Raw genomic sequence first — 57304 nt, 5'->3', positions numbered from 1 at the left:
CGGTGGCATGGGGGGTCACCGCGGCTGAGCCGGCCTCAAATCGGCGCCGGCTCGGGTGACTCATATCGGCAGCGATTATCGGATCGTTGGAGCCGCCTGATGCCAGGAGCCGCCCTCTGCTCTCGGCCCTACGCGGCCGTGCAGCAATTCGCCACTGCCCGGAATTATGGTTGAGAAGAGCGCCCGTCCGCCGGTTGCGGGAATTGTCCTTCGTTGTTCATGCTTACTTCCGTGACCAGCTTGCGGCGAAGCGCCGTGCTGTAGTCGTTTGGCCCTTTCGGCGTCATCACGAAGGCCTGGGAACCGCCAATGACCGATTTGGCAAAATAGGATGCCAGCGAATTGTCGGGATCGTCGTCTTCAGTGGGAATGGCGATCGCGTTGATCGTATATCCCTTGGCAATGGCGTTGAGCCTGCTCGGCTGAACAGGAAGTCCGTCGTTGTTCTCACCATTGGAAGAGATATCGATGACTTTCTTGGCGGCATTTCCAGGAAACTGGTCCAGCAGAAGACTGCCAATGTCGATAGCCGAGGAAACCGATGTTCCGGCTCGCCCTCGACGGATGACGCCGGTATCCCCTTTCCTGCTGATCTCCGCCGCTGCCGCTCTTGCATCTTCCAGTCCGCAAATGCTTGTCCACGGCAGTATGGTGCGTGCGTGTCCGGGGCTCGACCATTCAAAGTAGGCCACGCCGATGCAGCCGACGTAATTCCGGCCGATGGCGGCGATGATCTCGGGCGAGGTGAGTGCTGCGGCATGTCCCTCGCGCTGCAGATCGGCGATCTTTGGATCAATCGACGACGAGAAGTCGACCGCGAACACGATGGCAACGTCGACATTCGCTGCATGGGCCGGGAAATTCCAGAACGCAGAAGCTGCAAGTATCCCCGCCAGTCTCAGGAGTGAATTGGCTCGCTTTGCCAGCCCCCTTCCCGATGGCTTTGTGGGCGAAAAAAGATTGGCCCCGACTATCGACCGCACCCGCCCGCGAAAGGAGACCGCTCCAGAAGAGGGACCGACGTCCTGATACATATCTGTAACCATGCCATTCTCCATCTCGACAACCGATCGTTGTCAAAGCCGCCCATTTTCAACATGTGGAAATTTGACGAGGGACCTTGGACCTAACGCCGAACAGCAGCAGATCGGCCTTGGTCCACAAAAGATAACAGCCGAGTAACGTCAGCGGCATGATGAGTGCCGCGAAGGACTCGCCCGACCAGACCACCGGCAAAGCCTGGCCGAGGACGACGGTTGTCGCCACCACTGCCGGCAACCTGCTGGCGAGCACCGCACTGCGGAACGGATCGGGCCAAGCGGTCGGCCACACCGGAACCTGCCTGCCCGGCCTGTGAAAGGCGCTGCCGAACTTGCCGAGCGCATGCAGCAGGCCAGAGGTCGCCGCAAGCAGCGGGTCGCCGAGCAGCAACAGCGCGATGCCGAGCCCGATTGCGCCTAATCCCGAGAGGAAGTCGCCCAGACGATTGAGGGTGGGATCGGGAACATCCGGCTTTGCCCAAGCTCGGTGGTAGGCTTCGCCGCCGCAGAAAAAGACGAGGGTAGCCAAGGTGAGCGCAACAGTGCCATGGCTGCCCGCGAAATAGTCCATCACCGCCGCGATGGCAGCGCTTTCCTCATGCGGGCCGACTGGCGCGGCCGCAATTTGGGTTGCAAGACCTACGACGAGGCCAAGCGCGTTGCCACTGTTGTAATAGCCGCCGGGTCCCTTCATGCGGGCACCAAGGGCTGATCTCAAACGTGTAAGCGGAAGAAGGACTGTCCATGCGTTCATCACAGCACCCCCGCGGCCTGTCCGGCGGCGATCGACACGGCGACGTTCGGATCAGCGGCAGTGGTCATCGCATTCCTCCACCGGACCTGAACTGTTGACGCGCCGTTCGCCTGCCCCGCTTGCCGGCACCGTTGCAAAGGCAGGGGCAATGTCGAAGAGTTGGTTCGAAGCAGTCCGCAAGGACTCGCGTGCCCGCGGCGTTCGGTTCGATCGTGCTACGGAAAGGATCGCACCGAGAATGATCGCTGCTCCCAAGGCGCCCGGCCACGAACTCCGCTCGCCCAGGAAGATCGCCGCGCCCAGCGCCCCGAAAACGCTTTCGGCACTGACGATCACGGCGGCGTGGCTGGCAGGCGTGAAGCGGAGGGCAACCGTCTGTATGCCGAAGGCTATCGCGGTGGAGAAGACGCCGAGTATCGCCAATTCCGGGCCGGCTGCGAATGCGGCGGCCAGCGACAGGTTGCCATGCATTGCCCCGAGCGGCAGGGCGAAGACCGCGGCGCCGAGGAATTGTGCCGCGGCGGCGGTGAACGGCCGCGCATGGGCCTGCATGTGCCGGCCGAGCTCGACCGCCCAGAGCGCATAACAGGCAGCCGAGAGGACGGCGGTGAGATCGCCGCTGCTGAGGCCGCCGATCCCATCCGACAAAAGCAGGGCTCCGACCAGGGTCAGCCCGGCAGCGATCGTGAGGCCCGCCGTCGGACGCTCGCCGACCAGCAACCAGGCGGCCAATGGTGTCATCACGGTTGCCGTGCTTACCAGGAAGCTTGCATTCGTGACCGAGGCTCCCAGATAGCAAAGCTGCTGAAGCGTGATGGAGATGGCGAACAGCGCGCCCACCCTGGCCAGGCTCGGAAAATAGCCCGCCCCGATCGCCACTCGCCTTTCGGTCAAGACAAAGGGCAGCACCAGCAGCCCGCCGATCAGACAACGCAGACTTACCGCGCTCATGGCGTCGAGATGGACCAGCACCGTCTTTTGCGAGACGTTGCCGAAGCCCCACAATGCGGCTGCAAAGAGCAGCAGCAAATCGGCTCTTGTTCTGGACACGCGCCCCTCTTGAACCAAGCATTGCGTTGACTTGGCGGCCTAATTTAGCGAAGTCTAAATGACCTGCCGTCACGGGGGCGCTTGAAGCGCGGTGACGGACGATTGCGGAACGTTAGATTTGCGTTAGAATTTCGTCAGGCTGAGGCAGCAGATGCAAAGTGACGACGGCGGCGCTGCAAATAAAATCTCACTCTTCGGCGGCTTCCGTATTGAAACAACTGGCCCGCTTCGACTGGCTGGGAAACGCGGCCCGGCAATCGTTGCTTATCTGACCCGATGTCCGGGCATGGCAGCAACGCGGGAGAAACTGGCTGACCTGCTATGGGGCGACAGCGATGGCGAACATTCGCGCAACAGTCTTCGCCAAACCCTCAGCATCCTGCGCCGCGATCTCTCGGGTGTCGATCTTATCCATTCCACCGGAGAGTTGATCCACCTCAGGCCAGAGACGTTTCGGGTCGATGTGGAGGAGTTCGAGACGGGTCTATCGGCCCGCTCCGCGCAGGAACTCGAAAAGGCTCTGGCGAACTACACTGGCCCGTTCCTCGACGGTTTCCATGTGGGAAGCAATGGCTTCGACGACTGGGTCGCGTCGGAACGCGACAGGTTGCTCGGTCGTGCGCTTGAATCGTTCGAGAAACTGGCTCGCCTCGTCGACGCTGAAGCGGGCCTCGTCCTGGCCGATCGCGTCCTGGCTATGGATCCGACGCGGGAAGAATCCTATCGGCTCAAGATGGAATTGCTCCTTGCTTGTGGTCAACGCGACAAGGCGCTCAGGACATACGAGGCTTGTAGAAACATGCTGAAGAAGGAGTTCGGCGTCGAAGCCGGCCCTGAGACGCGGGCACTATGGCAGTCCCTGCTGCTCACTTCCGACACGGCGTCACACGCACCGTCGGCAAGTGGTGTTGCGGCCAGCCATCGCCTCGGACGCCCCTCCATTGGCGTTGCCGACTTCACCAATCTGACCGGAAAACAAGGCGACAATTTTTTCTCCAAGGGACTGGTCCAGGACATCACGACAGCCCTTTCCGAGGTGGCCGACTATGTCGTGCTCTCCGCAGTGCCCCCGACAGATAAGGTCGGCCTGCGCCAAGAAGGTAAAGCGCCGGGAGCGCTGCGGGCACAATATGTGCTCAGCGGCAGCATCCAGAGATCCGGCAATGGGCTGAGGGTGAACATCCAGCTTGTCGATGCCGTCGGCGGTCATCATGTCTGGGCCCAGAAGTTCGACGGCCACTCCGAGAATGCGCTCGAATTCCAGGACAGGATCGCGCAGTCCGTCGTTCTGGCGGTGATCCTCGAACTTCAACTGACCAACTGGAAGGTCCGCGACAAGAGTCCGCCTGGTCCCCCTGAAGTGCGCAGGTTGGTGAACGAGGCGCTCATGAAATATTTTGAGATGACCCAGGACTCGCTGCTGGTCGGAATGGAACTTGCGACGAAGGCGCTCTCGATAGGGCCCGACAACGCCCGTGCGAAGCGGACGCTCTCGATCCTAATTTCCATGGGCATCGCGTTTGGCGCGCTGCCCCGCGAGCAGGGCAATATTGAGTATACGCTGGCGCTCGCCGAGGCCGCGGTGCGGGCGGTGCCGGACGATGAAATTGCCCGGTGCATCTTGTCATTCGCTCTCGAAAGTTGCGGTCGTATCGACGAGGCGATCGTCGAATGCCGGCACGCCATCAGCCTCAACCCAAATTATCCGAGCGGCCACGGCGATATTGCGATGCTCTTCGCGCTGCGCGGACAGGTCAGCGAAGCCGTGCGCGAGGCGAACGAGGCGATCCGGTTGGGAACCCATGACGTCATCGACTACTGGCGTCACCACGGGCTCGTTATGGCGCTGTTTGCCGGCGGAGACGATCAGCGGGCGCTCGAGGTCGCGCGCAAGGTGGTCAGGACAAAGCCGGGCTTCGTTCGTGGCGCGCTTTATTGGGCCGCAGCCGCGGCCGCGACCGGCAATCGCGATGAAGCGTCGCGGGCCATCCATCATTGCCTGTCACAACTTCCGCATCTCAATCTGGGCAATATCTGCCCTGGCTTTGTGCCGCGCTATGTGAAGGATCATCACCATTCCCGGTTCCTTGAAATGCTGTCGAGGGCCGGTCTTCCCCCGTCCTGAAGCGCGTCACGTTCGGCGAGAGGCCTTCTGCTGGTCGTTCTCCCAAAACCGGAAGCCAGTTTATCCGACATGCGTTGTTGAAAATCTGGCTACGCGGCTGGATGCAGAGAACCCTGACCTTACCCCCTCCTCCCGCAAGCCTGCCACAAGCTTGTTGAGGCATGGTCTGGCCAAGGAAAACCGATAAAAGGCGGACTTTCTTGGCGATCTCTCCACCCAGCGACATCGTGATGGATGTTGTCCGAGCAGCCGAGCCGGCGGATCTCGCGGCCGCGCGCGCCGCGCTGACCAGGCATGCGGGCGGCGTTGCCGGCGGCTTTTCGGTCGATGCCGCTTCGGCCGGGACGATGCTGTCGCGCGCCAACGCTGATCAGGCCGTGGCGGCCGATCCGTCCAAGAAGTTCAAGAAATTCGAAGCCATGGTGCTCCAGACCTTCATCCAGAACATGATGCCCAAGGATACCGAGGGCGTGTACGGCACGGGCCTGGCCGGCGACATGTGGAAATCGCAGCTCGCCGAGCGCGTCGCCGACGTCATGGCCGAGCGCGGCGGCATCGGCATCGCCAAATCGCTGCTCGCCGACCATTATCTCGAAGGCAAGCGCAAGGTGCCGATCGGCCCGGTCTCCGGCGGGCCTGAAAAGACCGAGATCGACCGGCAGAGCCGTCTGTCCACCTCGCTCGTCCAGGAACTGCAGCGCAAGGCCGCCAGGTCCATGACCGGCGATGAAACGACCACAAAGACAGACATCAAGATCTAGACTGGGAAACGCCATGGCCGACTTTTCGGAATTCACCGCCAACCTGCCGGCGCGCACGGCCACATCGGAAGCCCCGGTCGCACTCGCGCGGCCCGGAAATCTTGCCGCCATCATCGGCCGCATCGAGGAAGTCGTCGAGCAAGAGACGGCCGGGCTGCGCAGCGACACCGGCTACGACCTCAAGGCCTCGAACGCGCGCAAGAGCCGCTATCTCTATGAACTGACCCGTGCCATGCGCGGCGGCAGCGAAGCCGAGTTCCTCGAACAGCACCGCGAAGGCCTTGTCCGGCTTCGCCAGAAGCTGGCGAAGAACGAGGCGGCGATCCTGGCGCATCTGAGCGCCGTCAACGAGGTCGCTGGCCTGTTGCGCACCGCCATCCAGCGCGCCGAAACCGACGGCACCTATTCCGCCGGCGAGTTCGGCCGGGCGCGCGGTTAGCGCGCGGTGCTCGCCGGCTCGGTTGCCTGAATGGTCAAGGTCATCGCCATCGCGGTCTGGATCTGCGTCGCCACGCTCGGCGCAGTGTTCTATTCGTTCCAGGCCGCCGGCGAACGCGGCGTCGGCGAAAAGCCGAAGCCGATGCTGGGCGGGCTGGACTACGTCAAGACCGAGGTCATCTCGGTGCCGCTGATCCGCAACGCCAGGATCGACGGTTATTTCCTGACCAAGTTGGTCTACACGGTCGAACCCGAGCAGATCAAGAAACTGTCGATCCCGGCCGAGGCGCTGATCACCGACCAGGTCTATTCCTATCTCTATTCCAATCCGCAGATCGACTTCACCAAGAAGGAGACGCTCGACCTCGACGCCTTCCGCGCCGCGATCCGCGATACCGTCAACACACGCGTCGGCGCCACACTGGTGCATGAAGTTCTGGTCGATCAGGTCAATTTCCTGAGCAAGGATGAGATACGCGATAACTGGCTGCGCCGCCGACAGGAAGCCGGCGCCACGGCGTCCGAGATGACCAAGGCGTTCAAGTCGCATTGAGCTCTCGGCATGCCACTGGCCAGGCACGGTGATCCGGTCCCTCGCCCGGTGCGGCGATCGGAACCAGGCCCTGCAATTCGCGTTGACGTAAACGTCAATCCAAAGCTATATGCGGCAGACCGTGGCCGCGAAGATGCATGGGCGTCGGGCGGATCGATGTGCCGTGGCGCGACAGATGCAACCAGATAAGCAGATGCAACCGAACAGGCAGATGCAACCAGACAGGAGAACAGCGTGAGCGTTCAGGAGATTGCCGACAAGATCAGGTCGCGCGTGGCCAGCAGCGGGTTCGATCGTTCCGTGAAGTTCGACACCGGCGGCGACGGCGTCATCGTTATCGACGGCGCCGATGTCTCGACCGCCGACCGCCCCGCCGACTGCACCATCAAGCTCTCGCTCGACGATCTGGACTCGCTGATATCGGGCGATCTCAACCCGACCATGGCGTTCATGACCGGCAAGATAAAGGTCGAAGGCGACATGTCTGTTGCCATGGCGCTCAGCCAGTTGATCGGCTGAGATAGAAGACCGCCGAGACTGTTCTCGGAACGAAAACGCCGCCGTTTCGGGCGGCGTTTTTCGTTCGGGCTCCGCGTCTCAGGCCGCCAGCGTCGGCGCCTTCAGCTTGCGCCCCGCGGCCTTCAGCGTGCCGTGGGCGCCGGCGAGCGTGCCTTCCACCAACTCCAGCGCGAGCAGCCGATGCCGCTCATACGGGCCCGGCATGGCCAGCGAACCGGTCTTCGCGGCCGAGAAGCCGAAGCGGCCGTAATAGGGCGCATCGCCGACCAGCAGGATCGCGGCGTGGCCGAGACGCGCGGCTTCGGCGACCGCATGGCGCATCAGCGCCGAGCCGATGCCGGCACTCTTGAGCGAAGGGGCGACCGCCAGAGGCCCGAGCAACAGTGCTGCCGGACCGCCCTCGCCCAGCCTGACGTCCCAGAGCCGCACCGTGCCCATCACGGTGCCCGATGCGTCGCGCGCGACGAAAGCCAGGCCTTCCGAGGGCCGCCGGCCCCGCCGCAGCTTCTCCGACGACTTCGTCTTGCGCTTCGGCCCCATGGCGGAGTCGAGCAACGCCTCGCGCGCTACGATGTCACCAGGTGTTTCGGCAACGATGGCGAAAGCACGGGCACTCTCCTCTCTCGAGGGGGAAATGTCGCGCGCAGCGCCTTCGGCAACGAAATTTGCAATGTCCATTTCCGCGATCCCTTCACGAGCGGAGACTGTTCCACAGGCGAGCCCGGATGGGCGACAGACGCCCACCTGGGATGATCCGACGGTTCTTTCGAACCGTCAGATCACGTAGGATCGGAGAGGCTCGAAGCCGTTGAAGGCGACCGCCGAATAGGTGGTCGTGTAGGCGCCGGTGCCTTCGATCAGCACCTCGTCGCCGATGGTCAGCGACAGAGGCAGCGGATAGGGCGTCTTCTCATACATCACGTCCGCCGAATCGCAGGTCGGGCCGGCGAGCACGCAAGGCGCGGTCTCTGAGCCGTCATGCGCGGTCACGATCGGGTAGCGGATCGCCTCGTCCATGGTTTCGGCCAAGCCGCCGAATTTGCCGATGTCGAGGAACACCCAGCGCACATTGTCGTTGTCGGCCTTTTTCGAGATCAGCACGACTTCCGACTTGATGACGCCGGCATTGCCGACCATGCCGCGGCCCGGCTCGATGATGGTCTCGGGAATGGCGTTGCCGAAATGCTTGCGCAGCGCCGAGAAGATGGCCTGGCCGTAAGCCTGGGCCGCCGGCACGTCGCGCAAATAGCGCGTCGGGAAGCCGCCGCCCATATTGACCATCTTCAGGACGATGCCTTCCTCGGCGAGCGTCGAAAACACGGTCTTGGCGTCGGCCAGCGCGCGGTCCCAGGCCGTCAGGTCGGTCTGCTGCGAGCCGACATGGAACGACACGCCATAGGCGTCGAGCCCGAGCGCCCTGGCATGGCGCAGCACGTCGACGGCCATCGCAGGCACGCAGCCGAACTTGCGCGACAGCGGCCATTCGGCGCCCTCGCCATCGGTCAGCACGCGGCAGAACACGCGGGCGCCTGGAGCGGCGCGGGCGATCTTCTCGACCTCCTCGACGCAATCGACGGCGAACAGCTTGATGCCGAGCTGGTAGGCGCGCGCGATGTCGCGCTCCTTCTTGATGGTGTTGCCGAAGGAGATGCGGTCCGCCGGCGCACCGGCATCCATCGCCATCTCGACTTCGGCAACGGAAGCGGTGTCGAAGGACGAGCCCATCGCAGCAAGGAGGCGCAGGATTTCCGGCGCCGGGTTTGCTTTCACCGCATAGTAGATCCTGGAATCGGGCAGCGCCTTCTCGAAGGCGCGGAAATTGTCGCGCACGACATCGAGGTCGACGACGAGGCAAGGACCGGTCGGACGTCGGGTGGCGAGGAAGTCGAGGATGCGCTGCGTGGCCATCGGGTTTCTCCATCACGCCTTTCGGCGCGCACAAGGGTGCGGACGCGGGCTGTCGGCCTCGCGAACACGCGGTGGACAAAGGCGGGACGGAAATCCATGGAACCAGCCGGTGGAGACCCCGGAACCATGAAACGCCGTCTCGCGGCGATGAACCTTGGCCTTGCCCGGCTTCGGTTCGCTTTGTCTGCCTTGGCTTGGATTGGGAGAACCCCGTTCCGCACTGCCGGCAATGATGGTGTGCCTCTTCAGTAACCCCGGTCTTTGGACAACCGGCAGAGAACCAGAAAGGCCCGCACCGTCGTTGCTTCAAGGTGTCCTCGGTCTGGCGGTTGGCCGCTAAACCGACTGGAGGGGTTGGCTCCAGTTACCTTACCGATTTCCCTCACCATTCAGAGGATCGGCGGACACCCACAGGCACGTGCGACTTTGGGCAAGCGCGATATAGGGGCAGAGAGATTCACAATCAATAAAAATCGTATCGCAGGTTGTAAAAATTCCGGCATCGAACAATGTTGGTTTCACCGTATCCGGATATCGAACGATGACAGGCACGCACCGCCCTTTCGACGCCCTTCTGCACCCCCGCAAGATACCGGTGGTCCGGCCCGTCGCTGGCCCTTCCGGCGGCGACATTGCCCTGATACGGCTCGGCCGAAACTCGACGCCGCACGAAAGGCCTGATTCATGGACACACTGACCCGCATGCGCGCCTTCATCGACGTGGTCGAGGCCGAGGGCTTTTCGGCGGCGGCGCGCAAGATCGGCCGCTCCAAGGCGCTGCTGTCGAAATATGTGCGCGAGCTGGAGGACGAGCTCGGCGCGCTGCTGCTCAACCGCACCACCCGCCAATTCTCGATGACCGAGGCCGGCCATACCTATTATCGCCGCGCCTCCGAGATCGTGCGCGAGGTCGACAGCCTTGCCGATGCCGTGCGCGAATCCTCCGGCGACGTGCGCGGCAGGATCAAACTGTCCGCGCCGCGCACCTTCGCCGACGCGCCGATCGGCCAGTCGCTGATCGACTTCGCCAAGCAATATCCCGACATCGTGCTCGACATCCAGCTGGACGACCGCTTCGTCGACCTCGTCGAGGAAGGCTTTGACCTCGCGGTGCGCATCTCGCGCCTGGAGAACTCGTCGCTGATCGCCAGGCGTCTGGCGCCGTTCTCGACGCGGCTGTGCGCCTCTCCCGAACTCATCGCAAAACATGGCATGCCGGTGCGGGCGCAGGATCTCGGCCGCATGCCCTGCATCGTCGACACCAATGGCCGCGGCCTGAACAACTGGCAATTCAAGGGAGACGGCGAGGATACGGTAAGCGTCTCGGTCTCCGGCCCGATCGAAGTCAACAGCCCGATGGCGGCGCGGGCTGCTGCCCTGTCGGGGTTGGGATTTGCCATCCTGCCGGATTTCATCGCCGTGCCGGATATTGCGAGCGGCCGGCTGGTAACGGTGCTGGATGACCGCACCCTGTCGGGTGCCGGCATTTTCGCCGTCTATCCGCACCGGCGCTATTTGCCCGCCAAGGTGCGTGTCTTCGTCGATTTCCTGGTCCAGTGGTTCAGGACGCGCGAAACCGCATGACCGGCTTCAATTGCGGCGCGGTCCCATTTTCGCCCCCTTTCTGGTAACTGTCGACTTCTCTCCGAAGCCAGGGAATCGCGACCGCGAATGCATCTGAAACGGCACGCAATCATGCTGGCTTCGGCCTTGGCGGCGACATTGGCCGCCGTTGGACCGGCCGAGGTGCATCCCCACGTTTTCGCTGAGGCCCGCCTCGACGTGATCCTCTCCCCGGATCACCAAAGCGTGAAAGCGCTGCGCCATCTCTGGCGCTTCGACGATCTGTTTTCCAGTACCGTCATGATGGAGTTCGACAAGAATTCCGACCTGAAGCTTGACGACAAGGAACTGAAGGAGGTCGCCGAAACGGTCCACGCTTCGCTGGCCGAGTTCAACTATTTCCAGCTCGTCACCCAGGACGGCAAGGACGTGCCGATGACGCCGCCGCCGCATCTGATGGCCAATTTCGACAACGACCAGCTGATCATCCTGTTCGAGTCCGAACCGAAGGCGCCGATCAAACTCGCCGGCAAGATCGATATCGGCGTCTACGATCCGACCTTCTACACGGCGATCGATTTCACCGAGGACGCCAACATCACGGTCGAGGGCCTGCCGCCGAACTGCACCGACAAGGTGGTCCGCCCCGACCCGGATGAGGCCATCAAGGAAAACCAGAAGACCCTGACGGACGCCTTCTTCAACGACCCGACGGGCACCGACATGAGCAAGATCTTCGCCACCAAGCTCGAACTGACCTGTCAGCCAGAAGGATGAATGCAGTGAAACCCTCTCTGCGTTTGGCGTTCGGCCTGTTGGCCCTCACCTTTGCCGCAATGCATTTCTTCGGCACGGCGCATGCGCAGAGTTCGCTCGGCATCGGCGTCAATGACGGCATGGCGCCGACCACCGGCCCGTTCGCCCACATCCTGATGTGGATCAATCTGCGGCAGCAGGAATTCTACCGCGCGCTGGCCACGGCGATGAAGGCGATGCGCCAGGACAACTCCAAGCTCTGGGTGCTCATCGGCCTGTCCTTCGCCTACGGCATTTTCCACGCCGCCGGCCCCGGCCACGGCAAGGCGGTGATCTCGTCCTATATGGTCGCCAACGAAGTGGCCTTGCGGCGCGGTATTCTGTTGTCCTTCGTCTCGGCGCTGCTGCAGGGCCTGACCGCGGTCGCGGTCATGGCGGTCGCCTATTTCGTCCTGCGCGGCACCGCCGTCTCGATGACCGACGCAGCCTGGTTCATGGAGATCATGAGCTTCGTCTTCGTCACTTTGTTCGGCGCCTGGCTGCTGTGGCGCAAGCTCGGCCCTTCCATCCTGCGCCTGTTCGGCAGAGGTCCCGCCTATAGCCTGTCGGCGGCTCACGCCGGCCACTCACACGCTGGTCATTCGCATGGCGGCCATTCTCACGCCGGCCATTCGCATGCCTCACACAGCCACGCTGCGCATGCCCATTCGCATGCGCACCTGCGTGACGATCATGACCATGCCCATGACCATTCGCATGACCACGACCATCGCGCGCACGCCCATGCGCATCACGATCACGCCCATCATGACCATTCAGTGGGCGAGGTCTGCGAAACCTGCGGTCATTCGCATGCGCCCGATCCGGCGCTGCTGTCGGGCGACCGCTTCGACTGGCGCACCGCCTGGACGGCGGTGGCCGCGGTCGGTATCCGCCCCTGCTCCGGCGCGCTGATCGTGCTCAGCTTCGCCCTGCTCAACGGCCTGTGGCTCGGCGGCCTGCTGTCGGTGCTGGCGATGTCGATCGGCACCGCCATCACCGTCTCTGCGCTGGCGACGATCGCGGTGACCGCCAAGAACTGGGCGGTGTATTTCGCCGGCGACGGCCGCATGGGCAACCGCATCCATTCGATCGTCGAGATCGGCGGCGCCGCCTTCGTGTTCCTGTTCGGACTGCTGTTGCTGTCGGCGAGCCTGACGGGCGGCGTCTGACCCGCAAATGGCGCCCGAGGATGAGGGAAATCGCAGCGCCTTCCGGTGACAGGGATCAGCCGTTGGCAGCCCGGCATCGCCTGAATATCAATCCACCTTGCCGCCGAGTTCATCCTCGATATGCGCGCGGATGATTTCGTCAAAATTCTTCTCGGCGCTGAAGCCGAGTTCCTTTGACCGCCGTGCCTCGAACCGCGTCGGCCAGCCCTTGACGATCGCCCAGATCGTCTCATCCGGCTCCTCGCGGATCAGGCTCACCGCCTTCGGCCCGGCGATGCGTTCCAGCGCCTCGATCTGCTCGCCGACGGTGACGGCGACGCCTGGCATCGTCAGGTTGCGGCGCGGCCCGACGGCGGCGCTGTCGATTCCGGCCGCATGGATCAGGAACTTCACCGCCGAGCGTGGGCTGGCGTGGGTATGGACGACGGTGCGCGGCACCGGCAGGATCGCCTCCTGACCGCTCAGCGGCTCGCGGATGATGCCGGAGAAGAAGCCGGAGGCCGCCTTGTTCGGCTTGCCCGGCCGCACGCAGATGGTCGGCAGCCGGATGCCGATGCCGTCGAAGAAGCCGCGCCTGGAATAGTCGGCCAGCAGCGCCTCGCTCATCTGCTTCTGCGTGCCGTAAGAGGTCAGCGGCGTCGTGTGGAATTCATCGGGAATGATGTCCGGGAACGGCGCGCCGAACACCGCGATCGACGAGGTGAACACGACGCGCGGCGCAAACCCCGCCAGCCGGATGGCATCGAACAAGGCGCGCGTGCCGTCGAGATTGACGCGATAACCGAGATCGAAATTGGCTTCCGCCTCGCCCGACACGATGCCGGCGAGATGGAACACGACGTCGGGCCGCGACGCGACCAGCCTCTCGGCGGCGCCCGCCTCGGCGAGATCGCCGGTATGGCTGTGGATGCTGACGCCATCGATGGCCGGCGCCTGTGGCGGTACGATGTCGTGCAGATCGAGCGCGGTGATCTTCTGGCCGCGCAGCCTGCCGTCCTTCGCCAGCCGTGCAATGAGCTTTCGGCCGACCATGCCGGCGGCGCCCGTGATCAGAATGCGCATGTCCGATATCCCTTATTTGCCCTGATTTTTGCGCTGGCTGCGCGCGCGCAGCCAGAACACCAAGAAAAACGCCAGCACGAACGCAGTGCCGAAGATGCCGGCGAGCGCGGTCGACAGGTCGCCGAGGGCCAGCATGATGTTTGGCAGGAAATAGACGGCGATGCCGAACAGCAGCATGATCGACAGCGCCGCGATGGCGGCGTTCCTGGTATCGCGATCCATTATGCTGTCCCGGCGTGGCCAGGGGTTGTCGAGCTCGGATTCAAGGCGCTTGGGTTCCCTGCGTCAGTGATGGTGGCCATGATGCAAAGCCGCGTCATGCCCCTGGTGTTGGTCATGGTCATGGTCATGATCGTGCTCGTCGCCGTCGTCGGCACACTGGCCGAATTCAGGTTCCACCGTGGCATGGCTGATGCCATGCTCCGACGCAAGCCGCTTCTTGATCGCGCTGACCGCCTTGTGCGCGTCCACGCCCTCGTCGAGGCAGGCATGCAGCGTCGCCATGCTGCTGGTGCCGTCGATCGACCAGATGTGCATGTGGTGCACCTCGCGCACCCCCTGGACCCTCGTCGCGATGTCGCTGGCGATCAGATCGCGGTCGAGGCTTGGCGGCACGCCTTCGAGCAGGACATGGGCGGCGGCACGCATCAGCGACCATGCCGTGGACAGGATCAGCAGCGAGACCAGCACCGACAGGATCGGATCGATCGGGGTCCAGCCGGTCGCCAGAATGACGATCGCCGCCACGATCGCCGCGGCCGAGCCGAGCAGGTCGCCGAGCACATGCAGTATGGCGCCGCGCATGTTGAGGCTTTCGCGGTTGCCGCCATGCAGCACCAGGAAAGAGCCGATGTTTACCAGCAGGCCGAGGATCGCCACCACCAGCATCGGCCCGCCCAGCACCGGCGCCGGCGTCTGCAGGCGCTCCCACGCCTCGTACACGATCCACAGCGCGATGACGAAGATGGCGATGCCGTTGGTGTAAGCCACCAGCGTCTTGACCCGCCCGAAGCCATAGGTCAGGCGGACGGTCGCCGGCCGGTCCGCAAGATGAAACGCATACCAGGCAAGGCCGAGCGCAATGGCGTCGGCAAGCATGTGGCCGGCATCGGCCAACAGCGCCAGAGAGCCGGTGAAGAGGCCGCCAAGCGCCTCGGCCACCATGAAGCCCGCCGTCAGGCAGGCAGCGATCAGAACGCGCTTCTTGTCGGTCGAGCCATGCACATGGCCCGCGCCATGACTATGCCCGCTGTGGTCGTGCCCGCTGTGATCGTGGCTGTGCGCCAATGATAAAACTCCTAGGCGCCAACTTCCGCGCGACAATCCTCGAGCCGTCGTTTCTGCTGGCCGGCACCGTCGAAATTGGCCGGATCGAGCCACGCCTCGTAGGCTTTGCGCAAGGCCGGCCATTCCTTGTCGATGATCGAATACCATGCGGTGTCGCGGTTTTCACCCTTGACGATCAGGTGCTGGCGGAAAACGCCCTCGAACTTGAAGCCGAACCGTTCCGCCGCGCGCTTCGACGGCTCGTTGCGGTTGTTGCATTTCCATTCGTAGCGGCGATAGCCGAGCTCGTCGAAAATGTATTTCATGAACAGGAACTGCGCTTCCGTCGCCGCCGGCTTGCGCGAGATGAGCGGCCCCCAATAGATGTTGCCGATCTCGATGACGCCATAGGCCGGATCGATGCGCATCAAGGTCTGGCGTCCGGCGACCTTGCCGCTCGCCTTGTCGATGACGGCGAAGAACAGCGGATCCCCGCTCGCCTCCACCTTGTCCAGCCAGGGCTGGAAGGCGGCGCGGGTTTCCGGCGGATAGTCGGGCAGCCAGGCGAAGCGGCCATCGACGTCGGCCACGGAAGACGCTTCATAGAGGCCATCGCCGTGCTTGGCTGCGCTTAGCGGCTCAAGCCTGACATAGCGGCCCTCCAGCACCTTGCGCTCCGGGCGCGGACGCGGCTGCCAGTCTTTGAGATTTTCCGACACCGAAAGCTCCAATCCGTTTGACTTTTGCGGGCCGAAGCTCACAAAAACGCAACCGCATAGCAAGAACCACACGGACGGTAAAAATGCTCCACACGATTTCGGCCTTCGATCGTCTCGGCGAGGAAAACGCCTTCGCCGTGCTCGCGAGGGCCACGGCACTCGCCCAACAAGGCCGCGACATCGTCAATCTCGGCATCGGCCAGCCCGACTTCAAGACGCCGCAGCACATTGTCGAGGCGGCGATCAAGGCGCTGCGCGACGGCCACCACGGCTACACGCCGGCGAACGGTCTGTTGGCGACGCGCGAGGCGGTGGTGCGCCGCACGCTGACCACGACCGGGGTCGAGGTATCGCCCGAAGCGGTGATGATCTTGCCCGGCGGCAAGCCGACCATGTTCGCCGCCATCCTGATGTTCGGCGAACCCGGCGCCGAGATCCTCTATCCCGATCCCGGTTTTCCCATCTACCGCTCGATGATCGAGTTCACCGGTGCTGCACCCATTCCCGTGCCGATGCGCGAGGAGAACGGCTTTGCCTTCTCGGCTGAAGAGACGCTGGCGCTGATCACCCCTAAGACGAGGCTCCTGATCCTCAACTCGCCGGCCAATCCGACCGGCGGCGTCACGCCGCGCGCCGAGATCGAGAAGCTGGTCAAGGGACTGGAGGCGCATCCCCAGGTCGCCATCCTCTCCGACGAGATCTACGACGTGATGACCTATGACGGCGAAAAACACTGCTCGCTGCTCGGCTTCCCCGAAATCCGCGACCGGCTGATCGTGCTCAACGGCTGGTCGAAGACCTGGGCGATGACCGGCTGGCGCATGGGCTGGTCGATCTGGCCGAACGGCGACAAGGGCGCCCATCTCTACGACAAGGTGCGCAAGCTGGCGGTCAATTGCTGGTCCTGCGTCAACGCGCCGAGCCAGTTTGCCGGCATCGCGGCAATCGACGGCCCGCAGGACGACGTCGACAAGATGATGCGCGCCTTCGACCGCCGCAGGAAGGTCGTGGTCGAGGGACTGAACGCCCTGCCAAACATTTCCTGCATCACGCCCAAGGGCGCCTTCTATGCCTTCCCCAACGTGTCGAAGACCGGCTGGAAGGCGAAGCAACTCGCCTCGGCCCTGCTCGACGACGCCGGCGTCGCGTTGATCGGCGGCCCCGATTTCGGCATTCTCGGCGAGGGCTATGTCAGGCTCTCCTACGCCAATTCCGAGGAGAACATTTTGCGCGCGCTGGACAGGATCGGAGCGTTCCTGGCCAAGTGAGGCTCAGCCCGGACCTTGGCCGGTTCAGATAGCTTGCCGTGATCGAACGCAGCTCCTCGCTGTCATGAGCCGTCGGGATGCGCGTGGCCGGAGGCTGGGCGAGCATGTCGGGAACGGCTACTGTCGTACCCTTGCAACCAGGATCGAAGAAGGGGTCGCGCCAGATGTTTTACGCCATCCTCGCCTACCATGCGGAAGCAGCGATCGCGGAGCTGACGCCTGAGCAGGACGCGGCACTGATGGCCGACCTGCTCGAGGTCAACGATCGGCTTTACCGGCAGGGCATGCTTGGCCCCTCGGCGCGACTTGGGGAGACGCAGTCGGCCTGCACCTTGCGCGGACCGGGCGACGGCACCGTCATCGACGGCCCCTTCGCCGAGACCAAGGAACAGCTTCTCGGCCTCTATGTCGTCGATTGCGCCAAGCGCGATGACGCGATCGCCATCGCGCGCGATCTGCGCCGCGTCAACCCGACCGCCGTCTACGAGATCCGCCCGATCGCGCTCTATCTGCCGGGCGTGGCGCTGACGGGCGCCTAATCAGCCTCTGCCCACGAACGGCATCTTGGTCGCCATCACGGTCATGAACAGCACATTGGCCTCGAGCGGCAGGCTGGCCATGTGGACGACGGCGTCGGCCACGTGCTGGACGTCCATCACCGCTTCGGCGGCAATCGAGCCGTTGGCCTGCGGCACGCCGACCGTCATCGGTTGCGCCATGTCGGTCAGCGCATTGCCGATGTCGATCTGGCCGCAGGCAATGTCGTAGGGGCGGCCGTCGAGCGCCAGCGTCTTGGTCAGCCCGGTGATGGCATGCTTGGTCGCGGTATAGGGCACCGATCCCGGGCGCGGCGCGTAGGCCGAGATGGAGCCGTTGTTGATGATGCGGCCGCCCATCGGTTTCTGCTTGCGCATGGCGCGGAAGGCCGCGCGGGCGCACAGGAACGAACCGGTAAGGTTTACGCCCACAACATCGTTCCACACCTCGACCGGTATTTCGTCGATCGGCGTCGACTTGTAGCCCATGCCGGCATTGTTGAAGAGCAGGTCGACGCGGCCGAACGCCTCCGCCACCGTCTCGAACAAATCATCGACCTCGCCGGGCTTGCTGATGTCGCAGGCGACTGCCAGTGCCTTGGCATCCGTCTGCCCGGCCGCGGCGATCGCCGCGTCCAGCAGCGCCTTCCGACGTCCGCAGAACACGGTATTCCAGCCGGCTTTGAGCAGCGCGGTGGCGACGCTCTTGCCGATGCCCGTGCCGGCGCCGGTGACGATGGCGGTTTTTTCGGTCATGGCAGATATCCTCCGGCTGCGCCGCATTTGGCTCGACTGATTTTCAGGTGGTCCAGGGACAAAAGGCATCGCAAATGACGGCGGCGATGGCAAGCGGGACGCTGGTGGCCAGGGCACCGAATCCGAGCCGGCAGGTCTCTTCGGAGCCTTTGACGACGCGCTGTCGAGGGAGCCTTTGAACGGAAAACCCGCCTGTGCGGCGGGTCCCTGGCGCAACTCAGCACCATAACCAAATATCTACCATAGTTGCCTTCACCCAGTCAAGGAAAAAATTCCTATCATGGGTTCGTAGCCTAGCCGGGTGCCGAAAAGTGCAATTCGTTTTTGGGAGAAGCCCGGAGGGCCGACAAAAAGGGCGGTCATTGGCGACCGCCCTGATCTGGACCGGACTTGGGAGGAGGAAAGCCGATCCGACTGTCTAGAATCATGCGCTTCCTGGGTTAACGAGAGGTTAACGCCACCAAGGCCCGCCTGTTCCGTTTTGGCCTACCAGCGTGGATTGGGTGAGGTCCCGGCCTTGGCAGCCGGCACTTTGACCGCCGAAACCGTCGCCTCGACATGGTCGATAAGCGCATCCGGCAGGCCGAGCCGGCCCGCGAGCAGATCGAGATAGCCGCGCTCGGCGCGTGTGTCGGGATCGATTGTAAGGCGCGACGCCGTGTAGAGTTCGAGCTTCTGCGCGTCGGTCTTGGCGCCGGCCACCAGCGTGTCGAGGTCGAGCGGGCTCTCCAGCTCCGCCATCAGGAATTTTTCCGCATCGGAACCGATCCCCGCGAGGCTCAGCTTGCCGGCGATCTTCTTGCGCTCCTCGTCGTCGACATGGCCGTCGGCCTTGGCCGCCGAGATCATCGCCCGCACCAGGGTCAGCGTGAATTCGTCCTCGCCCTGGGGCGCTTGCGACGGGTGGAAGGCAGTGTCCTTCGGCGGCGGCAGCAATTCCGGTTCGCCGGCCGCCGGCGCCTGCTCGGGTGCATTGCCGGCCTTGTAGTTCTGGTAGGCCTTGTAGGCGAGGCCACCGATCGCTGCCAATCCGCCGAGCTTGACGGCGGCACCGGTGACCTGGCGCCCGGCGCCGGTTCCAAGCAGCACCGCGGCCAGCGCGCCCGCCGCAAGAGGATTGTCCTTGGCCATCTGCACCGCCTGTCCCGCCTTGTCGCGGACCGTGCCGCCGGTGCCGGGAATTTGCGAGCCGAGCAGATCGTCGAGAAGCTTCTTGGGATCGAACATCAATGCCTCCAGGATTGCCCGGCCGAACGGGCAGGTTTCGAACGCCGAAGACGTAGGTCCCGAAACCAGGCATTGCAATGACGGACGGCCGCTTTGCCCCGGCCCAGGTGCCTTGATCAGGATCCGATATGCGGTCCCCTGCCCCGCGCCTGCGCCAGCTCGACCTGCCGCTGGCGCTCGGCATAGCGCTGGCGGTCGTCGTCCGAACGAGCGTCGAAACAATGCGGGCAAGAGACGCCGGCGGCAAATTTCGGCGATGTCAGCTCGTCCAAGGTCAGCGGATGCCGGCAGGCGCGGCACAGCTCGGCGTCGCCCTCGGCGAGGCCGTGCGACACCGAAACCCGTTCGTCGAAGACGAAGCATTCGCCTTGCCACAGGCTGTCTTCGGCCGGCACCTCTTCGAGATATTTCAGGATGCCGCCCTTGAGATGGAACACCTCCTCGAGACCGAGCGACCTGACATAGGCCGTCGCCTTTTCGCAGCGTATGCCGCCGGTGCAGAACATGGCGACCTTGCGGCCTTCCAGCTCCGCGCGGTGCTCTTCCACCCAGGCCGGGAATTCGCGAAAGCTCGCGGTCGCCGGATCGATGGCGCCCTTGAAGGTACCGATCGACACTTCGTAGGCGTTGCGCGTGTCGATGACGATCGTGTCGGGTTGGGAAATCAGCGCGTTCCAGTCGGCCGGCGCGACATAGGTGCCCGCACTTTTCGCCGGGTCGATGTTTTCGACACCCATGGTGACGATCTCGCGCTTCAGCCGCACCTTCATGCGGTGGAAGGGCGGTTGCGCGGCGCTGCTGTATTTCACCTCGAGGCCGGACAGCCCGTCGATGCCTTCGAGATGTCCGATCAGTTCGGCAATCGCCGCATCGCTGCCGGCGACCGTGCCGTTGATGCCTTCATGCGCCAGAAGCAGCGTACCTCTGATGCCGCGTCCACAGCAAAAAGCGGCCAGTGGAGCCCGCAGCGCCTGGAAGGCGTCGAGCCGCGCAAATTTGTAGAGCGCGGCGACGCGGACAGGCTGGGATGGCGCGGACGGTGTCATTGCCAGAGCAACTAGACGCTCGTAAAAGCCGATTCAAGGCGAAACGGGTTTGACGGCCTGTCATGGCCCTGTTCCGGAAGAGCCCGTAAGCTGCCCGGCGTGCGTGACATCACGACACGCCCGGTTGCGTGGACAGGAAAATATCAGTCTGCTAATCGGTTGAATTGGCAACGACATGGAGAGAAAGATGCCCAGCAAGACCGAAAGACTCCTGTCGCTGCTTAACGGCCAGCCGGTCATCCCGGTGCTGAAGATCGCTGAAGTTGCCAATGCCGTGCCCTTGGCCCGCGCTTTGGCGCGCGGCGGCCTGCCGGCGATCGAGATCACGCTCAGGACCGCGGATGCGCTGGAAGCGATCCGCCGCGTGGCGGGCGAGGTCGAGGAAGCCATCGTCGGTGCCGGCACCATTCTGGATGCGCGCCAGTTCGACGAGGCGGCCGCCGCCGGCTCGCAATTCATCGTCAGCCCGGGCATAACCCGCGAGCTTCTGGCCGGCGCCGCCGACAGCGAGGTTCCGCTGCTGCCCGGCGCCATCACCCCCGGCGAGATCATGGCCGCGCGCGAAGCAGGCTTGCGCTTCCTGAAGTTCTTCCCGGCCGAGCAGTCCGGCGGCATCGCCTCGCTGAAGGCATTCGCCTCGCCGCTCGCCGACGTGAAATTCTGCCCGACCGGCGGCATCACCGGCAAGAACGCGGCCGACTATCTCAGCCTGCCCAATGTCATCTGCGTCGGCGGCTCCTGGGTCGCCCCCGATGACATGGTCAAGGCCGGCAGGTGGGACGAGATCGAAGCTCTCGCACGCGCCGCGAGCAAGCTCGCCGGATAACGCTTTCGCGTTCACCAGCGCAGCGGGCCATTCTCGTCGAAATAGCCGGCAGTCGGACCATCGGCATCCAGCGTCGCCAGGCGCACGATGATCTCGGCTGCCTGCCGCACCGTGCGACCGCCCCTGTGCCCGTTGAGATCGGTCGCGGTGTAGCCGGGAGCGGCCGCATTCACCTTGATGCCGCGCGGCGCGAGCTCCCTGGCGAACGCCACCGTGATGGCGTTGAGCGCCGTCTTGGAGCTGCCATAGCCCATGATGTTGGGCGACTGGTTTTCACCTGTTGCGTCCTGCGCGCGTGCGATCGAGCCGATATAGCTGCTTACCATGACGATGCGGCCGGCGGGCGAGGCCAGCAAGAGCGGCAGGAATGCCTGGGTGACCCGGACCGGGCCGAAGACGTTGACGTCATAGGTGGCCTTGATGTCGGCGACATTCTCCCGGCTCGGCGGCAGCTCATAGCGGCCGTCGGGGCCGAGCGCGTCGACATATCGCGGGGCGATCCCGGCATTGTTGACCAGCACGTCGAGGCTCGGCACCCGCGCCGCGACGGTCCTGGCGGCGGCTGCCACGCTTTCGTCATCGGCGACGTCGAGTTCGAGCCACTCGACGTCGAGCCCTTCGCTGCGCAGCGCCTGTGCCGCCCCGGCGCCGCGTTCGGCGTCGCGGGCGCCGAGCCAGACCTTGAATCCTGTCGCCGCCAGGCGCCGTGCGGTCTCCAGGCCGATGCCCTTGTTGGCGCCGGTCACCAGCGCGCTCTTCGATGCGGTCATATCCAACTCTCCTTTGTGGGGGCCTGATGCATGTCGCCCAAAAGGGGTTCCGGTCTGGGAGAACGACATGCATAAAACGAACCCATGGCGCGTCGCCAAACGCGACGCGCCTTAGAGATGGCGCATCGCGACGGGCCTCGCGCGCCGAAAACTCTCTTGCTCTTGCCTGATCCTCTCACCTGGTTGCGCGGCCCACGCGGATCGGCAATGCTGAAACGATGAGAGAAGCGCTGCTGGAATTGATCGCCATCGCCGCCCGCCATGCGCATGGACGGCGGACAAGGACGGCGATCCCTCGCGTTACGATCGGCCGCAGCGAGGTCCCGACGCCGCCGATGCCCGAGCTTTGCCAGCCGACGGCGCTGTTCGTGCTGCAAGGCACAAAATCGGTGCTGATCGGCGAGCGCACACTTCGTTATCAAGCCGGCAGCTATTTCGTCTACGCGGTCGAGACACCCGCCACCAGCCAGCTGATCGAGGCAAGCACCGCGCATCCCTATGTGGCCATCGGCTTCGCCCTCGATGTCAACGCGATCGCAGCCCTGCTCATCGAGCACGAGCCGGCCGTCGGTGGCGACGATTTCATGACCTACCTGGCCAATGACGACCTGCTCGACGCGTGGCGCCGGATGCTGCGGCTGCTCGACAGGCCCGCCGAGATTCCCGTGCTCGCTCCCCTGCTCGAGCGCGAGATATTGTTTCGCCTGTTGCAAGGCCCACAAGGCGCGAAGTTGCGCCAGCTCGCCGGCGCCGACAGCCGCTTGTCACAGATCCGCCGGGCGACCGCCTGGATCCGGGCTCACTATGACGAGCCCATCGAGGTGCGGCGGTTGGCCGAACTCGCCAATATGAGCAGCGCTGCGTTTCATCGTCACTTCAAGGCGGCGACGGCAATGAGCCCGATCCAGTACCAGAAGCAGGTCCGCCTGCTGGAGGCCCGCCACCTGCTGCTGGCCCAGCCGGGAAACGCCGCGCAGGTTGCCTTTACGGTCGGCTATGAAAGTGCTTCACAGTTCAGCCGGGAATATGCGCGTCAGTTCGGGTTGCCGCCCGCGCGCGATGCCGCGCGGCTTCTGGCGCGGGGCGAAGCGGCCGCGCTGGACATCGACTGAACCATCCCGGGCGGCACGAAAAAGCCCGGCCAGCTCGCGCCGGTCGGGCTAGTTTGGTGCCATGGCAGTCAGCCTTGGCGGTCAGTTGCAGACCCTGACCTTCTCGACCACCTTGTGGTGATGCTTCCAATGCGTGACCACCTTGGTCCGGCAGTGATGCTTGCCATTTTTGATGATCACGGTTTCGGCTTGCGAGGAAGCAATAGCCGCCGATGCCGCCACCAGCGCCAGGACGGATGCCAATAGAATCTTCTTCATGAATATCCCCAGGTTGGAACGCAGCCATTCTAGCCCGGAAATGAGCGGCTTTTACGTTTTCACGAGAAGTTCAGGCACCCGTGATCCCCCGGGGCCGGCTTCATGCATGCCGGTTGCTCCCGCACACAGCCGGCTGACAACAAAAAAGCCGCGCCGGTTGCCCAGCGCGGCTTTCGGAATGCACGGTCTTTACGCTACTTCGTCTGGAAGCGCGCGACGGACAGGAATTTTACGGCATTGCCGGTGAAACGGTTCGCATCCGCCATCTGGTCGCCCTGCTGGAAGCCGGCCGTGTAGACCTCGCTCGGCGGCGTGTGGACCACATTGTAGGCGTAGCCCGGCGCCGTCGTGGCGCTCGAAACCATCGCGACATTCTCGCCGCTGGTCAGCGCCCAGCGGGCGGCCTGCGGCGCGGCCGCAACCACGATGGCCTTGGGACCGGGTTTCAGGTCGCGGGCGGTGGCTCTGGCCTCCTTGCGGGTCGTCTTCACGCCGGCGCCGATCGCGGCGACCGGATCGGAACCGGCAGCGCGGGCGACGACGGCCTCGCGCGGCGATGCGGCATCGACGCCGGACGGGTCGTTGAAAGCCGAACGAGGCTCGGACAACGACGCGACCCGATAATAGTCAGCCTGAACGGGAGGCGCCTCGGCCTCGTCGAGCACGGCCTTGATCGCATCGGGCTTGGCCGCATCGAGCTTGGCCGCATCGATATTGGTCATATCCGGCCGCGCGCTCGGCAGCACCGAGAAGGCATCGGTCGCGGTCTTGCCACGCTCGGCCGTCTCGGCCAGCGCCATCAGCACATCCTTGCTGGGCGCAGGCGCCAGCACCGCCGGCAACGTGTGTTCGGGGCGCCATGTCGGCAAAGGTATGTTATTGGCGGCAACCTGCGCTGCATCGGCGGCAACCGCCGAGGGATCAGCCTTGCCGAAAGGCATATTCGCCGGCGTCTGCACGGTTGCCACGGTCTGTTCGGTGCTGGCCGTCGCATCCGCCATGCCGAAGGGAACATTCTCAGGCGGCTGCGCGCCGACATCGACTTTCGGCCGCGGCGCGAAATCGGGCAGCGGGATACTGCGTGCCGGCAACGCCGCGATGATCGTCTCGGGCGTATCCTTTTCTGGCTCCGGGGCCTGCTCCTCGGCGACCTGCGGGATCTCGGCGCGCTTGGCGTTCTCGGGCGCCACGATCGCGATCCCCGGCAGGGTGCCGCTCTTGGCGGTGCTCGCCGGTGCCGGCTTCACGCTTCTCGGCTTCGGCGCCGGCTCTGCGGATGCGACATCGGCGCTGTCGTCGGCCTCGTCGTCGCCACCGCCGAAGAAGGCAGCCAGCAGTCCGCCGGACCTTTTCGAACCGCCGCCGGCGCTGGCCAGCTCGATGGCGGCGCCGCCGGAACCCTTGCGTGCCTTGTATGAGGCAAGCGCCTGCTCAAAGCCGGGCAGCGGCCGGCCGTCGCTCGGCACGTGCAGCGTCTTGCCGTTCGGGAACAGGCTCACCAGTTCCTGTCGGCTGATGCCGGGCCAATGGCGCACATTGCCGACGTCCATGTGGACGAACGGCGAACCGGATCTCGGATAGTAGCCGACGCCGCCGCCCTGCATCTTGAGCCCGATATTGCGCAGCTTCTTCAGCGGCACGCCGGGAATGTAGAAGTCCATCGCCTTGCCGAGCATGTGCTGGCTCTTCTCGGCGACACCCTTGCTGCGGCTGCGCAGCATCGAGTTCGTCGACGGCGAGCGATAGCCGCAAACCACCTGGATATAGTCGGTGGCGCCGCTTTCCCGATAGGCTTCCCAGACCAGGTCCAGCAGGCGCGGGTCCATCTTGGTCGGCTCGTTGCGGCGCCAGTCGCGCAGGATGATGTTGATCTTCCTGAGCCCGGCCTGGTCGTAACGGCCGTTGCGCTTGTAGACGATCTCCGCCTTCTCGTGCGTGTGGAGGTGGTAGAGCTTCAGCGAACGGACTTCGGCCCTGGCGCCGGTTGCGGCAGCGGCAAGAAAACCAAATGCGACAATCATGGCCGCCAGCCACTTCGGCCAGACGCTCAAATGATAGTGCCGCCCGTTTGTGTGTCGTTCGATTCTGTTCAAATCAAAAGGCCTTGCAGGCTGCCGTTTGTCCCCGGATTTGCCCAAACGGACGTGTCGTTGTCACATCCGAATATCGATCCTAATGGTTAATCATCGCTTATTGAAGCCGAAATGCGGTAACACCGTGGCGATATCCCGTCAAAAATTGTCCACAAGGTTTCTTGGTAAACCGCTGGTTTAGATCACGATTCCCCTTTTGGCCGAAACACGATCCGTTACCGTTAGCCTTAATGCGTGAACAGGACCGTCGGGGACGTCGCCATCGGCGCGCCACATTCCGGTCCAGTCAATGCACCGGCGACATGATGGCAGCGCAAGCTGGTCCCGGCCTTGCGTGACCGCATTCGGGCCGACCGCTCTCAGGCCGGACATCGGGCGGCTGTGCGCGACAGCGCCCTCAGGAAGCGAGCCGGTCCAACCTGCCGGTTTCCGGATCGATGCCGTATTCCTTGAGCTTGCGGTAAAGCGTCGAGCGGCCGATGCCGAGGCGGCGGGCGACTTCGCTCATCTGGCCGTTATAGTGATCGATGGCGAGCTTGATCATCTCCAGTTCGACCTCCGCCAGGGCGCGCACATTGCCGCGTTCGTCGAGCGCGCGCAGCGTGCCGAAGCGTGGCTGAAGCCGCATCGGCGATTCGGGTTCGGCAGCCGAAACGCCCTCACCGCTCAGCGCCGGCTCATCGCGCGGTTCTATGGCGAAAGCCGGGCCGGCCGGCGCGATGTCCACATCGAGACGGACCGTGCCCTCCACCTGGGCGCGGATTTGCGGGAAATCCTCGACGCCGAGCACATCGCCTTCGCACAGCACCGAGGCGCGGAAGACGGCATTTTCCAGCTGCCGGATGTTGCCGGGCCAGTCATAGGCCTGCAGCACGGCGAGCGCCGCCGCCGAAATGCCCCGCAGGCGATGTCGCGGGTCTGCCGGAGCCACCTTCTCCATGAAATGTGCGACCAGATCGGGAATGTCGTCGCGGCGGTCGCGCAATGGCGGCACATAGATCGGGTAGACGTTGAGCCGGTAGAACAGGTCCTCGCGGAACTTGCCGTCCTTGACCTGCTGCAGGAGATTGCGGTGCGTCGCCGAAATCAGCCTGATATCGACCCGGACCGTGGCGCGGCCGCCGACCGGATCGACCTCGCCATCCTGGACGGCGCGCAGCAGCTTGACCTGCACGTCGAGCGGCAGGTCGCCGATCTCGTCCAGGAACAGCGTGCCCGAATGCGCTTCGACGAATTTGCCGGTGTGCTTTTCCGTGGCTCCGGTGAACGAGCCTTTCTCATGGCCGAACAGGATCGATTCGACCAGATTGTCGGGAATGGCGCCGCAATTGACGGTGACGAAAGGTTTCGAGCGTCGGTCGCCGCTGCCCTGTATGGCGCGCGCCACCAGTTCCTTGCCGACGCCGGATTCGCCCTCGATCAGGATTGGGATGTTGGATGCCGCCGCTTTCTGGCCGAGGCGGATCACCTTGTCCATGGCGGGACTGTGCGTGATCATGTCCCTGAAGGTCAGCAGCCCGCCGCGCCGGCGCGACGTGCGCTTGACCTCGCCTTCGACAGCCTCGACCTTGAGCGCGTTGGCGATCGAGGCCTGCAGCCTGTCGGGAGAGGCCGGCTTGACGACGAAGTCGAAGGCGCCGTGGCGCATCGCCGAAACCACGGTCTCGATGCCGCCCTGGGCGGTCTGCACGATGACCGGGATGGTGATGCCGCGCTCGCGCATCGCCTTGAGCACGCCGATGCCATCGAGATCGGGCATGACCAGATCGAGGATGACCACCGACACGTCGCGGGCGCCGGGCCCGTCGAGGGCGTCGAGGCCGGCAGCGCCCCCGTCGACGACGATTGCGGTGTGGCCGAACCGCGTCACCGCCGCCTCGAGCAGCCGGCGCTGCACGGGATCGTCATCGACTATGAGTATGGAACCTGTCATGACTGTCTTGAGCCGCCCGCCTGATATCCCCATGGACCATCTTGGCACAGGGTTCTAAATAAGGTTTCAAAAAACCCGGTGAACGAATTCCTTAGGATTTGACCGGCTTCTCCGTTCTCCTGATTCTGGCCCTGGGCCCGGCCACTTGATTTTAAAAGAAGGTATTGTCGATGCGCGTGATGTTTGATCGGCGGCCTGCGGCGCCAGCTTCCGGTCAGGGCGCCGCCGAGCTTGGCGATCTGCCGGAATGGAATCTCTCCGACCTCTATGCCGGCATGGAGGCGCCGGAGCTGAAGCGCGACATCGCGAAAGCCGCGGCGGATGCGGTCGCCTTCGAGAGCCGCTGGAAGGGCACGCTGTCCGCCGAGGCCGAGCGTGGCAGCGCAGGCAGGCTGGGCGAAGCGCTTGTCGCCTATGAGGCCCTGGAAGAGCTGATCGGCCGCATCGTCTCCTATGCCGGCCTCATCTACGCCGGCAACACCGCCGATCCGCAGCGCGCCAAGCTCTATGGCGACATCCAGGAGAAGATGACCGACGCCAGCGCGCATCTTCTGTTCTTCGCGCTCGAACTGAACCTGATCGACGACGCGGCGATCGAGGGCGCGCTCGCCGCCGACCCCGCCTTCGGTCATTACCGGCCCTGGGTGCTCGATCTGCGCCTGGACAAGCCCTATCAGCTCGAGGATCGCGTCGAGCAGCTTTTCCACGAGAAGTCGATCACCGGGCGCAGTGCCTGGAACCGGCTGTTCGACGAGACGATGACGGACTTGCGCTTCGACGTCGACGGCGAGGAGCTGACGCTGGAACCCGCCCTGAACCGATTGCAGGATGCCGACGGCGAGGTGCGACGCCGCGCCTCCGAGGCGCTCGCCCAGACCTTCCGGAGGAATTTGCGCACCTTCACGCTGGTCACCAACACGCTGGCCAAGGACAAGGAAATCTCGGACCGCTGGCGCGGCTTCGAGGACATTGCCGATTCACGCCATCTCGCCAACCGCGTCGAGCGCGGTGTGGTCGATGCGCTGGCTTCGGCGGTGCGCGAGGCCTATCCGCGCCTGTCACACCGCTATTACCGGATGAAGGCGCGCTGGCTGGGCATGGAGGTGATGAACCACTGGGACCGCAACGCGCCGCTGCCGGAGACGCCGCAGGCGGTGATCGGCTGGGACGAGGCCAGGAACACGGTGCTGTCCGCCTATCAGCGCTTCTCGCCCGAGATGGCCGAGATCGCGCGGACTTTCTTCGACCGCAACTGGATCGACGCGCCGGTGCGCCCAGGCAAATCCCCCGGCGCCTTCGCTCATCCGACCGTGCCTTCGGCGCACCCCTACGTGCTGCTCAACTACATGGGCAAGCCGCGCGACGTGATGACGCTGGCGCATGAGCTTGGCCATGGCGTGCACCAGGTGCTGGCCGGCGGCCAGGGCGCGCTGATGGCCTCGACGCCGCTGACGCTGGCCGAGACGGCGTCCGTTTTCGGCGAGATGCTGACCTTCCGCTCGTTGCTCGAGCAGACCACCGACAGGCGCGAGCGCAAGGCCATGCTCGCCCAGAAGGTCGAGGACATGATCAACACGGTCGTGCGCCAGATCGCCTTCTACGAGTTCGAGCGCAAGGTGCATGCGGAGCGCCGCAACGGCGAACTGACGTCCGACAGGCTCGGCCAATTCTGGCTGGAGGTGCAGGCGGAAAGTCTGGGCCCGGCGATAAAGTTGCGCGACGGCTACGAAGTGTTCTGGACCTACATCCCGCACTTCATCCATTCGCCCTTTTACGTCTACGCCTATGCGTTCGGCGACTGTCTGGTGAACTCGCTCTACGCGGTCTACCAGAACGCCGAGCGTGGCTTCCAGGACAAATATTTCGAGATGCTGCGCGCCGGTGGCACCAAACATCATTCGCAGCTTCTGGCGCCTTTCGGCCTCGATGCCACCGATCCCGCCTTCTGGCAGATCGGGCTTGGCGTGATCAGCGGCCTGATCGACGAGCTGGAAGCGCTCGACAACTGAGGCGTCTTCTGTACGCCGTCCCCACCTGCTCAGAACAGTTTAGCCGGAATGCATATTGGGACCACACTATTCTTGGTCTGAATATCTGTTCTTGAATAACTCTCTTTCGTAGTTTTCCCATAGCTTTCCGTAAGCTCTATGATAGCCTCCCCGCCAAGCTCAGCCGGAGCATGCGGGTCGGGCGGGGAAGTCTCAGCCGACCACGGCGCTCCGGTACACGCGACGACGGCCATTGGCCATGGCTTGCAAGCCGATGCCGACGGCTCGACTGAAGCCGGCTGTTCCGCAGGCGGCGGAACCATCATCGAGTAGTCCTTCGCCGAAGGTCATTAAAGTCCAATGCCGCGGCAGACGGATCTGACTGGAGAGAGACAATGGGCACTTTTTTCTACATGCTCCTGGCGTTCCTTGTGGGTGTGCTGGTTGGCTGGTTCATCTGGGGGCGCTTGCGCGGTGAGCTCGACAGCTTGCGCGGCGACCTCGACCGCACACGCAGCGAGCGCGACCGGCTGCGGGCCGACAGCGATCGCCTGACCGGCGAATTGGATGCCGGTGGGCGCACCCGCGCCGACCTCGAGCGCCAGCTGCGCGAGGCCTCGACCGGCTCCGGCCCGGCAAAGGCGGCGGCGCCGGCGCCGGCCGCATTGATGTCGACGCCCACCCCTGCCAAATCCGCTCCGGCGGCCAAGCCGGCGCCCAGGAAGCCGGCTGCGGCCAAGGCCGCTTCCAGCGCCGCGAAGACCGGCGCGCCGAAGGCCGCTGCCGCCAAGACCGCACCCAAGGCCAGCGCGACGCCCAGGAAGGCGGCGAAGGCCGCGCCGGCCAAGGCGGCTTCCGGCAAACCCGACAATCTGCGTCGGCTGATCGGTATCGGCCCGGTCAACGAGAAGCTGCTCAGGGCACAAGGCGTCACCAGCTTTGCCCAGATCGCCGCCTGGACAGCCGCGGATGTCAAGCGGATCGAGGACGTCATGAATTTCGACGGCCGTATCGCGCGCGAGCGCTGGATCGAGCAGGCCAAGCTGCTCGCCGCCGGCAACGAGGCGGAGTTCGCCAGGCAGTTTCCATCGGCCGGAACCGCCAGCAACACCTGAGCGACAGGCCAGATCCGACGATTGCGGCCGGCGGCGCGAACGAAGCGCCGCCGGTTTGCTTTTGGCGGCAAGGTCTGCCCACGGATCGGCCAGAGGTTGGGCCAGAGGTCGGCTTTAAGTGGCAAGGTGCCGCTCCCTCGATTGCGCGCGGCTGGCCCCCCATATAGAGCCATCATTGGCTTCATCGATCCACGCGCCGAGTTTCATGCCCCTGCCCGCCGCAATTTTCCGCAATGACGAAAGCGCGCGCCAGCTCGTTTTCGACCGACCGGACGACATCATCACGGCGCACGAGGCCCGGGATTTCTCGGCCGCGCTGCAGGCGGCCCAGGCCGCGCATGACGCCGGCAAATGGCTTGCCGGCTATTTCTCATACGAGGCGGGCTACCTGCTGGAGCCGAAGCTGGTTCCGTTGCTGCCGGCCCGGCGCCGCGCCCCGCTGGTCTGCCTGGGCGTCTTCGACGCGCCGGTGCAAGAGCCGGTGCCGCCCCGCAAGGCGGCGGCGACCAACGGCCCGATCTTCGATGCAAGGGCGACATGGTCGTTCGAGGATTACGAGAAGCGGTTCTCGCGGCTGCACCGGCACATCAGGCAAGGCGACTGCTACCAGGGCAACCTGACCTTTCCGGTGCATGCGCAATGGTCGGGCGATCCGCTCGCCGCCTTCGACGCGCTGACCGAACGCCAGCCGGTGAAATACGGCGCGCTGGTTTCGCTTGGCGATCCGGTCGTGCTGTCGCGCTCACCCGAACTGTTCTTCGAGATCGACGCGCAGGGCATGGTCGAGACCCATCCGATGAAGGGCACGGCACCGCGTGGTGCGACGGAAGCCGACGACGAGCGCCAGAAAACCTTCCTGCGCAATGACGAGAAGAACCAGGCCGAGAACCGGATGATCGTCGACCTGCTTCGCAACGACATCTCGCTGATCAGCGAGGTCGGTACGCTGGAAGTGCCGGAGCTGTTCCGCATCGAGACCTATCCGACCGTCCACCAGATGGTGAGCGACGTCAGGGCGAAGCTGCTGCCGGGCCTCACGATCCGCCAGATCTTTGCAGCGCTGTTTCCCTGCGGCTCCATCACCGGCGCGCCGAAAATCCGCGCCATGGAGATCCTGCATGACCTTGAAGGCACGCCCCGCGATGTCTATTGCGGCGCCATCGGCTGGATCGCGCCCGGGGGCACGATGCGCTTTTCCGTGGCGATCCGCACCATCTCGCTCTTTACCGGCGGCGAGGCCGTCTACAATGTCGGCGGCGGCATCGTCTTCGACTCAACCGCGCAGGAGGAGTATCAGGAGTGTCTCTTGAAAGCCCGCTTCGCGACGGGAACGCCGCCGGTTTCGAATTGATCGAGACCATGCGCTGGGAGCCGGCCACGGGCTTCCTGCGCTTGGAGCGGCATCTGGCGCGCCTCTATGGTTCGGCGGCCGAACTCGGTTTTGCCTGCGACGCGCAAAGGATCGGCGACGTGTTGGGCAAGGCTGTCGACGGCGCGCGCAACGCCTTGCGCACCCGCCTGGCTTTGGCGCGCAGTGGCGACGCGGCCGCCTCGGTCCAGCCCTATGAGCCGCTCGCCGCCGATAAGGTCTGGACGCTGCGGCTGGCGCGCACGAGGCTCGATTCGAACGACATGCTGCTGCGCCACAAGACCAGCCGCCGGCAGGTCTACACGCATGCCCGCGCCGAATATCTCGTCACCCAGGCCGACGAAGTGCTGTTGGCCAACGAGCATGGTGAGATGTGCGAAGGCACCATCACCAATGTCTTCGCCGATTTCGGCGAAGACATGCTTTTGACGCCCCGCCTCGATTGCGGGCTGCTGCCTGGCGTATTGCGCGGCGCGCTTCTGGATGAAGGCCGCGCCCGCGAAGCGATCTACAGCTTTGACGACTTGAAATCCGCCAGGGCGCTCTATGTCGGCAATTCACTGCGCGGCTTGATCCCGGCAAAGCTGATCTGAAGCATGACATCGCTGCCCACCCACACGCCTTATGATGGCTCGTCCAAGCTGTTCACCATCGGGCTGAAGCCGCTTGCCCTGGCCGACTGGATCGAAGTCGACGAACACCTCCTGCCGTTCCTTGCCGAGAAGCGCCGCCTCTATGCCGAAATGCCCGGCACCGTGTTCGTCGAGGAAGACGGCACGCGCGATGCCCAGCGCGAAGTGCTCGACCTGCTCGAAGCGCACTTGCCGCAGGTATTTCCCGAAACCCATCGGGGCGCCAATGGCGGGGTCGAGGTGATCGGCGCCGCCGGCAATCCCGAGGGCGACTTCGCCAAGGCGCCGCTTGTCGCGGCCTCGCTGCTCGTCCAGGAAGACCTGATCCTGATGCGCCGCGGCGGCGACGGCTGGCGGCTCGCCGCCGGCTCGCTCTGCTTTCCCTCCTCATGGTCGCTGCTCGAAAAATTCGGCAAGCCCTTGCAGCAGATCCATGCGCCTGTGCCGGGTTTTGGCCCGGGCACGCGCCCGGCCGAGCTGATCAACCGCATGTTCGACGGCCTCCAGGGTCAGGCCGTGGAGCGCTACAACTGGTCGATTCAATCGGGCGGTGCGCTCTACCACCCGCTATCCAATGTCGAGCGCATCGAGCGCGCCGCCAGCCGCCCGTCGCGATTTGCCGATGGCGACATCAATGCCCACGCCTTCATCCGCGTCGAGCGGCAGACGCTTCGAAAATTGCCCGTCTCGGGCGACATCCTGTTCACCATCCGCATTCATCTCGACCCGCTGGCGGCGTTGGCGCATCACCCCGACCGAGCAACGTTGGCTCCGGCTTTCGCTGCCCAGCTCGAAGCGCTCGACATCGCCCAGCTCGATTACAAGGGCTTGACATCAGACCGCGACCGGCTGGTCGGCGTCCTTAACCAAATGGCGAACGCCGCCTGACCGGCGGTTGGCGCTTTTCACTGGTTTATGACAATGATCTGTGATGTAGCGCATGCCCGTTGGGCGAGAATGCCCGGGTTTTGCACCTGTCTGAAGGAGTGCTCGATAAAATGGCGAATGAAAACTGGCCCGTTTACGGTGAGATCACCGGCCCTGTGGTGATGATCGGCTTCGGCTCGATCGGACGGGGCACGCTGCCGCTGATCGAGCGCCATTTCAAGTTCGACAAATCGCGCATGACGGTCATCGATCCGCTGGGCACCGACCGCGCGCTGCTCGATGAGCGTGGCATCACCTTCATGCAGGATGCGGTGACCGAGAAGAACTACAAGAAGCTCCTGACGCCGCTGCTGACCAATGGCGGCGGCCAGGGTTTTTGCGTCAACCTGTCGGTCGACACCGGCTCGGTGGACCTGATGCGGCTCTGCCGCAAGCTCGGCGTGCTCTATATCGACACGGTCGTCGAGCCATGGCTCGGTTTCTACTTCGATGCCACGGCCGACAATGCCAGCCGCACCAATTATGCGTTGCGCGAGTCGCTGCTGAAGGAAAAGCACGACAAGCCCGGCGGCGCGACGGCGGTCTCCACCTGCGGCGCCAATCCGGGCATGGTTTCCTGGTTCGTCAAGCAGGCATTGGTCAACCTCGCCACCGATCTCGGCCTCGAGTTTTCGGAACCCGCGCAGGAAGACCGCGAGGGCTGGGCGAAGCTCATGAAGAAGGCCGGCGTCAAGGGCATCCACATCGCCGAGCGCGACACCCAGCGCACCAAGAAGCCGAAGCCGATGGACGTGTTCTGGAACACCTGGTCGGTCGAGGGCTTCATCTCCGAGGGCCTGCAGCCCGCCGAGCTCGGCTGGGGCACGCATGAGAAATGGATGCCCAAGAACGGCAAGAAACACAAGCACGGCTCCAAGGCCGCCATCTATCTGGAGCAGCCGGGCGCCAACACGCGCGTGCGCTCGTGGTGCCCGACGCCAGGTGCGCAATACGGCTTCCTGGTGACCCACAACGAGGCGATCTCGATCGCCGATTTCTTCACCGTGCGCTCCAAAAAGGGCAAGGTTCAGTACCGCCCGACCTGCCACTACGCCTATCATCCCTGCAACGACGCGGTGCTGTCGCTGCATGAAATGTTCGGCGCCGCCGGCAAGGCGCAACCGGTACACCATGTGCTCGACGAAAACGAACTGGTCGACGGCGTCGACGAGCTCGGCGTGCTGCTCTACGGCCATGACAAGAACGCCTACTGGTACGGCTCGCAATTGTCGCTCGCCGAAGCGCGCAAGCTGGCGCCTTACCAGAACGCCACCGGCATGCAGGTCACCTCGGCGGTCCTGGCCGGCATGGTCTGGGCGCTGGAGAACCCCGAAGCCGGCATCGTCGAGGCCGACGAGATGAACTACAAGCGCTGTCTGGACGTGCAGTCGCAATATCTCGGACCGGTGAAGGGCTATTACACCGACTGGACGCCGCTCGATAATCGGCCCGGCCTGTTTCCGGAGGACCTCGACCGGAACGACCCGTGGCAATTCCGCAACATCCTGGTGCGATAGCGCCGCGCCAAGCATGCCTCACTGCCTTGCAATCGCCCGGAAATCGGGCGATTGAAGGATGCGGACGGGAGCAAGCCGCGTCCATCTGGACGCATGAACTGCGCTCTTGAAACTTGGATGCATGCACCCGTGCTTTCCGAAAGTCGTTTTCCGATTTCGGGCCGACGGGCGAGGAGAGGATTTTACATGACCATTGCGCGCCAGATTCTTTCGATGAGTGTTGCGGCGGCCACGATGATGGGGCTTGCCGCTTGTGCAACCAGCGGACCCGACCAGCCGCCGCTAGGAGCCGCGCCGAAAGGCGTCGAAGGCGCATGGATCGACGCCAAGGGCACCGGTCTTTCGACCTTTGCCGGCGGAACCTTCACCACGGTGGCCACCGACACCGGCCAGAAGCTGTCCGACGGCACCTATACGATGACCGGCGCCACGTCCGTCGAGATTCACGGAACCTCGCTGATCCGGCAGACGCCGGTGAGCTTCAATTGCCTGCTTGTGTCCACCAGCCAGCTCAACTGCACCAGCGGCGCCGGCCAGAACTTCGTGCTGACGCGACGCACCTGAACCGGCCGGCATTCGTCTCTCCAAGGACGGCGGCCACGGGCCGCCGTCCTTTTTTGCGCCGACAAAAGGCAGCGGATTTCGCTTGCCCCGATTTCCGCTTGCATGCTCCGGAACGCGATGGGAACATGCCTGAAAAAGCCGGCTGTTATAGACCGGTCAAGCAAGAGCGCTAAACGGCTCTGATCAGCCTACCCGGGAGACGAAGATGAAGAAGCTTGCCGCCATTGCCGCCCTTTCCGCGTCGACGCTCGGCCTGTCGGCCGGCGCCTCTTTTGCCGACTACACGCTGAATATCCTGCACATCAACGACTGGCACAGCCGCATCGAAAGCAACAACAAATACGAATCCACCTGCTCGGCCGACGAGGAGACAAAGGGCGAATGCGTCGGCGGCGCCGGCCGGCTGGTCACGGCGATCGCGCAGGAGCGCAAGAAGCTGGAAGGCCAGAACGTGCTGCTGCTCAGCGCCGGCGACAATTTCCAGGGTTCGCTGTTCTACACGACCTACAAGGGCAAGGCCGAAGGCGAGTTCCTCAACGACATGAAGTTCGATGCCATGGCGCTCGGCAACCATGAATTCGACGACGGCGAAACGGCATTGGCGCCGTTCCTCGACATGATCAAGTTCCCCGTGCTCGGCGCCAATGTGAAAGCCAACTCGCAATCCAAGCTCGGCGACCGCGTCAAGCCGTCGATCGTCGTCGAGGTCGGCGGCCAGAAGATCGGCATCATCGGCGCCGTCACCAACGACACGCCCGAACTTGCCTCCCCCGGCCCCAACATCACCATCGAGGACGACGTCAAGTCGATCACGGCCGAGGTCGAGAAGCTGAAGGCAGAGGACGTCAACAAGATCATTGCCGTGACCCATATCGGCTACAACAGGGAGCGCGATGTCATAGCGAAGATCCCGGGCGTCGACGTGGTCGTCGGCGGCCACAGCCATACGCTCTTGTCCAACACCGATCCGAAGGCGGCAGGCCCCTATCCGACCATGGTCGACAATCCGGACGGCTACAAAGTGCCGGTCGTGCAGGCGGCGTCCTATTCGAAATATCTCGGCGAGTTCAAGGTGGTGTTCGACGACAATGGCGTCGTCAAATCGGCGAGCGGCGACCCGATCCTCCTCGACAAGTCGATCACGCCCGATCCCGCCGTGCTCGCCCGCATCAAGGAGCTCGGCGCGCCCATCGAAGCGCTTAAGAACAAGGAAGTGGCCGAGACGACCGACGTCATCGACGGCAGCCGCGAGAGCTGCCGCGCCCGCGAATGCGCGATGGGCAATCTCGTCTCCGACGCCATCCTCGACCGCGTCAAGGGACAGGGCGTCGAGATCGTCATCTCCAATGGCGGCGGCCTGCGCGCCTCGATCGACAAGGGCACCGTCACCATGGGCGAGGTGCTGACCGTGCTGCCCTTCCAGAACACTCTGGCGACCTTCCAGATCTCGGGCAAGGACCTGGTTGCCGGGCTCGAAAGCGGCCTCAGCCAGGTCGAGGACGGCGCCGGCCGCTTCCCGCAGGTGGCCGGCCTGAAATACGCCTTCGACAAATCGGCGGCGCCCAATGCCGGCCGCGTCAAGTCTGTCGAGGTGATGGAGAACGGCGCCTGGACGCCGCTCAATCCCGACAAGGACTATCTGGTCGCCACCAACAACTATGTCCGCCAGGGCGGCGACGGCTACAAGGTTTTCGCCGAAAAGGCCAAGAACGCCTATGATTACGGCCCCGGCCTCGAACAGGTGGTGGCGGACTATCTCGGCGCGCACCGGCCCTACACGCCCAAGCTCGACGGCCGCATCACCGAGATCGCCGCGACGACAGCGGCCGCACCTGCGGCGGAGCCCGCCAAGCCGGCCGAAGCAATGCCCGACCTGCCTGCCAACTCGGGCGATATCGCCAAGACGCCGCCGGCCGTGTCGACCGAGACGGCGCCGGCGCCGGCAACGCCTGCCGCTCCCGCAACGCCGGCACCTGCGGAACCGGCAAAGCCTGCCGAAGCCGCCCCGGCGACCCCCGCGCCGGCTGAGCCGGCAAAGCCCGCCGGGGCCGCAGCGGCCGAAACCAGCCATGTCATCGTCGCCGGCGATACCTATTGGGACCTGGCAAAGAAGGCCTATGGCGACGGCATCAGGTGGAAAGTCATTTCCGAAGCCAACAAGGGCTACGAGCCGCGCCGGCTTCCGGTCGGCGCGACCTTGACCATACCGCCGAGGTAATCGTCTTCGCCTTTGCGCGCAGGGACACCCGCCCGAAACAGGGCGGGCGTCCTGTTTTGGGGAAAGGTGCGGCCAGACGCTGCATTGAAAAGCAGCGCGGCATCGCTACTTTCGCGCCGTGTTCGGAGACCCGCAATGCCGCCTTCCAGCCCTGTCGACGCCAAGCCCGCGAGAACCGTGGGACCGAGACCGGCCGGACATTCGCCGGCCAAGGCGGGCAAGGTCGGCGTCATGCTGGTCAATCTCGGCACGCCCGACGGCACCGATTTCGGGCCGATGTGGCGCTATCTTCGCGAGTTCCTGTCCGACCCGCGCGTCATCGAACTCAACAAGGCGATCTGGTATCCGATCCTCTACGGCCTCGTGCTGACCACGCGACCGAAGAAGTCGGGCGCCAACTACGCCAGGATCTGGAATCGGGAGAACAACGAGTCGCCGCTGCGCACCTATACCCGCGCCCAGGCCGAAAAGCTGACCTTGGCGTTGCGCGACCTGCCCGACGTCATCGTCGGCTGGGCGATGCGCTACGGCAATCCCTCGACCGCGAGCGTCGCCGAAAGCCTGGTGGCGCAGGGCTGCGACCGTATCCTGACCTTTCCGCTCTATCCGCAATATTCGGCCACCACCACGGCGACTGCCAATGACCAGTTGTTCCGGGCGCTGATGAAGATGCGCGCGGCGCCTGCCGTCCGCAGCGTGCCGCCCTATTATGCCGAACCGGTCTATATCGAGGCGCTCGCCCATTCGATCGAACGGCATCTGGCGAGCCTCGACTTCGAACCGGAGGTGGTCATCACCTCCTACCACGGCATCCCGAAACCCTATTCCGACAAGGGCGATCCTTACCGCGAGCATTGCCTCGAGACGACACGGCTGCTGCGCGAGAGGCTCGGCTGGGACGAGAAGAAGCTGATCACCACCTTCCAGTCGCGCTTCGGCGCACAGGAATGGCTTCAGCCCTACACCGACAAGACGGTGGAGAAACTGGGTAAGGACGGCGTGAAATCGATCGCCATCGTCAACCCGGGCTTTTCCGTCGACTGCATCGAAACGTTGGACGAGATCGGCCGCGAGGCGGCGGAAACCTTCCATCATGCCGGCGGCGGGAGATTCGCGCACATCCCCTGCCTCAACGACAGTCCCGAAGGCATGGCGGTCATCGAGGCGATGGTGCGGCGCGAACTGTCCGGCTGGATCTGAAACCGGAACAATGGACGTTCCGGGGCGTTGAGGCGCGCCTTCCGGAGACCATCGATGCCCCGCAAGCTCGACCTCAGAAGCGGCCGGCCAGTCTGGTCCGCCTATCGGGCACCCGCGGTTCCCACAACCGCTCTGGCACGTGACGCCAAGGCCGATGTGCTGGTGATAGGCATGGGAATCAGCGGCGCCATGATCGCAGAAGCGCTGACGGCGGACGGCCGTTCGGTGATCTGCATCGACCGGCGCGGCCCGCTGAGAGGGTCGACGTCGGCAACCACGGCCCTGGTGCAGTTCGAGATCGACCAGCCGCTGACGGCACTCGGCAGGATGATCGGCAAGGCCTCGGCGGAACAGGCGTGGCGGCGCTCGCGTCTGGCCGTTTCCAACCTTGCCGGCCGCATAGCCGAGCTCTCCATCAACTGCCGGCTGAGCCGTGCCCCCTCGCTTTATCTGGCCGGCACCGCGCTCGGCCCATCGCAACTGCGTGACGAAGCCGAGGCGCGGCGACGGGCTGGCATCGCCGCGACCTATCTCGCCCCTGCGCCACTGGCCGCGCGATTCGGCATCGAGCGCGACGGCGCCATCCTCAGCCATGGCAACATCGCCCTCGATCCGCGCAAACTGACCGCCGGATTGCTGCTGAAGGCGCTGGAGCGCAGGGCGCGCCTCTACGCACCGGTCGAGGCGACCACGATCGAAGACAGCGCCAAGGAGGTCGTCGTCGCCACCAGGGGCGGCCCCACAATCACCGCAGGGCACGTGCTGCTCGCGACCGGCTACGAGTTGACCGACATCGTGCCGGCGGCGGCCCATCGGGTCATCTCGACATGGGCCATCGCCACACGCCCGCAGCCGCGCAAGATCTGGCCGGGCGCCGCCCTCATCTGGGAAGCGTCGGACCCCTATCTCTATGCAAGGCCGACAGCCGACGGCAGGGTGATCTGCGGCGGCGAAGACGAGGATTTCATCGACGAGGAACGGCGTGACGCGTTGATTGCCGGCAAGAGCCTGAAACTGGCCAGCAAGCTCGGCCGTCTGTTCCCGGATCTCGACACCAGGCCCGATTTTGCCTGGACCGGCTCCTTCGGCACCACAACCACCGGCCTGCCCTATATCGGCGCGATCCCTGGGCATCCGCGCATCCAGGCCGTGATGGGCTATGGCGGCAACGGCATCGCCTTCTCGCAAATCGCTTCCGAAATCGTTTCTGCCGCCATCGCCGGATCCGAAGATACGGATGCAAGCCTGTTCGCCTTCAGCCATCGGCAGCAGCGACACAAACAATCCCTCATCACCTGATTGTAACGTTGTTGAAACACACTTAACTGTTTGCTGAGGCCGGCTGCGGGAGAATGGCTCCCATGGCTTGCCTTTTGAGGGAGAGCCAAATGGATTTCAGTGGTTTCGATATCGCGATTGTTGTTCTGGTCGCCCTTGTCGTGCTGGTGCTGTTCAAAGGCATAAAGACAATCCCGCAAGGCTACAACTATACGGTCGAACGCTTTGGCCGTTACACGAAAACGCTGTCGCCAGGCCTCAACCTCATCGTGCCGTTTATCGATCGCATCGGCGCCAAGATGAACATGATGGAGCAGGTGCTCGACGTCCCGAGCCAGGAGATCATTACCCGCGACAACGCCATCGTCGGCGTCGACGGCATCGCCTTCTTCCAGATCCTCAATGCGGCGCAGGCGGCCTATCAGGTTTCCGGCCTGCAGAACGCTATCCTCAACCTGACCATGACCAACATCCGCACCGTGATGGGCTCGATGGATCTCGACGAGTTGCTGTCGAACCGCGACGCCATCAACGAACGCCTGCTGCGCGTGGTCGACGAGGCGGCTCATCCCTGGGGCATCAAGATCACCCGTGTCGAGATCAAGGATATCAATCCGCCGGCCAACCTGATCGAATCGATGGGCCGGCAGATGACGGCCGAACGCAACAAACGCGCGCAGATCCTCGCCGCCGAGGGCCTCAAGCAGTCGCAGATCCTCGAGGCCGAAGGCCGCAAGGAAGCCGCCTTCCGCGATGCCGAGGCACGCGAACGCTCCGCCGAAGCGGAAGCCCGCGCCACGCAAGTGGTGTCGGAAGCGATCTCCAAGGGAGATGTTCAGGCGCTCAACTACTTCGTCGCCCAGAAATACACCGAAGCGCTGGGCAAGATCGGTTCGGCCACCAACAGCAAGATCGTGCTGATGCCTTTCGAAGCGTCGTCGCTGATCGGCTCACTGGGCGGCATCGGCGAGATCGCCAGGGAAGTGTTCAAGGGCGACGGGCCGGCCGGCACGCAACGGCAGGTCTCACGACCTCCGGTCGTCAGGCCGAGCGACAACTAATGTCTTTGTGAGTGGATCAAAACCATGATCGACCGCATCGTTTCCGAACTCGGCCCTTGGAACTGGATGGTTCTGGGCTTCGTGCTCCTAGTGATGGAGATCATCGCGCCGGGCATCTTCATGCTGTGGATCGGCATCGCCGCGCTGATCGTCGGCGCGGTATCGCTGCTGGTCTGGGACGCGGCGTTCTGGACCTGGCAGGTCCAGGTGCTCGTCTTCCTCGCGCTGTCGCTGGTCTCGGCCCTCGTCGGCAAGAAACTCATTGGCGGACGCGACGAGCCGACCGATCAGCCGCTGCTCAACCGCCGTGGCGCGCAGATGATCGGCAGGATGGCGACGTTGGCCGAGCCGATCCGCGACGGCTGCGGCCGCATCAGGCTCGGCGACACCTTGTGGCGCGTCTCTGGCCCTGACCTGCCGGCCGGCACCCAGGTGCGCGTCACCGGCGCCGCCGACACCGATCTCGAACTGACCGTGGAACGAGTGTGAACCCGGCTCCGGGTTAGCGCAATTCCAGGAAAAGTGTGTACGGTTTTCCGTCCGGAATTGTGCAAAAACAACGAGATAGAGCAGTTCGCCGTTTCCGTGAAACGGTGAACTGCTCTACGCGGCGCCGATGCGCAAAAGATCGTGCAGATGGACGAGCCCGATGGGCTTCTTGCCTTCCACCACCATCAGGCTGGTGATGGCCGAATTGTTGATCGTCTGCAGCGCGGTCGCCACCAGCGTGTCCGGCGCCGCGGTCTTGGGGGATCTCGTCATTACCTCATCGACCGTCATCGCCGTCAGGTTGCTGCCTATGTGACGCCTGATGTCGCCATCGGTGACGATGCCGATCAGCGCGCCGTCGGCGGCGGTGACCGCCACGCAGCCGAAGCCCTTGCGCGACAACTCCAGGATGGCGTCCGGCATGCCGGTGCCCGAAACGACCAACGGCAACCTCTCGCCGACATGCATGATCTCGCGGATCTGCATCAGGTTGGCGCCGAGCTGGCCGCCGGGATGGAAGGTGCGGAAATGGTCGGGCGTGAAACCCCGCGCCTCGAGCAGGGCGATCGCCAGCGCGTCGCCCATCACCAGTTGCAGCAGTGCCGATGTCGTCGGCGCCAGCCCGTGCGGGCAGGCTTCCGGCGCACGCGGCAGCAAAAGTACGACGTCGGCGGCGCGCGCCAGCGCCGATGTCTCACCGGACGTGATTGCAATGAGCGGGATGGAGAAGCGCCTGGAATAGGCGACGATGCCCATCATCTCCTTGCTTTCGCCCGACCATGACATGGCGATGATGGCATCGTCCCTGGCGATCATGCCGAGATCGCCGTGATTGGCTTCAGCGGGGTGGACGAAAAAGGCCGGTGTTCCGGTCGAGGCCAAGGTCGCGGCGATCTTCGAGCCGATATGGCCGCTTTTGCCGACGCCGGTGACGATGACCCGGCCTTCGATCCTCGAGATCATGTCGACCGCTTCGGCAAACGGCTTGGCCAGCCCGTTTTCGAGCGCCTCGGCCAGGGCCGCCACTCCCGCCTGTTCGGTCGCCACCGTTCTTAGCGCCGAAGCGATCGAGGCCTGTCTGTCCAACGGCTTCTTGTCGAGGGATCGCGCATCCATGGCCGATGCGATTAGCGCTTTGTGCCGCGCCTGTCCAACGGAAATGCCTTCCCGGACCGTCTGGGACAGCAGTCCGGATGAACGAAGCGCAAGGTCACGAATGTCGAGGCCTGGAACAATGAGCGCTTGGAACAGCAATCGCCCTCCGCCTCAACCCTCCGTTAACCATCCCCATTTACGGTTCGGTAAGTATGGCGCGCGCTCGCGCCGCGCAAGCAGTGGTGGCGATGTCCGGGGCCCAGTCAGAAAAGACGAGAAGGCGAAAGAGCAAGGCTGCCTGTGCCTTGCTGCTGGCGACCAGCATCTTCGGGCTGCTGCGCCCGACGCTGTCCTTCGCCCAGGAAATGGAACTGCGCGGCGAGGTCTCGGAATCGGCGATCTTGTCCGACCAGCAGCGCAAGGCGAGACTGGCCGCCATGGCCGGTCAGGGTCAACAGCAGCCGGCCAACGCCGCCGGGCAGGACGACACCCCGTCGCGCACCTATCTGCCCGCCAGCGCCGGCGCTGTCCCCGACGACAGCGATGCTGCCTCGCCCGCGGGCAGTATCTTCGATCCGCCGACGGCAGGTGACGGCGCGACCGCGGACAATCCGCCGCCGCCCAAGCCACGCCGGCCATCGTCCACCGGGCAGGCCAATGCGGCCAAGGCCGAGGAAAAGGCCGGCACGTCGAAGACAAAGAAAAAGAACACCACCGCGACGACCGACGCGACCACGACCGCCAGCACGGCCACTGCCGACGATGCCGATGCCGCCGGCACCGACCAGGAGACTGCCAACCGCCGCGCCGTCACCATCGACAGCGTCGACCGGCAGAAGCTCGATCCGGGCGCCGAACGCATCGCCTCCATCGAAGGGCAGAAGACGAAAGCCGAGGACGATCCGTTCGCCGCACCAGGCATCAAATGGGGCTCTTTCGTCATAAGGCCAACGCTGGAACAAGGCCTGACCGCCACCTCGAACGGCGATTCCAGCAGTGCCGGCAAAGCGGCGCTGCTGTCCGAGACGGCGCTGCGCTTTTCTGCCGCTTCCGACTGGCGCGAGAACTCCGCGACCATTGACGGTTATGGCCTCTTCCGCGAAACCGTCTCGGGCTACCCGGTTCACAATGAGCAAGGTCGCATCGAAGGCCAGCTCAATGTCGACCTCGACAACGAGCAGCGCGCCGTCGCCAAGCTCGGTTACGAGGCCGTGCCGGAATCGGCCTCGTCGCCCGACGCCATTGCAGGCGTCAGCAGGCAGCCGCTGCGCCAGACCATCGACGGCAGCCTCGGAATCGAAAAGGACGTCGGCAAGGCGCAATACACTTTGACCGGCGCCGTCTCGCATGACTTCTATGGCGACGCCAAGCTTTCTGACGACACCTCGCTGTCGCAGAAGGATCGCAACTCCACGCTTTATACGGCGACCTTGCGCACCGGCTACGAAATCTCCCCTGCCCTTACGCCTTTCACCGAAATCGAGCTCGGGCGCAGGGCCTATGACCAACGCTTCGACAATGAAGGCTTCGAGCGTTCATCGACGCGGCTCGGTGCCCGCGCCGGCCTCGAGCTCGACATGGGCGAGAAGCTCGCCGGCGAGTTCTCGGCCGGCTGGCTCCGGGAAGCGATCGACGACGACCGCCTGGGGGCGATCGCGGGTGCCACCGTGGATGCCGACCTGAAATGGTCGCCCGAACGCGGCACCACGATCGGCCTGACCGGGCGGACCACGGTCGAGCCCACGACCACCGCGGGTGAAAGCGGCGACATCCTCTATTCCGGCCGCCTGACGGCCGAACGCCAGATCCGCGCCAACCTGACCGGCAATGCCGCGCTGGGCCTGGACTGGCGCGATTACATCGGCATAGACGGCCATGACAGGGTGCTGAGCGCCGAAGCCGGGCTGACATGGTGGCTGAACCGCTACGCCGGCCTCACCACCCGTGCCAGGACCGAGAAGCTCACCAGCAACCTGCCTGGCCGCGACTACACCGCCAACAGCATCTATCTCGGCTTGAAGGTGCAGCGGTAAAGCCGGGCCATCGGGCCAAGGCGACGTGCATCCAGACGTCGGCGCGTCAGCCCCTTAAAGCGCCGCCCCGAGGCGCTCCGAAGGCGCCATCTCCTCGAGAAGCCTGCGGATGACGCCGGCCATGCTCTGGTTCATGTCGTTGCGCCAGAGCGCGAAGGCCACATTGGCCTCGACGAACCCTTCCGGCGATCCGCAATCGAAGGTGCGGCCCTGAAAGTGGTAGCCGTAGAAGGGCTGCTGCTTCTCCAGCTTCAGCATTGCGTCCGTGAGCTGGATCTCGTTTCCGGCGCCCTTCTCCTGGCCTTCGAGGATTTTGAAGATCTCGGGCTGCAATATGTAGCGGCCATTGATGTAGAGATTGGAGGGCGCGGTGCCGGTCTTCGGCTTTTCCACCATCTCGGTGATGCGGAAGCCATGATGGGTGGCTTCGCCCCGGCCGACGATGCCGTATTTATGGGTCTCGGCGGGATCGCATTCCTGAACCGCGATGATGTTGTTGCCGGTCTCGGCATAGAGGTCGACCATGTCTCTCATGCAGCTCTTTTCCGACTGCATGATCATGTCGGGCAACAACAGCGCGAACGGCTCGTCGCCGACCAGTTCGCGCGCGCACCAGACGGCATGGCCAAGTCCGAGCGGCACCTGCTGGCGGGTGAAGCTGGTCTGTCCCGGCGCGGGTTGCAGCCGCTGCAACCTTGCGAGCTGGTCGTCCTTGCCGCGCTGGGCGAGCGTGTCATAGAGCTCGAACTGGATATCGAAATGATCCTCGATGACCGCCTTGTTGCGGCCGGTGACGAAGATGAAATGCTCGATGCCCGCCTCGCGCGCCTCGTCCACCACATATTGGATGACGGGCCGGTCGACGACGGTAAGCATTTCCTTGGGGACGGCCTTGGTGGCCGGGAGAAACCGCGTGCCGAGACCTGCGACGGGGAAAACTGCCTTGCGAACTCTCTTCATGCCTTCAATTATCCGTTTGCAGGCCGGCTCGGCAATCCCGCGCCACGACATTTTCACGCCGGAATTGAGGATTACTGCGCGATTGGGGAGAACGTCCACTCGTAAAGCATCAAAGACGTCTTTTCGTTCCGGACGCCACCTATGGTAAACCAATTCCTAACCTGGTTCGGCGATGAATGGTCTTTCCCAAGACGGAGAAGGAGGAAAAGATGTCCGTTCGCAATGCCGCAAAGCGTTTCACCAGCGTCATGACGGCAGCCAGCCTCTCGCTCGCCCTGCTGATGCCTGCCGGGCCGGCCTTCGCCGATGCCGGCTTCCGGCAATGGGTCGCCGGCTTCCGCGCCACCGCGGTGCAGGGAGGCGTGTCCGGCGCCGTCTATGACCGGGCCTTCAGGGGCATCGACGAACCCGACCCGGTGGTGCTGGAGAAGGCTCGCACCCAGCCGGAATTCACCGCGCCGGCCTGGGATTATTTCGACAACCGCGTACATGACCAGTCGGTGGCCAACGGTCAGGCGATGGCGCGCAAATGGAAGCCTTGGCTGGACAGGATCGAGGCGAGGTTCGGCGTCGACCGCAACATCCTGCTCGCCATCTGGTCGATGGAATCCAACTATGGCGAGATCCTCAAGCGCGACGACATCATGCGCAATGTCGTCCGCTCGCTGGCGACCTTGGCCTATGGCGATCGGAAGCGGTCGAAATATGCCCGCACCCAGCTGGTCGCCGCACTGAAGATCCTCCAGACCGGCGATATCGACGAGAGCCACCTCACGGGATCCTGGGCGGGCGCCATGGGCCAGACCCAGTTCATCCCGACCAGCTACCAGCACTATGCCGTGGACATGGACGGCAACGGCAAGCGTGACATCTGGAATTCCATTCCCGATGCCCTGGCGACATCAGCCAATCTGCTCAAGAAGAATGGCTGGCAGGCCGGCAGGACCTGGGGCTACGAGGTCGCCTTGCCGGCCGGCAAGCTGCCCGCAGGCTCCAGGACGCTGGCGCAATGGAAGGCGCTCGGCGTGGTCAGGGCCAACGGCAAGCCGTTCAGGAATCTCAGCGACAAGGCGACGTTGAAAGTGCCGGATGGCCGCGGCGGCCCCGCTTTTCTGATGATCAGGAATTTCTCGGTCATCAAGGCCTACAACAATGCCGACAAATACGCGCTTGCCGTCGGCCTGCTTGCCGACGAGATCGCCGGCTCCAACGGCCTCGTACAGGACTGGAAACGGCCTTTCACCAAGCTGACGTTCGAGGAAAGGCAGGAATTGCAGAAGCGGCTTTCCCAGCACGGCCTTTATGACGGCAAATTCGACGGCAAGATCGGCGACGGCTCGAAGTCGGCCATCATGGCCTATCAGGCAAAGGTCGGCTTGACCCAGGACGGCTATCCGAGCATGGAAGTGCTCAAATGGCTCAGGCAAAAATAGGGCCTGTCATGAACTGAGGAGGAGCGATTGGCTTGGGCTGCGCGCATCGGGACGTTGGTTCCCCGCATGCTGGTGCTGTTCCTGGCCGTTGCCGTGCTCGCCGTCGCCATGGCAGGCGCCTTCCATGCGCCCGCCATGGCGCAGGAGCAGCAAAGCCGCGGCTGGTCATTGCGTGACCTTCTGTTCCCGCGCCGCAGCGAGCGGTTCGAGCCGCCTCTGGACATCGAGAAGCCGAGGCCCAGGCCCAAGGTAAAAAAGCCGCGCGCCCCGCGTCCGCCCGCGGAACCGGAAACCCCGATCGCCGAGAAGGCGCCGGACGCCCGTGTTGTCCTGGTGGTCGGCGATTTCATGGCGGCCGGGCTCGCCGAGGGTCTCGACACCGCCTTTGCCGAGAATACCGGCGTCAGGATCATCGCTCGCTCCAATGGCTCGTCGGGCTTCGTGCGCGATGATTTCTACAATTGGCCCGAACAGATCAAATCGCTGATAGACACCGAAAAGCCCGCCGCCGTGGTCGTGATGCTGGGTTCCAACGACCGCCAGCCGATGAAGATGGGGGATGTGCGCGAGCCGCCCCGTTCCGAGACCTGGACCAAGGAATACGAACGTCGCACCGAAGCGTTCGGCAAGGCCATCGCCTCGGCCAAGGTGCCTTTCCTGTGGGTCGGCATGCCGGCGTTCAGGGTTTCGAAGATGACATCCGACATGCTCGCCTTCAACGACATCTACCGCCAGGCGGCGGAAAGCCATGGCGGCGAATTCGTCGATATCTGGGATGGGTTCGTTGACGAGAACGGCGCCTTCGTCACCAGTGGCCCCGACATCAACGGCCAGCCCGTGCGGCTGCGCTCCGATGACGGCATCAACATGTCGAAGGCCGGCAAGCGCAAGCTCGCCTTCTATACCGAAAAACCGTTGATGAAGGTGCTGGGCCTGGCCGCGCCGGGAAGCGTCGCCCCGACGGCTGCTCCTGCCGGCGCGCCGGTCGAGGCCCCGGCGCCGGCCGCCGCTCCCATCGTCATTGACCGCACCGCGCCGATGCTGCTCAGCGATCCCGCGCTCGACGGCGGCACGGAACTGCTCGGCGCCGCACCGCCCGCAAAGCCCAATCCGGGCCTGCCCGGCGAAAAGCTGGTGGTCGAGGGCAAGGCGCCGGCGGCTTCGCCCGGCCGCGCCGACGATTTCTCCTGGCCGCCCAAGACAAATCCAGCGGCCGCCGCCGTCTCGACTGGCACGACGACGGCGATCACTCCTTAGCAGCGCGGAGGGCCCGAAACCGGTTTCGGAACTCGCTGCTGCGAGCCATAGGATGGCGTTTTCGAGAACCGGAGCGAAGCGTACTTTTTGAGTACGGAAGCACCGGAAGCACTGAAAACGCCTTCTGGCCGCAGGAGTAGAGTTTCCAAACGGGACTCAGCGGGGCAGGACGCTCGAACCCATCAATGCCTCGTCGATCGAACGCGCCGCCTGGCGGCCTTCGCGTATCGCCCACACCACCAGCGACTGGCCGCGGCGCACGTCACCCGCGGCATAGAGCCTGTCGACGCTGGTCCGGTAGTCGCGGTCATTGGCCTCGACATTGCGGGAGCGCCGGCTGTCGGTGACGATCTTCATCTCCCCTTCGAGTTCCGACACCACGCCGGCCATGGCCGGCCCGGCAAAGCCGATGGCGATGAAGGCGAGATCGGCGCGGATGACGAACTCGGTGCCGGCGATCGGTTGGCGCTTGTCGTCGACCTCGCAGCATTTGACACCGGTCAGCTGGCCTTCCTCGCCGATGAATTCGAGTGTCGCCACCTGGAATTCGCGCTCGGCGCCCTCGGCCTGCGAGGAGGAGGTGCGCATCTTGGTCGCCCAGTAGGGCCAGACCGCGAGCTTGTCTTCCTTCTCCGGCGGCTGCGGCCGGATGTCGAGCTGGGTGACGCGCACGGCGCCCTGGCGGAAGGCGGTGCCGACGCAGTCGGAAGCGGTATCGCCGCCGCCGACGACGACGACATGCTGGCCGCTGGCGATGATCGGGTGCGAAGGCCACGCCACCGACTGGATCGGCTCGCCGCCGACACGCCGGTTCTGCTGCACCAGATAGGGCATCGCGTCATAGACGCCGCCGAGATCGTCGCCGGGGATGTTGGCCGCGCGCGGGGTCTCGGATCCGCCGCAATAGAGCACCGCGTCATGTTCGGCGAGCAGTTCGGCCACGGGCTTGTCGACGCCGACATTGATGCCGCAATGGAAGGTCACGCCTTCGCCCTGCATCTGCTCGATGCGGCGATCGATATAGTGCTTCTCGATCTTGAAGTCGGGAATGCCGTAGCGCATCAGCCCGCCCGGCCGGCTCTCGCGCTCGTAGACATGGACATCATGGCCGGCGCGGCCGAGCTGCTGGGCGGCGGCCATGCCGGCCGGGCCGGAGCCGATGACGGCGACGCGCTTGCCCGTCTTCCTCTCCGGCGGATAGGGCCTGATATGGCCGGTCTCGTAGGCCTTGTCGGCGATCGCCTGTTCGACCGTCTTGATGGCCACCGGAATGTCCTCGAGATTCAGCGTGCAGGCTTCCTCGCAAGGCGCGGGGCAGATGCGGCCGGTGAATTCGGGGAAATTGTTGGTCGAATGCAGGTTGCGGATCGCATTGTCCCAGTCCCTGTTATAGACGAGGTCGTTCCAGTCCGGGATCTGGTTGTGGATCGGGCAGCCGGTCGGCCCGTGACAGAACGGGATGCCGCAATCCATGCAGCGCGCGGCCTGTTTCTCGACCTCCTTGTCCGACATCGGCAGCGTAAACTCGCGGAAATGCCGGATGCGGTCCGAGGCCGGCTGATACTTGTGCACCTGCCGGTCGATCTCGAGAAAGCCTGTTACCTTGCCCATAGTCCAGTTCCTGCTGTCCAGATGGTGCGGTTTTCGCCGCACCCGTTAACCTCTTCAGGCAGCCGTGGCAACCTTCCGCGAGAGGTCAAATTGTCAGTGACATGGAGCCGGGAAGCCTGGGCTTCCCGGCCTTTGCGAAGATCTATTCGGCCGCCACGCTCATGCGCATGCGTTCCATCTCGATCAGCGCGCGGCGGTATTCGACCGGCATGATCTTACGGAATTTCGGCCGGAACGCCGCCCAATTGTCGAGGATCTCGCGGCCGCGCACCGAGCCCGTATAGTGCACGTGGTTCGAGATCAGCTGGTAGAGCCGCTCCTCGTCATGGCTGGTCATGTCACCCGAGACGTCGACGCGGCCCTTGTGATCGAGGTCGCCGCCATGGTGCAGCAGCTTTTCCATCAGGTCGTCCTCTTCCGGCACCGGCTCCAGCTCGACCATGGCCATGTTGCAGCGCTCGGCGAAATCGCCCGCCTCGTCCAGCACATAGGCGACGCCGCCCGACATGCCGGCGGCGAAGTTGCGGCCGGTCTTGCCGATGACGACGACGATGCCACCGGTCATGTATTCGCAGCCATGGTCGCCGACGCCCTCGACGACGGTGACGACGCCCGAGTTGCGCACCGCGAAACGCTCGCCCGCGACACCGGCGAAATAGGCCTCGCCTTCGGTAGCGCCATAGAGCACCGTGTTGCCGACAATGATGGACTCGGCCGCGACGATCTTGGCTTCATCCGGCGGCCGGATGACGATGCGGCCGCCCGACAGGCCCTTGCCGACGTAGTCGTTGCCGGCGCCGACCAGCTCGAAGGAGATGCCGCGCGCCAGGAAGGCGCCGAAGGACTGGCCGGCGGTGCCGGTCAGCTTCACCTGGATCGTATCCTCGCGCAGGCCCTTGTGCTTGAAGCGCTTGGCCACCTCGCCCGACAGCATGGCGCCCGCCGAGCGGTCGACATTGCGGATGTCGACCTCGATCTTGACCGGTTGCTTGGCCTCCAGCGCCGGCTTGGCCAGCTCGATCAGCTTGCGGTCGAGCACGTCGTCGATCGGGTGCTTCTGCCGCTCGGTCCAGTGCACCGCCTCATGGGGCGCATCGGGCTTGTAGAACATCTTCGAGAAGTCGAGCCCGCGCGCCTTCCAATGCTGGATCACGTCGCGCTTTTCCAGGAGATCGGCGTCGCCGATGATCTGGTCGATATGGGTGAAGCCCATTTCGGCAAGCAGCCCGCGCACCTCTTCAGCGACATAGAAGAAGAAGTTGATGACGTGCTCGGGCGTGCCCTTGAAGCGCTTGCGCAGCACCGGATCCTGCGTCGCCACGCCGACCGGGCAGGTGTTGAGATGGCACTTGCGCATCATGATGCAGCCGGCCGCGATCAGCGGTGCGGTCGAGAAGCCGAACTCGTCGGCGCCGAGCAGCGCGCCGATGATGACGTCGCGGCCCGTGCGCAATCCGCCATCGACCTGCAGCGCCACGCGCGACCTGAGACCGTTGAGCACCAGCGTCTGGTGCGTCTCGGCAAGGCCCATCTCCCACGGGCTGCCGGCATGCTTGAGCGATGTCAGCGGCGAGGCACCTGTGCCGCCATCGTAACCCGAGATGGTGATGTGGTCGGCGCGCGCCTTGGCGACGCCGGCCGCGACCGTGCCGACGCCGACTTCCGACACCAACTTGACCGAAATGTCGGCCGCCGGGTTCACGTTCTTCAGATCGTAGATCAGCTGCGCCAGATCCTCGATCGAATAGATGTCGTGATGCGGCGGCGGCGAGATCAGGCCGACGCCGGGCGTCGAGTGACGGACCTTGGCGATGGTGGCGTCGACCTTGTGGCCGGGCAACTGGCCGCCCTCGCCGGGCTTGGCGCCTTGCGCCACCTTGATCTGCATGACGTCGGAGTTGACGAGATATTCGGCCGTCACGCCGAACCGCCCGGAAGCGATCTGCTTGATCGCCGAACGTTCGGGGTTCTTGCCGCCGCCGGGCAGCGGCAGATAGCGGTCCGCCTCTTCGCCGCCCTCGCCGGTGTTCGACTTGCCGCCGATGGCGTTCATGGCGCGCGCCAGCGTCGTATGCGCTTCCCTGGAGATCGAGCCGAACGACATCGCGCCGGTCGAGAAACGCTTGACGATCTCGGCCGCGGGCATGACGTCGTCGAGCGCGACCTTCTTGCGGCCGGTGTCTTCCGCCAGCTTGATCTTGAACAGGCCGCGAATGGTCTGCGCGCGCGCTGTCTCGCTGTCGATCTGCGCCGAATACTCCTTGAAGGTGTCCCAGGAACCCTGACGCACGGCATGCTGCAAGGTGGCGACGGCGTCGGGCGACCACATATGCGCCTCGCCGCGCATGCGGAACAGATATTCGCCGCCGACATCCAGGCTGTTGCGCAGCACCGGATCGTTGCCGAAGCCATCCGTATGGCGCCTGAACGTCTCCTCGGCGATCTCGTCCAGCCCGACGCCTTCGATCAGCGTGGCGGTGCCGGTGAAATACTTCTCCACGAAATCCGACTTCAGCCCGATGGCGTCGAAGATCTGCGCGCCGCAATAGGACTGGTAGGTCGAGATGCCCATCTTCGACATCACCTTGAGGATGCCCTTGCCGATCGACTTGATGTAGCGCGACACGACTTCGTAGGCGTCGACCTCTTCAGGCAGTTCGCCGCGCTTGTGCATGTCGAGCAGCGTGTCGAAGGCGAGATAGGGATTGATCGCTTCGGCGCCGTAGCCGGCGAGGCAGCAGAAATGATGCACTTCGCGCGGTTCGCCGGATTCCACCACGAGCCCGACCGAGGTGCGCAGCCCCTTGCGGATCAGATGATGATGCACCGCGGCCGTGGCCAGAAGTGCTGGAATGGCGATGCGGTCCGGCCCGAGCTGGCGGTCGGACAGGATGATGATGTTGTAGCCGCCGGCGACCGCCGCTTCCGCCCGCTCGCAGAGGCGATCGATGGCGCCCTGCATGCCGGCAGCGCCCTCGATCGAGGCATAGGTGATGTCGATCGTCTTGGTGTCGAACCGATCCTCGGTGTGGCCGATGGAGCGGATCTTTTCGAGATCGCCATTGGTCAGGATCGGCTGGCGCACTTCCAGCCGCTTGCGGCGCGAACTGCCGACCAGGTCGAAAATGTTGGGCCGCGGCCCGATGAAGGACACCAGGCTCATCACCAGCTCCTCGCGGATCGGGTCGATCGGCGGGTTGGTGACCTGGGCGAAGTTCTGCTTGAAATAGGTGTAGAGCAGCTTCGATCTGTCCGACATCGCCGAGATCGGCGTGTCGGTGCCCATCGAACCGACGGCTTCCTGGCCTGTGGTGGCCATCGGCGACATCAGGAGCTTGGTGTCTTCCTGGGTGTAGCCGAACGCCTGCTGGCGGTCGAGCAGGCTGACATCCTTGCGCAGCGCGCGCGGCTCGACCGGCTTCAGGTCCTCCAGGATGAGCTGCGTGTTGGCGAGCCAGGTCTTGTAGGGATGCCTGGTGGCGATCTCCGACTTGATCTCCTCGTCGGAAACGATGCGGCCCTTGGCAAGATCGATCAAAAGCATGCGGCCGGGCTGCAGCCGCCACTTCTGGACGATCCTTTCCTCCGGCACCGGCAGCGCGCCGGCCTCGGAGGCCATGATGACCCGGTCGTCGTCGGTAACGATGTAGCGTGCCGGGCGCAAGCCGTTGCGGTCGAGCGTGGCGCCGATCTGGCGTCCGTCGGTGAAGGCGACAGCGGCCGGCCCGTCCCACGGCTCCATCAGCGCCGCATGGTATTCGTAGAAAGCCTTGCGGTCGGCGTCCATGAGCTTGTTGCCCGCCCAGGCCTCCGGGATCAGCATCATCATGGCGTGGCTGAGGCTGTACCCGCCCTGGAACAGGAACTCGAGCGCATTGTCGAAACATGCGGTGTCGGACTGACCCTCATAGGATATCGGCCAGAGCTTGGAGATGTTGTTGCCGAACAGCTCCGAATCGACCGACGCCTGGCGCGCCGCCATCCAGTTGTTGTTGCCGCGCACGGTGTTGATCTCGCCATTGTGCGCGACCATGCGATAGGGATGCGCCAGCTTCCACGACGGGAAGGTGTTGGTGGAGAAGCGCTGGTGGACGAGGATCAGCGCCGTTTCGAAGCGCGGATCGTTGAGATCCTTGTAATAGGCTCCGACCTGATAGGCCAGGAACATGCCCTTATAGACGATGGTGCGCGCCGACAGCGACACGCAGTAGGCGCCGATGTCCTTGTTGTCGTTCTCGGCGTAGATGCGACCCGATATGACCTTGCGCAGCAGATAGAGCCTGGCCTCGTACTCCTCGTCGTCGGGAATGTCAGCCGTGCGGCCGATGAAGACCTGCCGGTGGAACGGCTCGGATGCCACGATGTCCGGGGCCTTGGAGAGCGACGAATTGTCGACCGGCACGTCACGGAAGCCGAGCAGCGGCAGCCCCTCGGACTGCGCCGATTCGGCAATGATGTCCTCGACATGGGCGCGCAGCGCAGCATCCTGCGGCATGAACCAATGGCCGACGCCATACTGCCCCGCCGGCGGCAGCTCGACGCCCTGCGCGGCCATCTCCTCGCGGAAGAAGCCGTCGGGTATCTGCACCAGCACGCCCGCGCCGTCGCCCATCAGCGGATCGGCGCCGACGGCGCCGCGATGCGTCAGGTTTTCGAGCATGGAAAGCCCGTCCTCGACGATCGTGTGCGACTTCGCGCCCTTCATGTTGACGATGAAGCCCACACCGCAGGCATCGTGCTCGTTGCGCGGATCATAAAGGCCTTGGGCGGTCAAACCGGTGCGGCGGTTATTGGCCAGGGCTTTGACGGCTGCCGCTTTCGTCTGCGCGGCCTTGCCGTTCGTCGCAGCGTGCGTCAATTCCGTCATCGTCCTGTCCTCCATTCCGCTTCCTTGCGGGCGCTGGTTTGCCTCGGGAAGCGCATTGCTTCCCTTCATCCTTACGGCACGTCTTGCGAAATCCTTGCCGAACCATGCGGCTCACCGCGCGGTTCGCATCCGGTATCGTACAGGCCAGAGCACGGCCGTCCACCTGTCGCTCGCGGGAAAAGCCGGAGAGGCTTAGAATACGCCAATCCAGCCTGTTTTGCGCGACAAAATAAGACAGCACTACTGTCCTAAATTTTTATGGCAGAAAAGCCGGGCGCATACAAGACCGATTCACAAAAAACTTCGGCGTTCCGCGACACAAAGTTTCGTGAGGTGCCCGTCAAACGCAAGCTTCGGTCCCTGCCGGTTTTCGGCAGCTCGCTGGCTTTACCCGTTTTCTGGCGTCTGGCCCTTGCGAGCCAGCCATGAAACCGGTCAAGGTTGCAGCGATTTTCCCAGCACAGGCAGATGCATGTTCTTCGCTTCCGACAATTGGGCAGGCGCCCACCCCAACATCGCCTCCGGCCTCTCGGCACACGCCGGCGGCTTTTCCACCGCCTATGGCGATGGCGCGCTCGACCAGGCCGTCTCCCAGCGCTTCAGCGAAATCTTCGAACGCGAGGTTGCGGTGTTCTTCGTGGCCACCGGCACCGCCGCCAATTCGCTGGCGCTGACCGCCTACAACAAGCCCGGCGGCATTTCCTTCGCTCATCGCGAATCGCATGTCATCGAAGATGAGTGCGGCGCACCGGAATATTTCTCCGGCGGCTCGCGGCTGCATGCCGTCGACGGCGCGCTGGGCCGGATCGATCCGCACAATCTGGAAACGGCGATCGGCCGTTTTGCCGGCGAGGTGGTCCATTGGGGCCGGCCTATGGCGGTCTCGATTACCCAGTCGACGGAGGTCGGCACGGTCTACGGCCTGCATGACATCGCCGCGATCTCGGCCATCGCCCGGCAACATTCCGTGCCATTGCATATGGACGGCGCCCGCTTTGCCAATGCACTGGTCGCGCTCGACACCACGCCCGCCGAAATGACCTGGAAAAGTGGCGTCGACATCCTGTCTTTCGGCGGCACCAAGAACGGCTGCTGGTGCGCGGAGGCGATCGTGTTGTTCGATCTCGACCGTGCCCGGGAATTGGCCTTCCTGCGCAAGCGCGCTGCCCAGCTGTTTTCCAAATCGCGCTTTATCGCGGCACAGTTCGAGGCCTATTTCCGCGACGGCCTGTGGCTCGACACCGCCAGGCATGCCAATGCCATGGCTGCCCGCCTTGCCGCGGCGATCGAGGATTCCCAGACGGCGAAACTGGCCTGGCTGCCGCAAGCGAACGAGGTTTTCGCGGTGATGAAAAAAGCCGAAGCGGACAGGCTTCAGGCGGCGGGTGCTGTTTTCTTCGACTGGCACAAGCCGCATGGCTTCGAAGGCCATATCGGCGAGGACGAATTGCTCTATCGCTTCGTCACCAGTTTTGCGACGACGTCAGAGGAAGTCGACCGCTTTGGCCAGTTGATCGCAGGATAATTGCTATTCCCGGCAAATAAAAAAGAAGCGGCGCCTTTCGGCGCCGCTTCCCGTCTCGGGAGGAGACTTAGGAATTACGCAGCGGTCTTGGCCTCGATCTGCTTGGCCTTGGCCGGAGCCGAAGTGATCGCGATCTTGCGCGGCTTCAGTTCCTCGGGGATGTTGCGCTTCAGGTCGACGAAGAGCAGGCCGTTCTTCAGCGTGGCGCCCACGACTTCGACGTGGTCGGCAAGCTGGAAGCGGCGCTCGAAAGCCCTGGAGGCAATGCCGCGATAGAGCAGTTCGGAACCCTCGCCGGTGCCCTCATCCTTGCGCTCGCCTTTCACGGTCAGCACATTGCGGTGGGCCTCGATCGAGATCTCCTCGTCCGAGAAGCCGGCGACAGCCATCGAGATGCGGTAGGCATCCTCACCGGTGCGCTCGATATTGTAGGGCGGATAGGTCTGCGCGCCATCAGGCTGCGCAAGCGAATCAAGCATGGTGAAGAGACGGTCGAAGCCGACGGTCGAGCGATAGAGCGGGGAAAAATCAACGTGACGCATGGTGTGTTCTCCTGTTGAGCAACAAGGTTTGCGTTTGGCCGGTGCGAAACCCGTGAGCGGCGTTCCGGTTTGA

49 protein-coding genes are annotated in these 57304 nt (G+C 64.2%); 28 read left to right on the top strand and 21 right to left on the bottom strand.

What is annotated here, in order from left to right; all coding sequences use genetic code 11:
• Window positions 1-164 precede the first annotated feature (164 nt).
• The 3 genes from FJ964_RS06565 to FJ964_RS06555 all read right to left on the bottom strand — a co-directional run bounded on the left by FJ964_RS06565 (window position 165) and on the right by FJ964_RS06555 (window position 2844).
• The gene (locus FJ964_RS06565) at window positions 165-1046 is read right to left on the bottom strand and encodes a DUF1194 domain-containing protein (RefSeq protein WP_140549637.1); all 882 of its coding nucleotides are present in this window, start codon (window positions 1044-1046) and stop codon (window positions 165-167) included.
• 46 nt (window positions 1047-1092) lie between these two features.
• Window positions 1093-1734 (bottom strand): hypothetical protein, encoded by a 642-nt coding sequence (locus FJ964_RS06560; protein ID WP_224713173.1) that lies wholly within the window; start codon window positions 1732-1734, stop codon window positions 1093-1095.
• A 111-nt stretch (window positions 1735-1845) separates the two neighbouring features.
• Complete coding sequence (locus tag FJ964_RS06555; RefSeq protein WP_140549635.1) at window positions 1846-2844, bottom strand: DMT family transporter; 999 nt, start codon at window positions 2842-2844, stop codon at window positions 1846-1848.
• A gap of 151 nt (window positions 2845-2995) precedes the next feature.
• On the opposite strand from FJ964_RS06555, the gene FJ964_RS06550 reads away from it, so the two are divergent.
• The 5 genes from FJ964_RS06550 to FJ964_RS06530 all read left to right on the top strand — a co-directional run bounded on the left by FJ964_RS06550 (window position 2996) and on the right by FJ964_RS06530 (window position 7240).
• Window positions 2996-4969, top strand: coding sequence for a BTAD domain-containing putative transcriptional regulator (locus tag FJ964_RS06550; RefSeq protein ID WP_140549634.1), 1974 nt, complete (start codon window positions 2996-2998; stop codon window positions 4967-4969).
• Window positions 4970-5130: 161 nt separating this feature from the next.
• Window positions 5131-5730, top strand: a complete 600-nt coding sequence (locus FJ964_RS06545; RefSeq protein ID WP_181172385.1) for a rod-binding protein — start codon at window positions 5131-5133, stop codon at window positions 5728-5730.
• A gap of 13 nt (window positions 5731-5743) precedes the next feature.
• Window positions 5744-6169: a hypothetical protein gene (locus tag FJ964_RS06540; protein WP_140496250.1), complete on the top strand. Its 426-nt coding sequence runs from the start codon at window positions 5744-5746 to the stop codon at window positions 6167-6169.
• A gap of 30 nt (window positions 6170-6199) precedes the next feature.
• Window positions 6200-6721 carry a hypothetical protein gene (locus FJ964_RS06535; protein WP_140549633.1) on the top strand — a complete coding sequence of 174 codons (522 nt, stop codon included), beginning with the start codon at window positions 6200-6202 and terminating at the stop codon, window positions 6719-6721.
• Window positions 6722-6955: 234 nt separating this feature from the next.
• Complete coding sequence (locus tag FJ964_RS06530; protein ID WP_140549632.1) at window positions 6956-7240, top strand: SCP2 sterol-binding domain-containing protein; 285 nt, start codon at window positions 6956-6958, stop codon at window positions 7238-7240.
• Between the two features lie 78 nt (window positions 7241-7318).
• Here the strand turns inward: FJ964_RS06530 and FJ964_RS06525 are convergent, their stop codons facing one another.
• Both FJ964_RS06525 and odc2 read right to left on the bottom strand, forming a co-directional pair.
• Window positions 7319-7918 (bottom strand): N-acetyltransferase, encoded by a 600-nt coding sequence (locus FJ964_RS06525; RefSeq protein WP_140549631.1) that lies wholly within the window; start codon window positions 7916-7918, stop codon window positions 7319-7321.
• Window positions 7919-8014: 96 nt separating this feature from the next.
• Window positions 8015-9148 carry an ornithine/lysine decarboxylase gene (odc2, locus tag FJ964_RS06520; RefSeq protein ID WP_140549630.1) on the bottom strand — a complete coding sequence of 378 codons (1134 nt, stop codon included), beginning with the start codon at window positions 9146-9148 and terminating at the stop codon, window positions 8015-8017.
• Window positions 9149-9832: 684 nt separating this feature from the next.
• Between odc2 and FJ964_RS06515 the strand changes: the two genes are divergently transcribed.
• From FJ964_RS06515 to FJ964_RS06505, 3 genes are all read left to right on the top strand, one after another.
• Window positions 9833-10732 carry a LysR family transcriptional regulator gene (locus tag FJ964_RS06515; protein ID WP_140496254.1) on the top strand — a complete coding sequence of 300 codons (900 nt, stop codon included), beginning with the start codon at window positions 9833-9835 and terminating at the stop codon, window positions 10730-10732.
• 87 nt (window positions 10733-10819) lie between these two features.
• On the top strand, window positions 10820-11488 hold the full coding sequence (locus FJ964_RS06510) for a DUF1007 family protein (protein ID WP_140549629.1): 669 nt from the start codon (window positions 10820-10822) through the stop codon (window positions 11486-11488).
• Window positions 11485-12678, top strand: coding sequence for a nickel/cobalt transporter (locus FJ964_RS06505; protein ID WP_140549628.1), 1194 nt, complete (start codon window positions 11485-11487; stop codon window positions 12676-12678). Before FJ964_RS06510 ends, FJ964_RS06505 begins: the two co-directional genes overlap by 4 nt.
• 87 nt (window positions 12679-12765) lie before the next feature.
• Here FJ964_RS06505 and denD read toward each other — a convergent pair whose 3' ends face one another.
• The 4 genes from denD to FJ964_RS06485 are packed head-to-tail and all read right to left on the bottom strand — an operon-like array spanning window position 12766 to window position 15725.
• Window positions 12766-13740 carry a D-erythronate dehydrogenase gene (denD, locus tag FJ964_RS06500; RefSeq protein WP_140549627.1) on the bottom strand — a complete coding sequence of 325 codons (975 nt, stop codon included), beginning with the start codon at window positions 13738-13740 and terminating at the stop codon, window positions 12766-12768.
• A gap of 12 nt (window positions 13741-13752) precedes the next feature.
• Entirely contained in the window at window positions 13753-13965 is a 213-nt protein-coding gene (locus FJ964_RS06495; RefSeq protein ID WP_140549626.1) for a SoxR reducing system RseC family protein, read from the bottom strand.
• Window positions 13966-14025: 60 nt separating this feature from the next.
• Window positions 14026-15027: a cation diffusion facilitator family transporter gene (locus FJ964_RS06490; protein WP_140549625.1), complete on the bottom strand. Its 1002-nt coding sequence runs from the start codon at window positions 15025-15027 to the stop codon at window positions 14026-14028.
• Between the two features lie 11 nt (window positions 15028-15038).
• Window positions 15039-15725, bottom strand: a complete 687-nt coding sequence (locus tag FJ964_RS06485; protein ID WP_140549624.1) for a GNAT family protein — start codon at window positions 15723-15725, stop codon at window positions 15039-15041.
• A gap of 83 nt (window positions 15726-15808) precedes the next feature.
• On the opposite strand from FJ964_RS06485, the gene FJ964_RS06480 reads away from it, so the two are divergent.
• Together FJ964_RS06480 and FJ964_RS06475 are read left to right on the top strand one after the other, a co-directional pair.
• Window positions 15809-16993 (top strand): pyridoxal phosphate-dependent aminotransferase, encoded by a 1185-nt coding sequence (locus FJ964_RS06480; protein ID WP_140549623.1) that lies wholly within the window; start codon window positions 15809-15811, stop codon window positions 16991-16993.
• A 164-nt stretch (window positions 16994-17157) separates the two neighbouring features.
• On the top strand, window positions 17158-17532 hold the full coding sequence (locus tag FJ964_RS06475; protein WP_140549622.1) for a YciI family protein: 375 nt from the start codon (window positions 17158-17160) through the stop codon (window positions 17530-17532).
• Here FJ964_RS06475 and FJ964_RS06470 read toward each other — a convergent pair whose 3' ends face one another.
• The 3 genes from FJ964_RS06470 to FJ964_RS06460 form a co-directional block, all read right to left on the bottom strand.
• On the bottom strand, window positions 17533-18285 hold the full coding sequence (locus tag FJ964_RS06470; protein ID WP_140549621.1) for an SDR family oxidoreductase: 753 nt from the start codon (window positions 18283-18285) through the stop codon (window positions 17533-17535). It abuts the gene before it with no gap.
• Window positions 18286-18771: 486 nt separating this feature from the next.
• Entirely contained in the window at window positions 18772-19512 is a 741-nt protein-coding gene (locus tag FJ964_RS06465; protein WP_140549620.1) for a tellurite resistance TerB family protein, read from the bottom strand.
• Between the two features lie 116 nt (window positions 19513-19628).
• Complete coding sequence (locus FJ964_RS06460; protein ID WP_140549619.1) at window positions 19629-20558, bottom strand: rhodanese-related sulfurtransferase; 930 nt, start codon at window positions 20556-20558, stop codon at window positions 19629-19631.
• A gap of 187 nt (window positions 20559-20745) precedes the next feature.
• Here FJ964_RS06460 and FJ964_RS06455 point away from each other — a divergent pair, with 187 nt between their 5' ends.
• Window positions 20746-21384: a 2-dehydro-3-deoxy-phosphogluconate aldolase gene (locus tag FJ964_RS06455; RefSeq protein WP_140549618.1), complete on the top strand. Its 639-nt coding sequence runs from the start codon at window positions 20746-20748 to the stop codon at window positions 21382-21384.
• An 11-nt stretch (window positions 21385-21395) separates the two neighbouring features.
• Here the strand turns inward: FJ964_RS06455 and FJ964_RS06450 are convergent, their stop codons facing one another.
• Complete coding sequence (locus tag FJ964_RS06450; protein WP_140549617.1) at window positions 21396-22154, bottom strand: SDR family oxidoreductase; 759 nt, start codon at window positions 22152-22154, stop codon at window positions 21396-21398.
• Window positions 22155-22372: 218 nt separating this feature from the next.
• Here FJ964_RS06450 and FJ964_RS06445 point away from each other — a divergent pair, with 218 nt between their 5' ends.
• The gene (locus tag FJ964_RS06445) at window positions 22373-23266 is read left to right on the top strand and encodes an AraC family transcriptional regulator (RefSeq protein ID WP_140549616.1); all 894 of its coding nucleotides are present in this window, start codon (window positions 22373-22375) and stop codon (window positions 23264-23266) included.
• Between the two features lie 81 nt (window positions 23267-23347).
• Here the strand turns inward: FJ964_RS06445 and FJ964_RS30915 are convergent, their stop codons facing one another.
• The 3 genes from FJ964_RS30915 to FJ964_RS06435 all read right to left on the bottom strand — a co-directional run bounded on the left by FJ964_RS30915 (window position 23348) and on the right by FJ964_RS06435 (window position 27550).
• A complete protein-coding gene (locus FJ964_RS30915) occupies window positions 23348-23524 on the bottom strand; it encodes a hypothetical protein (protein WP_181172384.1) in 177 nt (58 codons plus the stop codon).
• A 194-nt stretch (window positions 23525-23718) separates the two neighbouring features.
• Complete coding sequence (locus FJ964_RS06440; RefSeq protein ID WP_181172383.1) at window positions 23719-25545, bottom strand: DUF882 domain-containing protein; 1827 nt, start codon at window positions 25543-25545, stop codon at window positions 23719-23721.
• A 469-nt stretch (window positions 25546-26014) separates the two neighbouring features.
• Window positions 26015-27550 carry a sigma-54 dependent transcriptional regulator gene (locus FJ964_RS06435; RefSeq protein WP_140549614.1) on the bottom strand — a complete coding sequence of 512 codons (1536 nt, stop codon included), beginning with the start codon at window positions 27548-27550 and terminating at the stop codon, window positions 26015-26017.
• Between the two features lie 170 nt (window positions 27551-27720).
• Here FJ964_RS06435 and FJ964_RS06430 point away from each other — a divergent pair, with 170 nt between their 5' ends.
• The 12 genes from FJ964_RS06430 to FJ964_RS06375 all read left to right on the top strand — a co-directional run bounded on the left by FJ964_RS06430 (window position 27721) and on the right by FJ964_RS06375 (window position 41908).
• On the top strand, window positions 27721-29559 hold the full coding sequence (locus tag FJ964_RS06430; protein ID WP_181172382.1) for a M3 family oligoendopeptidase: 1839 nt from the start codon (window positions 27721-27723) through the stop codon (window positions 29557-29559).
• 374 nt (window positions 29560-29933) lie between these two features.
• Window positions 29934-30653 carry a proton-conducting membrane transporter gene (locus FJ964_RS06425; RefSeq protein ID WP_140549613.1) on the top strand — a complete coding sequence of 240 codons (720 nt, stop codon included), beginning with the start codon at window positions 29934-29936 and terminating at the stop codon, window positions 30651-30653.
• 205 nt (window positions 30654-30858) lie between these two features.
• Window positions 30859-32004 carry an aminodeoxychorismate synthase component I gene (locus FJ964_RS06420; RefSeq protein ID WP_140549991.1) on the top strand — a complete coding sequence of 382 codons (1146 nt, stop codon included), beginning with the start codon at window positions 30859-30861 and terminating at the stop codon, window positions 32002-32004.
• Window positions 31953-32615 (top strand): aminotransferase class IV family protein, encoded by a 663-nt coding sequence (locus FJ964_RS06415; protein ID WP_140549612.1) that lies wholly within the window; start codon window positions 31953-31955, stop codon window positions 32613-32615. Before FJ964_RS06420 ends, FJ964_RS06415 begins: the two co-directional genes overlap by 52 nt.
• 3 nt (window positions 32616-32618) lie before the next feature.
• On the top strand, window positions 32619-33542 hold the full coding sequence (locus FJ964_RS06410) for a DUF3445 domain-containing protein (RefSeq protein WP_140549611.1): 924 nt from the start codon (window positions 32619-32621) through the stop codon (window positions 33540-33542).
• A 110-nt stretch (window positions 33543-33652) separates the two neighbouring features.
• A complete protein-coding gene (locus tag FJ964_RS06405) occupies window positions 33653-35098 on the top strand; it encodes a homospermidine synthase (RefSeq protein ID WP_140549610.1) in 1446 nt (481 codons plus the stop codon).
• Between the two features lie 186 nt (window positions 35099-35284).
• On the top strand, window positions 35285-35662 hold the full coding sequence (locus FJ964_RS06400) for a hypothetical protein (protein WP_140549609.1): 378 nt from the start codon (window positions 35285-35287) through the stop codon (window positions 35660-35662).
• A gap of 205 nt (window positions 35663-35867) precedes the next feature.
• Window positions 35868-37880 carry a bifunctional metallophosphatase/5'-nucleotidase gene (locus FJ964_RS06395; RefSeq protein ID WP_140549608.1) on the top strand — a complete coding sequence of 671 codons (2013 nt, stop codon included), beginning with the start codon at window positions 35868-35870 and terminating at the stop codon, window positions 37878-37880.
• A 135-nt stretch (window positions 37881-38015) separates the two neighbouring features.
• Window positions 38016-39080, top strand: coding sequence for a ferrochelatase (hemH, locus tag FJ964_RS06390; protein ID WP_140549607.1), 1065 nt, complete (start codon window positions 38016-38018; stop codon window positions 39078-39080).
• A 54-nt stretch (window positions 39081-39134) separates the two neighbouring features.
• Window positions 39135-40379 (top strand): FAD-binding oxidoreductase, encoded by a 1245-nt coding sequence (locus tag FJ964_RS06385; RefSeq protein WP_140549606.1) that lies wholly within the window; start codon window positions 39135-39137, stop codon window positions 40377-40379.
• A gap of 89 nt (window positions 40380-40468) precedes the next feature.
• The gene (locus tag FJ964_RS06380) at window positions 40469-41419 is read left to right on the top strand and encodes an SPFH domain-containing protein (protein WP_140549605.1); all 951 of its coding nucleotides are present in this window, start codon (window positions 40469-40471) and stop codon (window positions 41417-41419) included.
• A gap of 24 nt (window positions 41420-41443) precedes the next feature.
• Window positions 41444-41908, top strand: a complete 465-nt coding sequence (locus FJ964_RS06375) for an NfeD family protein (RefSeq protein WP_140549604.1) — start codon at window positions 41444-41446, stop codon at window positions 41906-41908.
• A 114-nt stretch (window positions 41909-42022) separates the two neighbouring features.
• On the opposite strand, the gene FJ964_RS06370 is transcribed toward FJ964_RS06375, so the two are convergent.
• Window positions 42023-43024, bottom strand: coding sequence for a KpsF/GutQ family sugar-phosphate isomerase (locus FJ964_RS06370; protein ID WP_140549603.1), 1002 nt, complete (start codon window positions 43022-43024; stop codon window positions 42023-42025).
• A 227-nt stretch (window positions 43025-43251) separates the two neighbouring features.
• Here FJ964_RS06370 and FJ964_RS06365 point away from each other — a divergent pair, with 227 nt between their 5' ends.
• Complete coding sequence (locus FJ964_RS06365; protein ID WP_181172405.1) at window positions 43252-45036, top strand: outer membrane beta-barrel protein; 1785 nt, start codon at window positions 43252-43254, stop codon at window positions 45034-45036.
• Window positions 45037-45090: 54 nt separating this feature from the next.
• On the opposite strand, the gene galU is transcribed toward FJ964_RS06365, so the two are convergent.
• Window positions 45091-46005, bottom strand: a complete 915-nt coding sequence (gene galU / locus FJ964_RS06360) for a UTP--glucose-1-phosphate uridylyltransferase GalU (protein ID WP_181172404.1) — start codon at window positions 46003-46005, stop codon at window positions 45091-45093.
• Between the two features lie 200 nt (window positions 46006-46205).
• Here galU and FJ964_RS06355 point away from each other — a divergent pair, with 200 nt between their 5' ends.
• Window positions 46206-47429, top strand: coding sequence for a lytic murein transglycosylase (locus FJ964_RS06355; RefSeq protein ID WP_140549600.1), 1224 nt, complete (start codon window positions 46206-46208; stop codon window positions 47427-47429).
• Between the two features lie 27 nt (window positions 47430-47456).
• A complete protein-coding gene (locus tag FJ964_RS06350; protein ID WP_140549599.1) occupies window positions 47457-48686 on the top strand; it encodes a DUF459 domain-containing protein in 1230 nt (409 codons plus the stop codon).
• A gap of 156 nt (window positions 48687-48842) precedes the next feature.
• Here FJ964_RS06350 and FJ964_RS06345 read toward each other — a convergent pair whose 3' ends face one another.
• Both FJ964_RS06345 and gltB read right to left on the bottom strand, forming a co-directional pair.
• Window positions 48843-50297 carry a glutamate synthase subunit beta gene (locus FJ964_RS06345; protein WP_140549598.1) on the bottom strand — a complete coding sequence of 485 codons (1455 nt, stop codon included), beginning with the start codon at window positions 50295-50297 and terminating at the stop codon, window positions 48843-48845.
• A gap of 142 nt (window positions 50298-50439) precedes the next feature.
• Window positions 50440-55164 (bottom strand): glutamate synthase large subunit, encoded by a 4725-nt coding sequence (gltB, locus tag FJ964_RS06340; RefSeq protein WP_140549597.1) that lies wholly within the window; start codon window positions 55162-55164, stop codon window positions 50440-50442.
• 472 nt (window positions 55165-55636) lie between these two features.
• Between gltB and FJ964_RS06335 the strand changes: the two genes are divergently transcribed.
• Window positions 55637-56689, top strand: a complete 1053-nt coding sequence (locus FJ964_RS06335) for a low specificity L-threonine aldolase (protein ID WP_140549596.1) — start codon at window positions 55637-55639, stop codon at window positions 56687-56689.
• A 74-nt stretch (window positions 56690-56763) separates the two neighbouring features.
• On the opposite strand, the gene FJ964_RS06330 is transcribed toward FJ964_RS06335, so the two are convergent.
• Window positions 56764-57231: an Hsp20 family protein gene (locus tag FJ964_RS06330; protein WP_140496288.1), complete on the bottom strand. Its 468-nt coding sequence runs from the start codon at window positions 57229-57231 to the stop codon at window positions 56764-56766.
• Between the last annotated feature and the right edge of the window lie 73 nt (window positions 57232-57304).

The organism is Mesorhizobium sp. B2-3-2 (genome assembly GCF_006442295.1).
In the GTDB taxonomy this organism is placed as follows: Bacteria; Pseudomonadota; Alphaproteobacteria; order Rhizobiales; family Rhizobiaceae; genus Mesorhizobium.
This window is presented reverse-complemented; position numbering and strand designations above follow the sequence as displayed.

What these genes read in the sequence shown, in the direction of transcription:
- FJ964_RS06545 (WP_181172385.1), top strand. Translation starts at nt 5,131, where the DNA reads ATGGTCTGGCCAAGGAAAACCGATAAAAGGCGGACTTTCTTGGCGATC.
- FJ964_RS06385 (WP_140549606.1), top strand. Translation starts at nt 39,135, where the DNA reads ATGCCCCGCAAGCTCGACCTCAGAAGCGGCCGGCCAGTCTGGTCCGCC.
- FJ964_RS06465 (WP_140549620.1), bottom strand. Translation starts at nt 19,512, where the DNA reads ATGTTCGATCCCAAGAAGCTTCTCGACGATCTGCTCGGCTCGCAAATT.
- gltB (WP_140549597.1), bottom strand. Translation starts at nt 55,164, where the DNA reads ATGACGGAATTGACGCACGCTGCGACGAACGGCAAGGCCGCGCAGACG.
- FJ964_RS06460 (WP_140549619.1), bottom strand. Translation starts at nt 20,558, where the DNA reads ATGACACCGTCCGCGCCATCCCAGCCTGTCCGCGTCGCCGCGCTCTAC.
- FJ964_RS06330 (WP_140496288.1), bottom strand. Translation starts at nt 57,231, where the DNA reads ATGCGTCACGTTGATTTTTCCCCGCTCTATCGCTCGACCGTCGGCTTC.
- FJ964_RS06510 (WP_140549629.1), top strand. Translation starts at nt 10,820, where the DNA reads ATGCATCTGAAACGGCACGCAATCATGCTGGCTTCGGCCTTGGCGGCG.
- FJ964_RS06475 (WP_140549622.1), top strand. Translation starts at nt 17,158, where the DNA reads ATGTTTTACGCCATCCTCGCCTACCATGCGGAAGCAGCGATCGCGGAG.
- FJ964_RS06430 (WP_181172382.1), top strand. Translation starts at nt 27,721, where the DNA reads ATGCGCGTGATGTTTGATCGGCGGCCTGCGGCGCCAGCTTCCGGTCAG.
- FJ964_RS06380 (WP_140549605.1), top strand. Translation starts at nt 40,469, where the DNA reads ATGGATTTCAGTGGTTTCGATATCGCGATTGTTGTTCTGGTCGCCCTT.
- FJ964_RS06455 (WP_140549618.1), top strand. Translation starts at nt 20,746, where the DNA reads ATGCCCAGCAAGACCGAAAGACTCCTGTCGCTGCTTAACGGCCAGCCG.
- FJ964_RS06445 (WP_140549616.1), top strand. Translation starts at nt 22,373, where the DNA reads ATGAGAGAAGCGCTGCTGGAATTGATCGCCATCGCCGCCCGCCATGCG.
- FJ964_RS06375 (WP_140549604.1), top strand. Translation starts at nt 41,444, where the DNA reads ATGATCGACCGCATCGTTTCCGAACTCGGCCCTTGGAACTGGATGGTT.
- FJ964_RS06410 (WP_140549611.1), top strand. Translation starts at nt 32,619, where the DNA reads ATGACATCGCTGCCCACCCACACGCCTTATGATGGCTCGTCCAAGCTG.
- denD (WP_140549627.1), bottom strand. Translation starts at nt 13,740, where the DNA reads ATGCGCATTCTGATCACGGGCGCCGCCGGCATGGTCGGCCGAAAGCTC.
- FJ964_RS06440 (WP_181172383.1), bottom strand. Translation starts at nt 25,545, where the DNA reads ATGATTGTCGCATTTGGTTTTCTTGCCGCTGCCGCAACCGGCGCCAGG.
- FJ964_RS06525 (WP_140549631.1), bottom strand. Translation starts at nt 7,918, where the DNA reads ATGGACATTGCAAATTTCGTTGCCGAAGGCGCTGCGCGCGACATTTCC.
- FJ964_RS06420 (WP_140549991.1), top strand. Translation starts at nt 30,859, where the DNA reads ATGCCCCTGCCCGCCGCAATTTTCCGCAATGACGAAAGCGCGCGCCAG.
- FJ964_RS06535 (WP_140549633.1), top strand. Translation starts at nt 6,200, where the DNA reads ATGGTCAAGGTCATCGCCATCGCGGTCTGGATCTGCGTCGCCACGCTC.
- FJ964_RS06550 (WP_140549634.1), top strand. Translation starts at nt 2,996, where the DNA reads ATGCAAAGTGACGACGGCGGCGCTGCAAATAAAATCTCACTCTTCGGC.
- FJ964_RS06540 (WP_140496250.1), top strand. Translation starts at nt 5,744, where the DNA reads ATGGCCGACTTTTCGGAATTCACCGCCAACCTGCCGGCGCGCACGGCC.
- FJ964_RS06370 (WP_140549603.1), bottom strand. Translation starts at nt 43,024, where the DNA reads ATGGATGCGCGATCCCTCGACAAGAAGCCGTTGGACAGACAGGCCTCG.
- FJ964_RS30915 (WP_181172384.1), bottom strand. Translation starts at nt 23,524, where the DNA reads ATGAAGAAGATTCTATTGGCATCCGTCCTGGCGCTGGTGGCGGCATCG.
- FJ964_RS06470 (WP_140549621.1), bottom strand. Translation starts at nt 18,285, where the DNA reads ATGACCGAAAAAACCGCCATCGTCACCGGCGCCGGCACGGGCATCGGC.
- FJ964_RS06405 (WP_140549610.1), top strand. Translation starts at nt 33,653, where the DNA reads ATGGCGAATGAAAACTGGCCCGTTTACGGTGAGATCACCGGCCCTGTG.
- FJ964_RS06355 (WP_140549600.1), top strand. Translation starts at nt 46,206, where the DNA reads ATGTCCGTTCGCAATGCCGCAAAGCGTTTCACCAGCGTCATGACGGCA.
- FJ964_RS06335 (WP_140549596.1), top strand. Translation starts at nt 55,637, where the DNA reads ATGTTCTTCGCTTCCGACAATTGGGCAGGCGCCCACCCCAACATCGCC.
- FJ964_RS06435 (WP_140549614.1), bottom strand. Translation starts at nt 27,550, where the DNA reads ATGACAGGTTCCATACTCATAGTCGATGACGATCCCGTGCAGCGCCGG.
- hemH (WP_140549607.1), top strand. Translation starts at nt 38,016, where the DNA reads ATGCCGCCTTCCAGCCCTGTCGACGCCAAGCCCGCGAGAACCGTGGGA.
- FJ964_RS06560 (WP_224713173.1), bottom strand. Translation starts at nt 1,734, where the DNA reads ATGAAGGGACCCGGCGGCTATTACAACAGTGGCAACGCGCTTGGCCTC.
- FJ964_RS06365 (WP_181172405.1), top strand. Translation starts at nt 43,252, where the DNA reads ATGTCCGGGGCCCAGTCAGAAAAGACGAGAAGGCGAAAGAGCAAGGCT.
- FJ964_RS06395 (WP_140549608.1), top strand. Translation starts at nt 35,868, where the DNA reads ATGAAGAAGCTTGCCGCCATTGCCGCCCTTTCCGCGTCGACGCTCGGC.
- FJ964_RS06505 (WP_140549628.1), top strand. Translation starts at nt 11,485, where the DNA reads ATGAATGCAGTGAAACCCTCTCTGCGTTTGGCGTTCGGCCTGTTGGCC.
- FJ964_RS06450 (WP_140549617.1), bottom strand. Translation starts at nt 22,154, where the DNA reads ATGACCGCATCGAAGAGCGCGCTGGTGACCGGCGCCAACAAGGGCATC.
- FJ964_RS06345 (WP_140549598.1), bottom strand. Translation starts at nt 50,297, where the DNA reads ATGGGCAAGGTAACAGGCTTTCTCGAGATCGACCGGCAGGTGCACAAG.
- FJ964_RS06425 (WP_140549613.1), top strand. Translation starts at nt 29,934, where the DNA reads ATGGGCACTTTTTTCTACATGCTCCTGGCGTTCCTTGTGGGTGTGCTG.
- FJ964_RS06400 (WP_140549609.1), top strand. Translation starts at nt 35,285, where the DNA reads ATGACCATTGCGCGCCAGATTCTTTCGATGAGTGTTGCGGCGGCCACG.
- FJ964_RS06480 (WP_140549623.1), top strand. Translation starts at nt 15,809, where the DNA reads ATGCTCCACACGATTTCGGCCTTCGATCGTCTCGGCGAGGAAAACGCC.
- odc2 (WP_140549630.1), bottom strand. Translation starts at nt 9,148, where the DNA reads ATGGCCACGCAGCGCATCCTCGACTTCCTCGCCACCCGACGTCCGACC.
- FJ964_RS06565 (WP_140549637.1), bottom strand. Translation starts at nt 1,046, where the DNA reads ATGGTTACAGATATGTATCAGGACGTCGGTCCCTCTTCTGGAGCGGTC.
- FJ964_RS06515 (WP_140496254.1), top strand. Translation starts at nt 9,833, where the DNA reads ATGGACACACTGACCCGCATGCGCGCCTTCATCGACGTGGTCGAGGCC.